Raw genomic sequence first — 51,978 nt, 5'->3', positions numbered from 1 at the left:
GCCTCTTGGCTGCTTTTTTATTATTAAGACAGAGTTTCTGCTTGTTTTTGTCGTTGTGTGATGGAGCTTCCTGCCGTCGCTATAACGACCATGCCAACCGCTAGCCACTGAGACAAGGTTAGTGTTTCATCAATAATAATAAATGCCGCCACTGCAGCGATGGCAGGTTCTACGCTCATCATTATACTGAAGGTTTGTTTGGGCATGTTGCGCATGGCATTCATTTCAAGGGTATAGGGAAGGGCAGATGACAACACGCCTACAGCTAGCCCCATCAGCAAAGCAAAAGGTGTTAGCAGCACCGCGCCTTGGCTCAATACGCCAACGGGAACTATGCCTATCGCAGCGACAAGCATGCCAAGCGTTACAGTAACCCCACCAGAACCCTCATTACCGGTTTTATTACCGAAAACAATGTATCCAGCCCAAAATGCGCCTGCAGTGAGTGCAAGCAAAACACCAATAGGGTCTAGACTATCCGATGATGTGCCTATGTCTGGCAATAATAAGCAAACGCCGACAACCGCCAGTAATGCCCACGCTACATCACGTTTCGATTTTGCACTGAAAAATGCCACGGCAAGCGGACCGGTGAATTCAAGGGCAACACCAATGCCCAAGGGAATACGCGCAATAGCAAAATAAAAAATGATATTCATCGCCCCTAAACAAATTCCGTAGAAAATAACGTTACGCCAACCCCGTGGCGATAAACGTGCCTTCCATGGTTTGAAAATCAGTGTGAGTATTGCCGCGGCAAAGAAAACACGAAGCGCACTTGTTCCTTCTGGCCCTGCAATAGGGAAGAGTTGTTTCGCAAACGAGGCGCCAGATTGGATAGTTATCATCGCCAATAAAACGGAAGCTATAGCCAGTAAGAAACGGTTGTTCACGGCGTACATTGACTCAAGTAAGGTTAAGAGGCGAGAATTATATTGAGTTTGAGAATAAAATGCTCATGTTAAAACAATCTATGTTAGTGCACCGTGATAACGTGTATTACTCACCTGTATTTATACTAAGAAGAAAAAATGAAATATTCGAGGCGTGCAATATTGTGGGGCGCGTTAGCGGTAGTGGGTTTTTTCGCTGCCGTTTATCATTACCACGATCACACGCTTATCTCATCAGAGCCGGCTAACAATGTCGTGAAAGCTGAAAACGCTATTTCAAGCAATAACGACGTCAGCAAAGCAACGGATGTGGTTACGCGTAACATTGTATTGCATCCTGATTCAAGTTGGAAATTATCATCGCCTCTTGCGTTGTCTATTGACGCACTTTTAGTTATGGCACGTTCAGATGACAACGAAGCGCGCTACATATTGGCGCGAAACCTTGAGTATTGCTACTTCAGCGCTAAGAGTGAGGTGGAGTATGAAGGAAAACGTCAACAGGCCTTAAGCTTTAGCGACGCAGACAGCGCAATAACACGTATCGATTTACGTTATCGCTACTGTGCCGACATTAAGCCATCTGCGTATGACGCCTTTTTCAGTCATTTAGAAGCGTCAGCCGCTGGCGGGTTTACTTTAGCGCAGGAACATTATGGGGCGTTATATGCCAACCTCTATATGAAAGTTCAAGGGTTTAGTGATCTTAAAAGAGATGACTATATTGCGAAACGAGACGCATTCGAGAAGAGAAAAGTTGAATTCTTAGACCATGCTATGCGTTCAGGCAGTATAAATGCGATGGCGCGTTTATCTCAGCATGCTTCACAACAACTGGGTTCATATGGTCTAGTAGAGTCTTATGCGATAAACAACACAATCATGCAGCTTACAGATGACAATACGGTGTTTAATCGCTATGCATGGTTAAATGAAAAGCTTGAACAGCGGCTCACGCAGACTGAAGTGCTTGACGCATTAGCGCAATCTCAAGCGCTGATAGCGACAATTAATAATAGCCCGACGTTATAAATAGACAGTGATATATTAACGCACAATTTAAAGCGAAAAGCGCTCTCGTAAGAAACGGGCAATGCCGTCTTCATCATGATGCCCGATAATAGAGCTTGCCGCTGCTTTTATTGCTGGCTTTGCGTTACTTGGCGCATAGCACTCGTCGGCCAGCTCAAACATGCTCATATCATTATCGCTATCACCAAAGCAAATCACGTTGCTAGCACCTAAATGTTGTTTGAGATTTTGAACCGCACTCCCTTTGCTGGCCATTCTGTGGTGCACATCCATCCAACTATATTCATTTCCTTCTATCGCAGGCCCTGAATACGCAATTAATGAGTCGAAGCCGTTTATGTACTCCCACATTTGGTGAATCGTCTCTGCATTTCCAATCATACTAATGTTGGTGATTTGCGGCTTCTCTGGGAGTGTATCTAAGGGCAGCAGCGTGACCTTCGTTCTAGCAAAGTACTTGTTGACTAAGTCTTCTTCAACCTGATGCTGCGTAGCGCTGTGATAAATTATATGGTGGTGGTCGCTGCCTACTGTGTTTACAAAAGGGGTAATGCCATTACTAACTGCACAATTAAGCACTGTACTTAGTTCACTGTCGTCAAGCAGATTGTCGAGCGTAAGTGCGTCGTTAGTAGGGTCCCAGACCGCTACGCCATTGCTGTATATATGAGGTAGCGCAAAATGATGATCTTTTATGATATCCCGAGCAGAAAGCATGGTTCTTCCTGTCGCTACCGTGAATGCGACATCATTTTCTTTTAGAAGGGCGAGTGTTTCTTTTGTATACGGAGAAATTTCAGATTGTTTGTTAAGTAACGTTCCGTCTAAGTCAAAAAAGATGAGATCCATAATTACCGCTATGCTGCTGTGTTGTATAACTCAATAATACGCGAGTTATATTGCAATCGTTTAACGATTATAAAATTAATTCCTGAATTCGTTAAAAAGGAGAAGTTTTCCGCCTAGGTGAGGGGATTACAGACATTTCGCGGGCTTGGGTAGACCGGCAAGCTTGGTTGCTTGTTTGGCAGGGCCTTTACGGAATAAGCGCTGTAAATAACGGCTGTTGCCTTTCTCAGGCCCATATTTAGACGCCATAGCCTTAACCAAGGCTCTAATTGCGGGGCTAGTTTCATACTCTTCATAAAAAGCGCGAACAAAACGTACAACCTCCCAGTGAGCGTCGGTAAGTTCTATTTGCTCTTGTTCTGCAAGTAGTGGAACCATCTCTTCGCTCCAGTCGGTGTAATCCAGTAGATAACCCGCTTTGTCGGTAGCAATATAAGCCTGGTTCCATTCAATAAAATACGAGGGTTGTGACATTATAAGGTTATCCAATGAGGGTGTTGTCGAGAAAGTCTTGCAAAAGCGTGTGCTGAAATCGCCGTGGCATGAGGCGAAATTGGTATACCTCTGCGCTGCGCGTCAATATCGAGTACAGCAATATTCAAATCATTTAACACTGGAACCTGCTGTGCATACACACCATCACCCTGAAGCACCAATGAAACGATGTGATTACCTTGCATAGCAGCTTTGATAAGCGCCTCAGATGCTTCACTAATAAACGGTTTTTCAACAATAATCAGCATTAGAATGTAACCACATGATCGCTAGATGAAATAAGTTCAATTTGCTGCGCCGCGGTAACGAAAGTAGCATCGATGGCGTCCATCACATCATTAACGTTTACCCCGCGTTGTGTCGCACTTATTTGGCAGACAAAACACGATTCAATATCAAAAAAAGGCATAGAGGCAAGACGCTTGCTATGATTTTTTACACCTTTAATTGACGCTGATTTTACGAGCTGAAAAACACCATCGTCTTTAAAGAGTACGCTTACGGTATGGCCAAAGTTAGTCGCTGCTAATGCAAAATCAAGCCCTTCTTGAGCGGTGCTACTGCCATAAGGTGTTTGGGTAAAGCAAATAAGTAAAGATGCCATTAGAACTGAACCAATCTATCGCAATTGTGAAGCGCAGAAAAAAACTCGCCAAGACCCGCCTGTCGGAAGGGGGCAACTAAGTTTGCGCCATCGATACCGTTTTCTTTTGCTTCATCACCGCTCACCACACCACGCTTTATCGCGGCGGTAATACATACCAACAACGAAGTATGTTGTGATGCAAAAAGTTGAATCCAATAATCGTAAGGATAAAATTCATCGCCAGACTGCACGGCAAAGTGATTGCAATGATGTACACCCTCACCGTAAAAAAACACGTTATCCACGGTATCGCCATTTTCAAGCACACCGTCGATAAAACTTTTCACACGAAGCGCAGCGTCACCGTGGTAGGGCCCAGAAGTAAGTAGAATTGAATAGTTCGCCATAGAAATAAAAACACCCCAATTAAGGGGTGTTTATCTTACCCATTAATATTTTACTTAATCATCGCCGCCAAATGCACCAAGTAGGTGTAGCATTGACGTGAACAAGTTATAGATGTTCAAGTATAACGAAACTGTAGCGCGAATGTAGTTTGTTTCACCACCGTTCACTATTCGGCTTGTATCAAACAGAATAAAGCCTGACATAATGAAAACGATAGCAGCACTAATGGCCAAACTAACCGCCGGAACAGCAAAAAACAGATTGGCAATAGCGGCGACTAAAACAACAACTAAACCGACAACCAAGAATCCACCCATAAAAGAGAAGTCTTTCTTCGTGGTAAGTGCGTAGCCCGATAATGCAAAGAAAACCAACGCTGTTGCGCCTAAGGCTTCCATGATTAAACCTGGACCCGCCACGCCGAGATAGAAATTAAGTGTGTAGCCTAACGAACCACCCATTAAACCAGTGAAAAGGAACACCCAGTAGATGCCCGACGCTGAGTCGGCCTTTTTTTGCACAACAAATAAAGTGATGAAGGCGCCGATGGTCATAACTAATGACATAATAGGTGAAATGCCTACTGCCATCGCTATACCAGCACAAACCGCACTAAACGCTAACGTCATTGCCAATAACATGTATGTGTTACGTAATACTTTGTTAGTTTGCAATACCGACGGTTGAGATGCACTAGAATACATCGAACGTTGATCCATTGTTTCCTCCAATAGGACTATGATATGACCAAAATGGTACAATTGTTATTAGTGTATGTTGTATGGGTTTTAGTTCACATTTTCAAGTAGTTTCAGATGAATTTAGTGCCATAAACAGATAAAAAGGTTTCGGTCGCGCAATAATTATCGTATTTGTTTGAATTCTCGACAGTTAAACAACTTTTTAAAATTTTTCCTTTACAGCGAAAAAAATATCATTAAGATACGCAGCACTTAAGGAGAGTTGGCAGAGCCCGGTTTAATGCACCTGACTTGAAATCAGACGTGGGGTCAAACCCACCGGGGGTTCGAATCCCTCACTCTCCGCCATATTAGAGAAGCCCGCACATTGTTGCGGGTTTTTTTATGCCCAACTACTTTTAGTGGGCCATAAACATGTGTTGATAAAAATGCATCTTCTAAAAGCGTCTCTAATGCGATTATGAAGACACGCAGTAAATAAACACCTCGTTTTATAATAGTCACTCGGTGAAAGGGCGAGTGTACGCAGTATAAATTGAATGATATTTAGCATAAGAAATCAAAAAGTAATCACATTGTTCATCTATTCGTCACTTGAATGACTTTAGTTAAATAAGTGCTTTACAGTGAAAAAAATATCATTAAGATACGCAGCACTTGAGGAGAGTTGGCAGAGCCCGGTTTAATGCACCTGACTTGAAATCAGACGTGGGGTCAAACCCACCGGGGGTTCGAATCCCTCACTCTCCGCCATATTAGAGAAACCCGCACATTGTTGCGGGTTTTTTTATGCCTACGATTACCCGCGTCTTCAGTTGCGAAACATGCTACTTCAATCTACGCAATTACTATCTACACATTAGCAATACGCGTTCAGTTCTTAATCAAACACTTAACAATCATCTAATTAAAGAAAGATAAATTGATCTCGCTGTGTCTTATTTCGGTAATGACTGGTTATCTACAGGTAATACAATGTATTGTATAAAGCACTGCCTATTTCAACATGAGCAAATGTTGAGTGTAAACGTGTGCAAAAAACACGCGTTATCCGGCAGTCAGGCTACCGATGTCACCTCAATAACATGCAAATAATAAGAGAAGAGGATCTTTATGTACGCAATGAGTACACTCAATCTACGCAGCGGAAGCGTTGAGGAAAAACGTCAACAGATTAAAGCGTATTTTATCGACTCGTTCGACACCTATGAGTCTTTATTTAGGTGCCTTGGCAGTGATAACGCGTACTATGAGCGACCCGAAAGACTTCGCCATCCTCTCATTTTCTATTTTGGCCATACCGCGACGTTTTTCATCAATAAACTCATTCTCGCTAAACTCATCAATAAACGAATCAATCCACGTTTTGAATCGCTATTCGCTATTGGTGTAGACGAAATGAGCTGGGACGATTTGAACGACGAGAATTACGATTGGCCTGAAGTGAGTGAGGTTGTTGAGTACCGCAATCGAGTAAGAGAAACCGTATTAGCGCTGATCGAATCTATCGATTTTTCGATTCCAATCGACTGGGACAGTAAAATGTGGCCAATCATCATGGGGATTGAACATGAGCGTATTCATTTAGAGACCTCGTCAGTGCTTATTCGACAGCTTGATATTGCTTTGGTTAAACAAAGCAAAGCGTGGCCGCGCTGCCCAGATTCGAATGTCGCGCCCAACAATGAGCTCGTGCCTGTAGATGGGGCGGAAGTATCAGCAGGTAAATCATTTGATGCTGACTATTATGGTTGGGATAACGAATACGGTAATGCGCAAGAAAATGTCGCTGACTTTAAGGCCAGCCGTTTTGTTGTGAGTAATGGTGAGTTTCTCGCATTCGTCGACGCGGGAGGATATCAAAACCCTGACTATTGGGAAGAAGAGGGTAATCGCTGGCGAGAATATACCCATGCCGAACACCCTGTATTCTGGATAAAAAGCGATAGCGGGTATCTATACCGTAGTCTGCTTGAAATATTTCCGTTGCCACTCGACTGGCCCGTAGACGTAAATTATCACGAAGCAAAGGCGTTCTGTAATTATCTGAGTGAGACGACTGGGGAACTTATTCGTTTGCCCACTGAGAACGAATGGCTTAGGTTACGGGAACAAGCTGGACTAACGCAAAATGTTTACTCTGATGGGTTTAACATTGCACTTACTAAATTTGCGTCCAGTGAGCCGGTAAATATCAACCAGTCTGATGAATGGTTTGATGTGGTTGGTAACGTATGGCAATGGACTGAAACCCCTATTTATCCGTTTGATGGCTTCAAGGTTCATCCTCTTTACGACGACTTTACTACACCGACCTTCGACAACAAGCATAACTTGATGAAAGGCGGGAGTTGGATCTCAACAGGTAACGAGGCGATGAAAGAAAGTCGCTATGCATTTAGACGCCACTTTTTTCAGCATGCAGGTTTTAGATACGTAAAAGCGGAGCACCCAATCCTTGTGAATGACTTAGATTATGAAAGTGATACCCAAATCTCGCAGTACAGCGAATTCCACTATGGCGATGAATATTTCGCTGTGCCTAATTTTGCAAAAGCAAGTGCCCAATTCTGTATCGAGCAGCATGGTGAAAGGCCGCGAACAAAGGCGCTCGATTTAGGCTGTGCGGTTGGCCGCTCAACATTTGAATTAGCCACGCATTTTAACCATGTCGACGGAGTAGATTTTTCAGCGCGTTTTATTAAGACCGCTTTTTCAATGCAAGAACGTGGTGAAATCCGTTATAACCTTATTGAAGAGGGTGAACTCACATCGTTTAAAGTACGAAAGCTTAGTTCACTGGGGATTGAGGAAGCAGCGAAAAAAGTGACCTTTGCACAGGGGGACGCATGTAATTTGAAGCCTCAGTTTACTGGTTACGACTTAATCTTTATGGGTAATTTACTCGACAGAGTTTATAGCCCACGTAAATTATTGCGAGAAGTAAGCCAACGACTCAATAAAGGAGGGCTTCTGGTTATCGCTAGCCCATTTACTTGGTTAGAGGAATACACACAGCGCGATGAGTGGCTCGGCGGCTATAAAGATGAGACCGGGGAAACATTAAGTTCTACCGAGGCATTAGCGGCGGCTCTGGAACCAGAATTTACAAAAATTGGGCCACCAAAAGAGATACCTTTTGTAATACGAGAAACAAAACGTAAACATCAACATACGTTGTCAGAGTTTAATGTTTTTGAAAAACGTTAACGCAATGTCTTGTTATAAAGAACAGGCGAACTAGAGGTGGATGGCGCCGTATTATTAGAAGCGATCGCCCTCGTTGAAAACGAGATGGCTGACGACCTAGCGAAAAGCAGTACGCTGTTTGAGCCTGATAATGCAGTGCTAGCCGAACTTGGCGAACGCCAAAACCGTTTGAAGTTTAGTGTTGCAAAAGCTCGGTTTGCAACTGCGCCTTTTTATTCTCATAGCTTGTGGCTCGCAGATATGGATTGTCCGCCACCTTCATCATTGACTGCGTCAGTTTCATCATACCTTACCCGTCACTTTGGCTATCAAGATATAGATGTTCGGCGCGATGTAGCCGACTATTTTGAACGTGATGAACTCCTGCTCAGGCCAGAATACGTTGTGGATATTGCCAGTGTTGTCGCTGGTATTGCCTTAGCATTACGAACATTTTGTGCTGCTGATGATAAAATAATGGTGGTTACGCCCACCTACGGGCCGCTGTATTCCGCTGTTACGCAAAATAACATGAGACCTGTATCAGTTACCTTCGATGCGGTATTAAATGATATCGAAAACTTCGATGCTGAGGCACGTGCAATCATTATTTGTCACCCTAATAATCCCACTGGCGAAGTGCTATCAAACAAGGCGCAAGCCGCGCTTTTGGCCCGGTGCAAGCAACATAATATTTTAGTCCTATCTGATGAGGTTCATCGCGATTTTCATTATGATGACCACGATTTTACATTACCTTCAGCAGCACCTTTTGGCTATGGGCTAAACAACTGTATTCATTACAATGTGGTCAGCTTTTGTAGTGCGTCTAAAGCTTTTAATTTAGCCACGGTTGGCGGCGCATCGTACGCGATAGTGGCAGACCCTTCGTTACGGGAAAAGTTTATTGCTGCGGTAGATAGTGAGCATCTGGAGGCCACACCTATTTCCAAGGTAGCGTTAAAAGAGGCTTATGGTTCTCATAGACGCTGGCAACGCGAGATAGTTGATTGTGTTGGCACCAATCGCACTTATGCCAAACGACTACTTAGACTCATGGAAAAGGACGACATGATAACCTCAAATAATGCTACCTATTTCTTGTGGCTAGATTTACGTAAGCAATTTAACGATGACATTTACGAGCAATGTAGTCGAAGAGGGGTCATTGTGGGGAACGGTACGCAATTTCATGCGCCTGGTTTTGCTCGTTTATCTATTGCGTGTCATCCACACATTATAAAAAGTACACTGTTAAGATTGTTCTATTAATTAGAATGTATTGCGTTATTTTTACCGATTTTATCCCACTTCACACTGGCTATAATACACTTCATTGAAGGTGCAAAGAATAGTGCGCCATAGCAGATGAGAGTAGGGGTACCAGCAATGTATTTACGTAAAGCAAATGAGCGAGGAAAAGTAAGCTTAGGATGGTTGGACAGTCACCACAGCTTTTCGTTCGGACACTTCTATGATGAAAATCATATGGGATTTTCGGTATTACGAGTGATAAACGACGACATTGTGCAGCCATCAAGAGGCTTTGACACCCACGGTCACCGAGATATGGAAATTATTTCGTATGTTATCAGTGGTGCGTTAGAGCACAAAGACAGTGCGGGGAACCACCATATTATCCCTGCAGGTGATGTTCAAGTCATGAGCGCCGGTACAGGTATTATGCATTCTGAATATAATGCATCAAAAACGTCGCCTGTGCGCTTTTTACAGATATGGATCTTGCCCAATCAAAAAGGGCTTGCACCCTCTTATGCTCAAAAAACGGTAGTCAATGAGCAGGGGCTTGAACTTTTAGTCAATGGTGATGGTTCGCACGGTGCGCTTGCGATTAATCAGGACGCAACAATAAGCCGTTTGAAATTAAGTGAAGGACAACGCTTTAGTTTCGATATGTCGAATGCTGCAGGTTATTTACATATTATAGAAGGTGCGGCGGCAGTGCACACTAGCGGTAGTAGCGAGCATGACGCAGAAATGAAAGAGGGCGATGCGCTAGGTATAGAAGAGGGGGGTGAAGTATCGGTGGTAGCGAAGCGAACACTAATTGCATTGTGGTTTACACTTCCTCATTCTAAGGTGTCAACGTAGCTGAACTATAAGCCATAATAATAGTGCTTCATAACATCATTGATGGTTATTTATGCATCGCTAAATTCAGGCCAAAAATACCATCAATTATATTATTTTCAAATGGTTACGAAGAAATTTGGTAACGATGGTTCACCTTCAAGCAACTCATGGTATGATACTCGTTCGCGTTTACTTTTATACAGGTATAACGTTTCAATTTTCAGGCATTTTGCCGCGAGTTTATGTAGTCAGTGAGATACTAGCGTGATAAAAATAATCCTAGCAGATGATCATGATTTGGTCAGAACAGGGATCCGTAGAATTCTTGAAGATGTCAAAGACTTTTCGATTGTCGCAGAGGCAAAGAACGGAGAGGATGCAGTACAACTGTGCAGGAAAGATGCACCTGATGTTGTGCTTATGGACGTTAATATGCCGGGTATTGGTGGTCTTGAAGCGACCAAGCGCATTGTGCGGATGTCTGAAAATACGCGGGTAATATGTGTTTCGATGCACAAAGAAAGTCCTATACCAATGCAAGTAATGAATGCAGGGGCGTTTGGCTTTTTAACAAAAGACGCTGAGCCCGATGAGGTCATTATTGCGATACGCAAAGTGGTCGCAGGTCAAAAATACCTAGGCAATGAAATTGCACATAGTATCGCTATTGAAAAGCTCTCTCCCTCTGTAGAGAACCCGTTTACCGAGTTATCTACTCGTGAACTCAGTATCGCGATGCGCCTTACTAAAGGCCAACGAGTTCCTGATATCGCCAGTGAGTTAAGTATTAATGCGAAAACGGTCAATACCTACCGCTACAGAATGTTTGAAAAACTCGGTGTGACCACCGATGTTGAACTGACTCATTTAGCGCTGCGGCATAAATTGATCGATCCGAATTTGTTGTAGCGGCTTATGCCTGAATTTGATTCAGCGGATTTTCTCAAAAACCTTACCAACAAGCCGGGTGTCTACCGCATGTATAACGTCGATGGCGAGGTTATATATGTTGGGAAAGCAAAAAATTTAAAAAAGCGAGTATCTAGCTATTTTCGCTTGCAGGTAGACAATGCGAAAACCCGTTCTTTGGTTAGCCAAATTGCTGATATGGACGTTACGGTTGTTAACAGTGAGACCGAAGCGTTTCTTCTTGAAAATAATTTCATAAAAAAATACAAGCCACGCTATAACGTAGTGATGCGAGACGATAAATCGTATCCATTCATCTTTTTATCCGATCACGAACATCCAAGACTTTCATTTCATCGCGGACCACAAAAAAAGAAAGGGGAGTACTTCGGGCCTTATCCTAGCGCTTGGTCTGTAAGAGAAAGCTTACGTTCTATGCAGCGTATATTTCCAGTTAGGCAATGTGAAGATAATTATTACCGCGCTAGAAGCCGTCCTTGTCTACAATATCAAATGAAACGTTGCAGTGCGCCTTGTGTTGAAGGGTTTGTAACTGATGATGAATACAAAGAACAAGTAAACTTAGCGCGACTGTTTTTAAAAGGTAAAAACCAGCAAGTCATTGGTACCCTCGTTAATAAAATGGAAGTGGCCAGCAATGAATTAAACTTTGAGGCGGCTGCGCGCTATCGCGACCAAATAAACGCATTACGGAAAGTACAGGAACGGCAGTGGGTGTCAGGTACGCAAGATGAAATGGATATTTTTGGCTTTGCGTTTAAAGGCAATATGGCATGTATTCAGGTTTTATTTATTCGTGATAGCCAATTACTTGGCAGTAAGTCTTTTTTCCCTAAAGTACCAAGCACTGCTGATGAGCAGGAGGTATTTGAATCGTTCTTTTTACAGTTTTATCTTGCGGGAAACAAAGTCATTCCCAAGCAAATTGTTTTGGGCGAAAGTTTGTCAGATGAAGCCGCAATTGGCGACTTGTTGTCGACTGAAGCGGGTTATAAGGTCACGTTTTTTAAAGGCGCGAGGGAAGAAAAACGTCGTTATTTGCAACTCGCCCAATCGAATGCCGAAAACGCTCTGGAAGCGCAATACAGTCAACAAAAATCCGTATTCGCTCGCTATCTAGACTTAGAGAACGCTATGGAACTTGATGCGCCTATTCAACGCATGGAGTGTTTCGATATAAGTCATACGTCTGGCGAGCAAACCGTGGCGTCTTGTGTCGTGTTTAATAGAGAAGGGCCGCTTAAAAGTGATTATCGACGTTATAATATCGAGGGCATAACGCCTGGTGACGATTATGCTGCAATGGCACAAGCGTTGAAACGACGATATAAAACCGTAAAAGAAGTACAAAAAATACCCGACCTGTTATTGATTGACGGTGGTAAAGGGCAGCTCTCACAAGCCGAAGCATTCTTCGAAGACTGGCCTCATGATAAAAAGCCGATGTTATTGGGGGTTGCTAAAGGGACGACTAGGAAACCCGGGCTAGAAACATTATTTTTAGCGGGCAGTCACGAGGTGTTACCCATGGATAGCCATTCTCCGGCTTTGCACCTAATTCAACATATTCGCGACGAGTCTCACCGTTTTGCTATTACGGGACACAGAGCCAGACGGCAAAAAGTAAAAACCACGTCGACACTTGAAAACATTCCTGGAATAGGCGCAAAGCGTCGCCAAAGTCTTTTAAGCTATATGGGAGGTTTACAGGGTCTTAAGAAAGCGAGCAAGGATGAAATTGCGAATGTGCCAGGTATTAGCAAAGAACTCGCTGACACGATTTACGATCATTTACATCACTAAAACGATGTCATCACGGGCATTTATTGTCGATTTGCGTTAGTCTGTACCAAAATGAAAGCTTAAAACGCTGCGCTAAACTAGCCCAAGAGGGCTGATAACGAGAAAACTCTATGTGGACTGTTCCAAATATAATTACGCTTTTTAGGGTAATTCTTATTCCTGTTTTTGTAGTCGTCTATTTTTTAGATTGGCGATGGGCCCATGAGGCCGGTGCATTTATCTTCTGGCTTGCAGCTATTACCGATTGGTTCGATGGTTACTTAGCAAGAAAACTTGAACAATCTACACCGTTTGGTGCGTTCCTTGACCCTGTGGCTGACAAACTCATTGTTGGGACAGCGTTACTCATGATTACGCACAGTTACGCAGATCTGTGGATTACGCTTCCTTCTATTGCATTACTCGTTCGCGAAATATACGTTTCTGCGTTACGAGAGTGGATGGGGTCGAGTGGCGTTAGGGAAACCGTTAAGGTGTCTTTTGTTGGAAAAGCGAAGACAACAGCACAAATGTTAGCACTTATTGGGTTACTTTCTGGTTTAGAAACCTTTATGGGCTTTCCGATATATTGGGTTTCGTTAGGTTATATTCTTCTTTATGTTGCTGCAGTGCTGTCAATTTGGTCAATGATTGTCTATACCAAAGCGGCATGGCCACACTTAAGCGGTGTATTAAGTAAACAGCAGTGATCGACAAATAATCAAAGTGAATAAAAATAACGCAAACAAACCGAAAAATACTAAATTTCCTTAAATTTCACTGTTTTTCGTATTGACACTTTCAGCGTTACAGGTAGAATTCACCGCACATTTCGAGACGGCAACGACGAAACGAAATGTAAGACTTTATATGCGGGAATAGCTCAGTTGGTAGAGCACGACCTTGCCAAGGTCGGGGTCGCGAGTTCGAATCTCGTTTCCCGCTCCAAAGTCTAGTATTACGGCGGAATGGCAGAATGGCTATGCAGCGGATTGCAAATCCGTGGATCTCGGTTCGACTCCGGGTTCCGCCTCCATAATGCTTAACGCAATTTCAGGTATCTACGCCTGACACCCCAACCGAAAGGTTACCCCGATGCCCGGGTGGTGAAATTGGTAGACACAAGGGATTTAAAATCCCTCGCTGGTAACAGCGTGCCGGTTCAAGTCCGGCCCCGGGCACCATTCTATTATTCCAAAACATTCTATTAGACAAATTAAGACAGTAAATACAATGACTTACTAGCTCATTTGCTCTGTATTGGTCTTTATTGGTCTTGAGTAATCTACGATTTTTAGTAACACTTAACGTAACAACAACGAAATGTTACTAAAACGGTGTTACTAAAACATGCCACGGAATGTAATCGGTCTCAATGCAACCCAAGTAAAACAAGCAAAACCGAAGGAAAGGGAATACAACCTATCTGACGGTAAAGGCTTAGCTTTACGAATCAAACCAAGCGGCTCAAAGCTTTGGATTTTCAACTATTATAAACCACACACCAAGAAGCGTAGCAACATCGGAATAGGTAATTATCCAGATGTTTCTTTAGCCGAGGCAAGAGAAGAACGTGAGAGCTTTAGAAAGTTATTAGCTAAAGATATTGACCCTAAAGAGCATAAAGACACCGAAAGGGAAAAGGCCGTTGCATCAGCGGAGCAAACTTTCGAGAGTGTTTCTAAGCAATGGTTTAAAATTCACGCGAGTAAAGTCTCACCTGGCACACTCAAAAATATTGAGCGCTCTTTTGCAAATGATGTTTTCCCATTAGTGGGAAAGGTTCCTATTAGCAACCTGACAGCCCCAAAAGCTATCGAAGTGATAAACCTTATAGTTGGCCGCAATAGTAACGAGATAGCGCGTAAGGTTGCTAGGCGAATGAATAGCGTAATGACTTATGCTGTAAATGCAGGAATTATTCATCACAATCCATTAATAGGCATTAAAGAGCTCATTCCCTCAACAAAGGTTAAACACCAACCAACCATTTCACCTGAAGAGCTGCCGGAGCTAATGAAGGCTCTTAAATACTCATCAGCTAAAATCACCACACGCTGCCTTATAGAATTTCAACTCCATACGATGGTTCGCCCAGGCGAAGCAGCCGAGGCCCGTTGGTCGGAGATTGATTTTTCTCAATCTATTTGGGCCATACCTGCCGAACGGATGAAGATGGATAGACCGCACCTGGTACCGCTTACTAATCAAGTGTTAGAGCTATTGGAATTGATAAAGCCTATAAGCTTTCATCGAGAGTTTATATTTCCCTCACACATTGACCCCAAAAAACCTGCAAACAAACAATCAGCAAATAAGGCTTTGCGTGATATGGGCTTTCGTGGCCGCTTAGTTGCTCATGGTATGAGAGCGCTTGCAAGCACGACACTAAACGAAGAAGGCTTTGATCATGATGTTATTGAAGCTGCGCTTGCACATAAAGACGAAAACGAAGTAAGGGCCGCCTATAACCGAGCGCAATACCTAGATCGCCGCCGCTCAATGATGGAGTGGTGGTCTAATAGAATTGAGGGGAATAAAAGTGTCTAGTTTAAAATTAAATAATTGGGATGAAGTAAAAAGAGCTAAAAAAGCAATTGAAGAGGGTGAGCCTAAGTTAAGTGAGGCAATGGAAAGCGTGTGGCCATTGATTGTAGAATCGCATAAAAAAGTCAATGAGTCAGAACAATTTCAATTTCATGCTGATGTTTACAAACGGGAGAAGCTTGGCTCTTCCGAAGCAACTCCGTTAGACACTTTTTTAATGATGACTCACTGGGGCCTTTATCCACCGCCTGAAATTATGCTTTGGATTGCAAATTGCTTTGATACGTACTTTCAAAGAAACGGAGCAGTATCGTTGGAGGAAGTATTTTTTGGACGCGGAAGCTACGCTTTAAAAAAGCGTAATGAGTCAAAGTATCATTTGTTCGATATTTTTGTTGAAGCAAAGAATGATTTTTTAATTGATGGAAAGGCCGTTTCTAGTAACGTACAGCTAGTAGAAGAGTACTATAAATGGCTAGATGAAAATTTAGAAAAGGTTGATAAGCCAGATGATATTGAATCTTTTCTCAGAGGTTATCGTCGATGGAAAAATAAAACGGACAATTAATCTGTTTTTGTGTCCGTTACACCACTAGCTGAAACAAAGAAAATCACCTTAGTCAATTAAGACAAAACAAGACAGGTGATATATGACAACTCCACAATACATGATCATTCGCTTTGACGAAGCAGCTAAAATGGTAGGTAAAGGCCGCTCAACTCTTTGGCATGAGATAAAAGAGGGCCGCTTTCCTACACCAATCAGTCTCGGTTCCCGCTCATCGGGCTTTCTGGATTCAGAAGTTCAAGCAATGATTGCGGCTCGAGCAGTGGGATTTGATGACGCTCAGATCAAAACCCTCATTTCAAACCTTCTAGAAAAGCGCAAAGAACGCGCAAGCCAGCTGCTCGAAGCAGTAGCGGCTTGAGGTAGACGGTATGAAATTAACTAAAGAACTGATCACTAGTAAAGAACTAGCCCGTTATCTCGGTATTCATGAAGACAATGTCAGAAAGTCGCGGGCAACCGGTACTCTGCTTGGAAACACAGCGCCTCCTTACTACAAGATAGGGCATATCGTTCGCTATAAAGTTCGAGATATTGAAACCTGGGTTGAAAAAAACAGAGTCGAGGTGGCCGCATGATTAATCAACTACCAAAGCAAGCCCTCAAAGCCGAAGCATTAAAAAAGATTCAAGCTCTTTCCATGCGATTTCTAGCGGGTAATGAGCTGGAACTAAATGAATTTTTTGGGACAATGCTGGTTTATGCAAGAAGTGCTAGCGAAGAAGACCTCGCGCGTTTGCTTAAGATAAACATGGCTGAGGTGTTGAAGCACCAAAAGCCAGCTCGAAAGCTTGACGCATAGGGGAACAGCTATGAATACACAAAAAAAAGCTGCCCCGAAAGACAGCAATGAAAACCTCAAACCAAATAACTCAAATGAGTCTACTAAAAAACAGCCACCTTTCAAGATTGAGCTGGCTTTAAATTCAATCCTTCACAATGGGCCACGAGGGATAACGCAACCGGAAGCACAGGCAACTTATCGAGAGTCGTGTTTGCATACAACGATAAGTGCGCTACGGCACTCTAAAGGCATTGAATTTATCTCACACCCCGATCAAGACACAGTTGTGTACTACAACCAAAAGCCTTTCAGTCGTTATTGGTTGGCTAGCGATGAAGACAGAAAGAAAGCACTTAAATTATTAAATGCTTACCGCGCTAATCGAGGGCTGCCGAAAGTCAATTACGGCCCCTGGCATAGCTCACCGAACGAAGCAGCGTAGCCCTTCGGGGTTACCTCTTTTCGGGTAATTATTTACCCAAGTTTGGGTAAAAATTGCCTAGGGGGTTTTATGGCTAAATCAAATAAGAAAAAGATGCTGCCTAATGGAAGGTCAGCAACTACAAACGATTTGTTTTTCAGATTGCCCAAGGAATTATATAAGTGCTCTGGTTATTTAGGTCTTAATAAAACTCAACGTGCTTTGCTTTTTGACTTATGTAGTCAATACAACTTGAGAAATAATGGTGATTTATCTTTAGCACCAAGGTTCATGAAGCCGCTTGGGTGGGATGACAAAGTCGTGGCTAGAAATAAGCAAGCTTTAATTGACAGCAAGTTAGTTAGAGTGGCCGGCCATAAGGTGTTAAATAATTATAAGTGGATGTACTTGTATGCCCTCTCATGGTTAGAGATCGACGATTGCAGTGAGTACATTTACCCAGAGTCCTTAAGTATGCCAAAGCAGTCACTTCGATTTTAAGTAGGGCTGAGAACCCGTTTAAATTCAGTTTAAAGGGGCTGTTAGCCCCCTTAAAAATGCAAAGTTAAATCATTTTTTATGTTTAAAGGGGCTGTTAGCCCGTTTCAGTAGATGAATTTGAAATATTTAAACAGGCTCTCAACCCTACCTTCTAAGATATCTGCCATATGTATTGGTTCTTTAAGTTCTTAAATGCTTTATAGGGGATATTTATATCGTGGGTCCAAAAATGCAAAACCAGTCGAATCCGACTTAAAAAAAGTCAAATACGACTAGCTGGTGGATTTGGGTTTTAACTTTTGCTCACAGGCATCCTTTACCCACTCAGAGAAAGCTTGATTAGTTTTGGCCCGATCGCTCTCTATCTTATCCAAGAGCGCATCTTCAAACCTAATTTGTTTTCGAGTAGAGCCGGAACGCTCAAAACTTTTTTTATTTTTATCTTGCATTGGTACGTACCACTTTGTTATGTTTAATTGGTACGTACCAATATACAACAACGTCAGTTAGCAAACAATGGAGAATAGTTGTGGAAAACGAAGAAACAATTTTTTCAGTAATTGAGAACAAGCTGCCTTATCGAATTATTAAGACAGGCCTCAAGTCATTAGGCGAAGCGAGAAAGGTGCTAGCACTGGCTGAGAAAGAACTAGGCGGAAATATCGACCTAGCTATTAGAAAAGAACGTTTATTTAATTAGAGGAACTACCATGAGCTACATTCAAAACAACATTCAGGCTATTTGTGGTAACGCTGTACGCATTAGAAAAAATCAGACTGTTAGCGAAGTTCAGCCAATGGCTAATTACTACAACGATGCGTTTCACGATGCTATTACGATGCTTACCCAATTAGCCTATGCTGATAGTTCGGGTAATCTTAAGAGTGATGCGTTTTCCCCTGGTGAAATAGCTAGAGAGGCAGCTGCAGCAATTCAGTTGATTAATGATTATCAACACCTTGCATTTTCCATCGATGCAAACTTAGCAGCAAAGGGTGAGGAAGAACGAAAAGAACAGTAGTTTACTTGTCTGCAAAGGGGTAACGTTCTGTTACCCCCTTGCTATTTAAAAACCGCCCATATACCGTCCACGGACGAAATCGAAAAACCCGAAAAATAAAATTAAATCAATAGCATAGGTTATTTTGTGGGTTTTCCATTGTGGAATACACATTTCTTGTCATATACATGTCACGGAAAAAACCACAAAGCGCACATTTCATAGCTGAATCATAGGGTTACAGGGTTTTGTGGGTTTTCTATAGAGGAAAACACACAGAAGTAAAACGCACTTTGTAAGGAGGTAGCGAAACACGACCCCCCTGTCCTGATTTCGGGACTGTTCTGTCCTGATATCGGGATTATTGACGATGCCCTGATTTAGGGTTTCCTTGCAGACCCCGCCAATACTGGGAACTAGCAAAACGCGACCGGCCTTTGACCAATCAACCAATCGGTTGAAAAAAGTTAACTGATTAGTTGATTATTTGCGACTTTCACAACCTACCCATAACACAGCCTATAACTGATTATTCATACAGCGGTTAACATGGTGAATATATTAATTACATTCACTTAGTTATGAAGTTAACGGAACCGGTACTAGATAAAAAACAGTTTTTAGAGATATGCGGCGTTAGCAATACCACGTTTAACAACTGGTGCTTACGGGGCCACATACCGCTTAAAGAACTTGGCTGCGTAAAAGTTAGCTTAACGCGTTACAAGTACACGTTTCTTGCGGCTGTTCACTGTGTATTGCTTTCGCATCATCGAGGCAATGACAGAAAAACATACCTTCGATTATTGAAGAATTTCACTTTAGGCATCGCCACGGACGGCTTTTTTTCACCAGACGCTACTGTTGCAATTCAGAACGGCGGCAAAGGGCCAGATTGCGGAATTTTTGACACATACGGAGACGCGCTTCATCACGGTGGTAATAGTTTTATTTATGTCGGGGCTGGTCAATTGCTAAACAAAGCCTCTGACCTTTTTGAAAAAATGCTCGAAGAGCAAAGCATTAAATTAGATGGTAGGTACTAGCAAATGAGTAAGATTAAACAGCTTGTAAAAAAGCAAGTAACGGAAAGCTTAGAAGTAAAATTCACGGCTGAGTCAAACAAGGCGACTTTTATTCAAGAGAACCCTTCAGACATTAGCAGCGTTTGCCTTTTTCTCAACTCTAACGGTTCAAGGGTTAGCCTGGCGGGTTTGTTTGATACATATAGCGTAGACCACGGAGCGCGCCAAGTTTCATCGATAGAGCTATTGAAGGGTGAGCAATACAGTCTTGAAATCACTGCAACAAAAGAAAAGGCGCTGGCGAAGATTGGCGTATTTTGGGGAGAGTAGAATGAGTAATCAATTAGCCGTTCGATCTAATGCCGTAGCACAAGTAAAGCGCATAATTCGTGGTGATTCTACCGAAGATATTTATGACATAGCTCGCGCTACATTGCGAGAGTTTAGCATAGACTATCTTCATAACATTGAGTCAAAAATTGACAGAACGGATCAGCGCCGCGAAAGAATGACAAGCGAGCAGGCCCGAAGCGAAATAATGACAACGTTTCTAAACTTTGTAGATTTCCCCGAACTTTTCCGAGATGTAGCCTCTAGTTTGTTACTCGAAAAATGGGGCGGTGTTCTTGGTACATGGGCGAACTGGGTTAGAGAGGATGAACTTGATAACTTTCATCCAACGGACATCATAAGCGCTGCTTTATTGCCAGAGCCACAAAAAGTCGCGGCAAGCCAAGTATACAGAAGATTCAAAAACATCTTTGGTGAAATAGCCAGCGCTAAATTATCGACGTATGGCGATATCACAACCATAACACGTAAAACACTAATAAATGATAATCGTGGCGCATTCGACGCGCTAGTCAAAACGATAGCACAAGCATACGAACGCTTAATCGGAACTAAAGTTTACGCACTTTTAGTGAACAACCCCACTGCCTTTGAAGGTAAGCCGATTTTTCACGAAGACCATAACAACATTGTCGCAAAAACGGGTGATTTTTCCGTTGATTTATCACAGGCCCTCAACTTAATGTACGGGCAAAAAAATTATTTCCCAACATTGCCTGGTGATTCAAAATCACAACTAGCAGTAATACAACCTCGTTTTGTGATTACATCACCGACACATTCTATTGAAGCGGCCAAAATTGTAGGTGAATACAACAAAGCACTGCTGGATGAACAGAAGCTTTCTGTAATTGTAGAGCCCAGACTTGTTGATTTTGATGGTTGGTTCCTCTCTGCGGGTAAAGAACAGAGCAGTATTTGTCTTTTCAAGTTACGAGGCTCTAAGGCCCCCACAGTGAGAACTAAAGAAATTAGCCGAACGGATGGACTGGAAGTAAAACACCAGTGGGATATTGATGTCGCCCCTGTAGATTATAGAGGCCTCGTTAGAGTTATGTAAGTTTAAGGGGGCTAGGTCTATAAAAGTGGGTTTTAACGTTGCCTGCGCTCGGTTTTTACCTTTGCCGCGCCAATTTTGGCCTAGTCCCCCCTTTTTTCCGGTAAACATATGTCAAAATACGAATTTGTAATTTCTGCGAAGGATAAAACCGCGCAGGCGTTCACCTCTATCAATGGGAAGCTGGGAACCGTAACGCGGCAAGCAGCAGCAACAGCCGCAGCGGTAGCGGGTGTGACCGCCTCATTCGCGATACTTGCCAAAGGCGCCGTTGATACCGCTAAAGAATTAGACGCTCAAGCGAAACTTGCAGGCGTTACGATTGAACGCTTTCAAGCGCTGGCTTATGCGTTCGGTCAGTTCAACATAGGGCAAGAAAAGTTTGCTGATATTTCGAAAGACGTTCAAGACAAACTTGGTGATTTTTTAGCAACAGGCGCAGGCCCGTTCGCTGACTTCTTTGAAAACGTTGCACCGAAAGTTGGTTTGACCGCCGAAGCATTAAAGGACTTATCCAGTACCGAAGTGCTTATTGCTGTAAAAAAGGCAATGGATGATGCAAATGTATCAGCCAAAGAGCAAGTGTTTTACATGGAATCGCTTGCCAACGATGCAACGTTACTTCTTCCAGCATTGGAGAACAACGGAAAAGCAATAAAAGATTTAGCTACTGAATACGAAGGTTTAAATCTAGCAATTTCTGGCACTGATGTGGCAAAAGTAAAAGAACTGTCTGATGAAATGGCGCGCCTTGATGCAGCGGGTGAAAAATTAAAATTCAATTTAGCCGCCGCATTTGTCGAACCGTTGGCCGAAATTTCTGAAGCAATAGATGGCTTTTGGCGCGGTTCAATAGTTCGTTTTGAGCGCGACTTTATAGCAATAGATCAGTTTGTTTCTGAAGCGCAGAAGTCATTTTTAGAGTTCAAAAAAACATTGGGTGCCGATGTAGACACCGCTGAAATAGACAGGTTAACCGCCAGAATTCAAACAATGGCGGGGCAATACGCCAAGTTAACCAAACAAATTAACGGCGAACCCATTGAATACTCACTTGGTGCCGGTGAAACAGATGATATTTTTGCCGGGCTTGATGATCCGTTTAATCTCGAAGGCGCCGCCACTAACATAGACACCGCCCCCATCGAGGAAGCGGCCGCCAAGGTTGAAAGTTCGTTCTTAAATAGCCTCTCCCTTATTGATGATATTAATGCAAATGCGTTCACTTTCGACAGCACGATGGAAGAAGGCGCGGGGCAGTTCTGGGAAAGTTTCGAACAACGCGGTTTTACTGCTTATGAAAACCTAACAGAGGGTAACCAATCATTCTGGTCACAGTGGTTGGACGCAGCAAAAACCAATTTAACGAACTTTGATGATTTATCATCCGTTACGATTGAAAGCTTTTCAAATCAGATGGGCAATGCTCTGGAGTCAATTATATTTGATTCGCAATCACTAGGTGATGCGTTCCAAGGTGTAATGCAAAATATGGCGCGCGGTGTGGTAAACGCATTAGGCCAAATGGCCGCCCAATGGTTAGCTTATAAGATTGTTCAAATGACCGTAGGAGCTTCAACCGCTGCAACTGGGGCCTCGGCCTTAGCTCTCAATGCTCAAGCAGCATCCTTGCAGGCAGGGATAAACGCATTTGCAAGTACCGCTGCCATTCCTATTGTAGGACCGCCAGCCGCTCCCGCAGCTATGAAAGCCGCTTTAGCAATAACACAACCAATGGCAATGGCTGTCGGCACCTTATCCGCTGGAGGCGCGGCAGCTTCATTTGACGGTGGAGGATTTACCCCCAACGGTGCTCGAATTGGTGGCATGGATGGAAAGGGCGGTAAGTTAGCAATGCTACACCCAAGGGAAAAAGTGGTCGACCTAACACGCTCAGATGACAGAGCGCAAAATATTTCGGTACCAATTACGATTAATGGTGCTGATCTAACCAGTGAAGATATTGCCCGGGCTATAGACAGGGCACCGAAAAAAATAATCAGGGCGATTAAAACAAGGCTTGATAGGCCTATATAAAAGGGTCCTTTCTGGACATTTAAGCTAAGGGTTCGCAGCAGCGCAGAGTTTGCGTTGTGCGAGCATTTTTAAAATCGATTTTTTGTTTTCTTTGAGACTATGGCAAACGTAAATAGAGCAGAACTGGCGGAGATATTAGGCGTATCGCTTCCAACGATCACAAGTAAAGTAAACAAGGGTATGCCGTACCTTCAACGAGGCCAGAGAGGAAAGGAATGGTTGTTCAGTACTTCGGCGGTTTATGAGTGGGAAAAAGAACAAGCCATACTAAATGTCACAGGTGATTTATCATCGGTAACAGACGACGAACTTAAGCGAAGAAAGTTGGCGGCTGAAACTACCCTCGTAGAACTAGAAGCAGGTAAAAAGAGAGGCGATCTAATACCAAAGGAATTAATTGAAAAGTACCTTTCTGATATGGCAATTGCAACAAGAACTAGGCTTTTGTTAGTGCCGAGAAGATGCGCGGCTCAATTGGTGGGTAAAACCGACGAAATAGAGATTAGGCTGGTAATCGAAGAAGAACAGCTAGAAGCTCTAACTGATGTTTCGAACATGGTTATCGATGAAAATTCCGATTAATGCCTTACAAACTTGAAGTAACACTAGTAGTAACATTGACATTTCTTGCTTTCATTGATTTATATAAAAAACAATGGCTTGTGGGCTTTATTCCATTCTGGCCCCGGGCACCATTTTAGTGTAAAATCCTATATAACTATTATTAGAACGCAATGTATATTGTTCTGTTTACTCGGCTATACACTTTACCCCGTCATCAGAAATAGAGCGTTCTTGCGCTAATGCTTCATTAAAGCGCGCTACAAAAGCCCTACTGGTAGTGAGTTTTGAGAAAATAAAATAAATATCACTTTCATGCAGTTTTTCATCTAATAATGTAAACGTATTAGAAGGGGTTAGGCGCTTTAACTTTATACATAGCGCAGTGTAGTCATCTATAACGGCATCTACTTTACCGTCGAGCAGCATTGTCATGCGAGACGCCATATCAAAGCTATAGCGAAAGTTATCGCTAAAAATTTTTCGCGCGACATCTACTTTAGGGCCGAAGTAGCCTGCTTCGTTTAACGCTATTTTGTAATTTCGCTCTAATACGGCCTTTAAATTTAGTCGCTCTGTCAACGCAGGCTGATTTCGTACCAGTAAACCAATAGATTCTCTTCGATAGGCGCTGGAATAGATGAAGTCACGCTGTCTTGATTTAGTCAGGCTCGCACCAATAGAGATATCGAAGCTGCCCTTTCTTTGCTCAATTAGACTGCGAGCCTCTGTCATAGGCAATACATTAAGCGTACACCCCATTCGCATTAGCGTGCGGCGCAATAGGTGAAAATCTGTGCCGGCATATGAATTACCGCTTTTGCTGAAATAGGGAAACCAATCGCCACTGTAACCAACGATTAAAGGTCTATCACATGTTGTCTCAGTGCCATATGCTTTTGGCGCTAAATAGAGAAAAATAGCGGTAGCAACGACAATATGCCTTAATGTGTAACGATTCATGATGCGTTTCTATTTTTTTGTTTATTTTATGGTCACCCGTGAGGTAAATGCAATGACATAATGCGCTGCTGCACGCAAAGCTTGTGTTAAAATAATAATAAATTCAAAGTAGAGCCTATTTTGACGAAATCCTCTTCGACACCGCACTCATCAATATTGCCCCCATTGAGTATGCCTAACTCAGTTATGGCGTTAAGACATGCTGAACTTAAAAAGGCGCAGCGCCCGTTTTTTGCACGAGGTAGCAAAGTGGTTCGTTGCGAAGCGTGTCGCCTTCCAACTAATACGTGTATTTGTGACAATAAGCCAATACCGGAAAAAGGTGTAGCGGTTGCGTTTATTATGTACAAGGGTGAATACTATAAACCTACCAATACGGGGCGCTTAATCGCTGATGTTGTTGAAGATAATCATGCTTTTCTATGGCATAGAACACAGCCTGATGGTGCGCTGCTTGCTTTGTTAACTAGTGATAAATATCAGCCCGTGTTGGTCTTTCCACATGAATATGCCGCGCCAGAGCGGTGTATTTCATCTGTGCCAGCGGTTGAAAATAAAACGCTATTATTCATATTCTTAGACGGTACGTGGCGAGAGGCGAGAAAGATGTTTGGTAAAAGCCCGTATTTAGATAACATCCCAGTACTAGGCGTTACTCCTGAGATAGCGTCTGATTATCTATTGCGAGAATCTACCCATGAGTTCCAACACTGCACCGCGGAAGTTGGAATTAGTGTACTTGCGCTAGGTGGGTACCATAGCGCGGCGAAGAAACTCGCAAATTATTTTAGTGTATTTCGTCATCAATACCTTAAAGGTAAACCTCATTTATCTGACAAGCTTGCATTTGCAAAAACGCAGTTAGAAGAATAACCTATCATTTAACACCGTGTATTAACGTTATATTTGTAAAGGAAAACGACATGACAACAGTAACATTTCAAGGTAACGATGTTTCTACCGTGGGCTCGCTTCCTACTGTGGGTGACAAAGCGCCTGATTTTACCTTAGTAAAAGCAGATTTAGGCGAGGTTTCGTTAGGAGATTTAGCGGGTAAGCGTGTTATTTTAAATGTATTTCCGTCTATCGATACGGGTACATGCGCAGCTTCTGTAAGAAAATTTAATGAAGAAGCTAGCAAACTAGACAACACTACCGTTATTTGTGTATCAGCCGATTTACCGTTCGCCGCAGGACGCTTTTGTGGCGCTGAGGGTATTGAGAATGTTCTCACTGGCTCGACATTTAGAAGCACATTTGGTGATGACTATGGTGTAACGTTTTCGAGTGCACCGCTAACGGGCCTATTGTCTCGTAGCGTTGTTGTGATCGACACCGATGGCACTGTTGTTTACACCCAGCAGGTTGCTGAAACTACCGATGAGCCAGATTACGCGGCAGCAATATCAGCCCTTTAATAGTGTCCCTATGCCCGTCTATGACGGGCTAACTGGTTGAGGCTCATGCAAATACTCATTTCACCATCGCTCCTCTCTAACGCACTAATGTCAACGCGAATCGTTCCTGTTAGGGCGTTAATGAACGATCCCGTTTCAAAACAGCAAGACGAAAGAGATGCGTTTGTTATACCAGGTTCTGTTGATTTTGATTTAGACGGTGAGGGAAGTGAACACAGCGCCACCTTCCCACACACGTTACCGCCTGTAAGCTCACTTTCCCGTTATTTAGCGCGCAATGGTATAACGGAAAAATCACCCTTAGTGGTTTACGATACACGCGGTGTGTATTGCAGTGCACGCGTATGGTGGATGTTAAAAGCACTGGGACATGAGCATGTATCGCTACTAGATGGCGGCCTGCCAGAGTGGCGCAAAAGCAATCTTCCACTGTCCGAGTCTCGTCCAAACCGGCTTGCTCACTACAATGCGAATGCGCAAGAAGGGTGGTTTGTTGATGCAGACTTTGTGCTATCGGTACTTCAATCACAAACTCAAATTATAGATGCTCGAAGTCGTCCTCGGTTTTCTGGTGAGGTGCCAGAGCCAAGAGAAGGGCTTCGCAGTGGACATATGCCCGGAGCAATCAATATTCCCTATCAAACGCTCTTGAATGAAGGTTCATTTTTGAGTGTCGATGCGTTATCTGCACTATTTTTAAAAGCGGGCGTCGATCTATCTCGACCGATCTTGTGTTCCTGTGGTTCAGGTATTACTGCTTGTATCATTGGCGTTGCCGCCCTAATGTGTGGCGCAAAAGACGTTGTCGTTTATGATGGTTCGTGGTCTGAGTGGGGCGCAGTAGCCCGTTTCCCAGTGATCCGCTAGCAAAACATTACCGACCCATTCCGTTTTACGACCCACAAATAAGAAAATAGATATGTTTACGAGACCAAATATTGTTGTGCTAACTGGGGCGGGGATCTCCGCAGAATCAGGGATCAAAACATTTAGAGATAATAACGGCTTGTGGGAAAACCACAGTGTTGAAGAAGTGGCGACACCGGAAGGCTTTTCTCAAAATCCAGCGCTGGTTTATCGATTCTATAACCAGCGTCGAGCGCAGTTAACAGAACCTTATGTTGTACCCAATGGCGCGCACATTGCATTAGCAGAGCTTCAACAGAAAATGCCCGAACATGTTACGTTGGTTACGCAGAACGTCGATGACCTACACGAGCAGGCTGGTAGCGAGGATGTTATTCATATGCACGGTACGTTGCGGTCAGCGCGATGCTTAACGTGTGAAACCGTCACATATTGGGAAGATGACTTTGATAGCACTACTGAATGTCCGAGTTGTCACAATACGTCGTTACGCCCAGATATCGTATGGTTCGGTGAAATGCCAATGCATATGGATAAAATTGAAGCTGCACTGCTTGATGCCGACATATTTATAGCCATTGGCACGTCTGGGAATGTGTATCCCGCTGCAGGGTTTGTTCAGTATGCCCGCGATGCCGGCGCGGTTACTATCGAGGTCAACTTGGTACCGAGTGCAACAAATAGCCTGTTCGATAGAACAATGACCGGGGCAGCTTCACAAACGGTGCCGACATTAGTGTCGCAAATATTAACAGACTGCGAAGGGTTAGCGTAAGCATGATATATATCGATGAGTTTATCACCATTGCGTTAGTTCACCTCGTGGCGGTGGCAAGCCCTGGCCCTGACTTTGCTATTGTTGTACGTAACAGTGTTGCGTACGGTCGGCGTATCGCTATGTTTACCAGTATCGGGATTGGCGCTGCCATTCTCTTACACGTGGCTTATTCTCTCGTAGGGTTGAGTGTCGTCATCGCTACTACACCCTGGTTGTTTACCGCCATTAGTTACATCGCCGCAGCTTACTTACTATACCTAGCAGCAGGGGCGTTAAAAAGTGGCCCAGGCCAAGCGAAACCTGAGAGCACCACTTCAAAGCAAGGCGATCAGGTGCCCTCGGGGCAATCAATGATTAGTGCAAGAAAAGCGTTATGGATGGGTTTCTTAACCAATGGTTTAAACCCCAAGGCGACGTTGTTCTTTCTTTCTCTTTTTACTGCCATTATTGATATCAATACGCCTTTTTCCATAAAGCTTGGATATGGTTTATATCTTGCGATAGCCACTGGTGTATGGTTTTGCTTTTTGTCTTATTTGTTAAGCACCAGCAAAGTGGCTGAGCTCATCGGGCGAAAGGGTTATTGGCTTGACCGTGTCATGGGCGTACTACTTATAGGCTTAGCAGTGAAGTTGGTTGTGGGTTAAATTTTTGTACACGTTGGGGTGAGGTCAAGAAATGCTGTATAATCTGGCCGAAATAGCCCGCAGTGATAGAGGAATGCGTGGAAAATAATAGTAAACGTGAAAAACCTGAAGATAGCGTCATCGCAAACACACTGTCAGGTGAGCGTGATATTGATGTGAAGTCAGTATTTATGCGCGCGAACCAATTCGTTAAAGGAAACTTTTCGACATTGTTTCAAGGTGTATTTGTCCTTTTCCTTGCGTTTGTTATGTTGGGAATAGTGACTCAGAGCTTTATCACACTTAATGACGATGGCTCATACGTGATAGAGAATCAATCTATTATTGAAATTGCGGCTGTATTTGTACTGTCACCACTTATTACAGGCTTATACATGTTGGGCGTTGCACATGCCCGTCGTGAGCCTACGAACGTATTTTCTATGTTCAGCTTCTTACCGATTATCTTCGTACTTGCACTGACCCAGCTAATCATTTCTATCGTTGTTCAACTCGGCTTGATTTTGCTTGTTGTACCTGGCGTATATGTATGGATGGCAAGTATTTTTTCATTGATGCTGGTGTCGGATAAACAGATGACGCCGATTCGCGCAATCATACTATCTTGCAAAGTATTCAACGTTTATTGGACAAAAATTTCAGCTATTTTTGCAGTTTTTGTACTGCTGTTTATTACCGCGCCTTTGACGTTCGGTTTATCGTTAGTATGGGTGCTTCCACTTTACTTTAGTGTGTTCGGCTTACTCTATAATGATCTCTTCGGGAGTGAAAATAGTTCGCCTGAGAGCAACGAGAAGTCCACGAACGAGTCTACTTTTGATGCATAAACGTGAAACGTTAAAAATAGTTTTAGTCACGCTGGGTGTATTAGCTGTCATTGTTATCAATGCACTAATATTGACCAAAGATGAGCCGGATGTACTTGATATACCTGAAACCATTCAAACGAAAAAGGGGGTACCCGATTTCACAGCATATACAGACACCAAAGCGAAGAAAAAAGCGTTCTTTGATTATTTACGCCCCGAGGTTGAGAAGCAGAATCAATACCTCCTGTCTTTGCGGCATTATGTTCAAACGCTCTATCGCCAATCTTTGACCAATCAAATGCTAAGCGAAGACGATAACGAAAGGGTGGCGTGGTTAGTAAAGGAATATCGTGTTAACGATGAACTTTCACTGAATCATACGTTGCTTGCGCTATTGGATAAAATAGATGTTGTGCCGGTTGAGTTGGTGCTAGTCCAAGCAGCAAATGAATCGGCCTGGGGAACCAGTCGGTTCGCCCGAAAAGGTTACAACTTCTTTGGATTGTGGTGTTTCTCTAAAGGCTGCGGATTTGTACCAAGCCGGCGTAATGACGGCGCATCACACGAAGTGGCTAAATTCGATAATGCCTCTCGCGCAACGTACACCTACATGCGAAACTTAAATCGTCACGATGCGTACAATGAGCTTCGAGAAATACGAAGTCGTTTACGCGCAAATCAATTACCCATTAGCGGTATCGCACTGGCTGAAGGGCTAATGAATTATTCTGAACGTGGCGCTGCTTATGTAGAAGAATTACAAGCAATGATCCAATATAACGAGGAGTTTTTGAGCGAATGATACGCAAGATTGTACTGCTATCAAGTATGTTATTTTTAAACAGCGTTGCAGCTGAAACCATTGACGTGGATTACAGTCGTTTTTATAGCCATGTAAAGAAACTTGATAATGAAGACACGCAAGCGCTTCAATTCGCTTTTGGTTTTTTACGTGTAGGTGAAGGGCGTTTGTGTGCTATAGAATCGGCCGATATCGTTACCGATAAAAAGACAATGGCATTGTCTATTACGGACGAGGGACGCTTTACTGTTCCCTTAGAACGCGCACTTAAACTTGCCGATGCCTATGTCAAAATTTCGTTAGAAGAACGTGCAAACGTTTGCGATATGTCTGTTCAGCTAGAAACGCAGCCCTCCTATTTGAAAGCCTCTTATACAAACGAGGACCTTCAATTTTTATATGAGCAATACGAAGCATTCTTTAACGAAATGGGAAGCTTTTTATCGTTTATGATGCCTTCAGTCACAGGCTTGATGATTCAGTTTGAAGATAAAGACCTCGACTATCGTACCAAAGAAGGTTTATCCATAGTTAAGGGCGTTCTGCGCATTGAAGAGAGCTGGCTAAAGAAAGGGGAAACCTTAACATTACCCCACGCTCCACTTCGAATTACTGCAATTGCTTCAAGTTAATAACTGATAACGAATTTGCTCTGCTAATCGGTTAATGGTTTCTTCACCTTTTATGCAGAGCTCTTCCGCTCGATGAAATTCCATAATACCGACATCGGTTAACTGAGGCTCAATCAAGATATCCGGAGGATCGCCGGCAAGCCTCGACCGTGTGACGCGAGCCTGCAGAATCTCTAATGAGCTACTCATCACGCTCATTATTCCGGGCGGATTACTTTTTATTGGTTTAGTAACTACTTCGGTGGCGGTATCTACCAGTTCAGTACTTTCTGATTCTTCACCTTCTGCTTTATTATCTGGTGAAAACCATTGACGCAATACGTTCTGGCTTTTGGTAAAGAAGTCTTCTGTTTTACGCTGGTTTTCTTCATGATCTTGGCGCAACTTTTCTAAACGCAGCGGTCGAAAATCGGCATTGAGATTAACCGCAATAACAAAATCGGCACCTAACTGACGGCATAAATTTACGGGTACGGGATTAACCACTGCGCCGTCTACAAGCCAGCGATTTTCGTATGCGACAGGAGTGAAAAGGGCAGGGATAGCGCAAGAGGCTTGTATAGTATTGCCTACTTCACCAGCATTAAAGATGACTTCACGACCAGTATAGAGATCGGTAGCCACCGACGCGAAAGGCTTTTCCATTTCTTCATAGGTCGGAGCACAGAACTCGTTTGCCAGTTTATCAAATACTTTTTGACCACTCGCAAGACCACCTCTTCGAAGACCTACGCCCATCAGCGCTAACACTTGCCACTCTGACAGCGAACAAGACCATTCTTTCAACCCTTCAAGCTTGCCGCTTGCATAAGCCGCGCCTACATAAGCACCAATAGAACAGCCAGCAACAACGTCTATCTTAATCCCAAGCTTTTCTAATGCTTGAATAATACCAATGTGTGTCCATCCCCGTGCTGCTCCAGCACCAAGTGCGAGGCCTATTTTCATTTATTTAGGTTCCATTATATTTACTACTTGAATACTGTCGCTATCAACATCGCTGTCGTCGACTGGCGTGTGGTTAAAAGAGGGAGCGTCAAAGCCAATATCGCCATCTTCTACCGGGCCGTTTTGTGTTGTTATTGCGGAAAAATCATGTAAGTTTTTATCCACCAAGTGAGATGGTGCAACATTTTGGAGGGCGGTAAACATCGACTCTATTCGACCAGGAAAACGTTTATTCCAATCTTGTAACATGTTTTTGATATTTTGACGCTGCAAATTTTCTTGTGAGCCGCACAGGTTGCACGGAATAATAGGGAATTCCGCTATTTGGGAATATTTTGCAATGTCATTTTCAGTACAGTAAGCGAGGGGGCGAATAACAATATGCTCACCGTTGTCACTAACCAATTTAGGTGGCATTGATTTCAATTTACCACCATGAAACATATTCAAAAAGAACGTTTCCAACATGTCGTCTCGGTGATGACCGAGCGCGATTTTAGTTGCACCAAGTTCTTTTGCAGTGCGGTATAAGATACCGCGACGCAGTCTCGAACACAGTGAGCAGGTTGTTTTTCCCTCAGGAATTTTGTCTTTAACGATAGAATAAGTATCTTCTTCGACTATCTTGTATTCAACACCAATGGTGTCTAAATACTCAGGAAGAATATGTTCGGGAAAGCCTGGCTGTTTCTGATCGAGGTTAACCGCAATAATATCAAAATGAATAGGCGCAATTTTCTTTAAATACATAAGGATATCGAGCATGGTGTAGCTGTCTTTTCCCCCTGACAGGCACACCATTACTTTATCGTTATTCTCAATCATTCCAAAATCGCTAACGGCCTTGCCTACATTGCGGCGAAGACGCTTTTGGAGTTTATTGAAACTGTATTTTTGTTTGCTCTTTGCCGAAGGCGTTGTGGCAAGCCCCGCACGTTCTGCGCTTAGATTCATAGTGGTTAAAACTGCTTAATTCAAAACGCCACATTATACAGCAATTATAGCTACAACAAAGCGTGAAGAAATTAACGAGGGGCATAATATGATGTTGTTACAACGGCGCTGTTATTCAACCCATATTACCCCTTCGCGAGAGGGCTAACAAACCCTTCCGGTTTAACGGCGAGTACGTCGCACTGCAGTTTGTCGATAACATGCTCTGCCGTATTGCCAATCAAAGCGGCTGAGAAACCCGTTCTTCCAACCGTACCGATGATCACAAGTTCAGCGTCTTTCTCTTTTGCCAGCTGCGGTATGACTTTTTCTGGCACCCCTTCTTTCACAAAACAACGGGATTCATGAATGCCGTATTTAGTGGCATGTTTTATCATTTCCTCCTGATGATGGTTTTTAACTGCATCGTAGTACTGTTCGGGGTCAAACTCGGGGACTTCTATTGCAATGTTAAGCGGCGTGGACGGAAAGCTATTCACTAAGTTAACGTTACCGCTCAATAATCTCGCGTAATCACCAGCGATGACGGTGATCTTTTCATTTAATTGCGCGTGTTCTTCATCTTCGGTCCCAACATTAATGGCCGCGATTATTTCACCATCCTCCGGCCAATCGTGATCTTTGACAAGTAATACCGGGCACGGGCTTTTTCTTAAGAGGTGCCAATCAGTAGGAGTGAATATAACAGAGACGAGATCGTCATGTTTCTTAGTAGCTTTCACCACTAAATCGATGTTGTTGTCGATAGTGTAATGAATAATGGATTCGTACGAACGGTTACACCATTCAACCACGATATCAACATTAGCGATATTGAGATTCTTAAGGCTATCGGAAAACCATTTGGCGTGATCTGCAGTGACAGCATCGCGCATGGCCTCGCGTTCTTCGGGGCTAAGCATCGTTGTCATGTCATACGACAGGTCGTAAACCACGAGCAAGGCAGTTACTGTTGCCCCGGTTTTTTCTGAAAGTTCTAAAGCACGCTGGAGGGCGGGGTGATCTTCACGTTCTAAGTCGATAACGGCTAGTATGTGCTTGTACTCAATCATAAATTCTCCCACTAGAGCAGTTGGAACATTACTATGATTTAAGTGTAATAGGTATTTCTTAAAATGTTACTTGTTTCAGATCAAGGGACGTTTAATTCTCATTATCCGTTGCACACGATACTTGGGCCGCTCAACACACTTAAGCGGCTATTGATTGAATCGAAGTCGAGAATGCTGATAAGTCTACCATCGACTTTAATTAACCCTTCTTTTTGAAAACGGCTGAGTAAACGGCTAATGGTTTCTATGGTGAGGCCTAGATAGTTACCTATCTCGTTTCTTGTCATAGTGAGGTGAAACTCTCTATGAGAGAAACCGCGTTCTTCAAAACGCTGCGACAAATGATTAATGAAGTAAAGTAAGCGCTCTTCGGCAGTGCGTTTGTTCAACAACATTATCATGTCATGGTCTTGCTTAATTTCAGCACTCATAAAACTCATGATCTGTTGACGTAATTTAGGAAATTGCATCGACATTTCATCAAGTGTCTCATAAGGAAGCTCGCACACCATTGCGGTTTCTAACGCTTGGGTGTAGCTGGGGTGGCGGTTTTCTCTAAGTGCATCAAAACCAATGATGTCACCAGGGAAATGAAAACCAATGACCTGTTCTTCGCCATCTTGATTTGTGACAAAAGATTTAAAGGAGCCCGTTCTAACAGCAAATAATGAAACAAACTTGTCACCAGAATTTATCAGCGCATCGCCTTTATGTAGCGGCTTTTTACGTTCGATAATATCATCGAGAGACTCAATCTCTGTTTTGTTTAACGCAACCGGTAAACATAAATGACTAAAGCTACAATTTTGACAATGTATTGAAAATTGGCTTCCTTGGCTCATAGTTTGCTCCGAATATTACATTCATCTTTTTTTGTGATGTTACTACTTTCGTTAAAAGATTGCTCGATAAATTAATAAAATCGCATACATCAATAACACACACGCAATAAGTTGGCGTGTTACGGCGTGTTTAAACCCACGTACCAGATAATCAACACTATAACTCGCAGCAATCAGTGTTGGTAAGGTTCCAAGCCCAAAAAACAACATAATCAGCGCGCCATCGAGAGGGCCGGATGATGCGAGAGACCATGTAAGTGTTGAATAAACCAACCCACATGGCAGCCAACCCCAGATGAATCCGTAGGGAAGGGCGTGTAGTGGTGTAGCAAAAGGAATAAAGCGTTTAGAATAAGGTTGAATGCGTTTGAATATACCTTGTCCTATCGACTCTAGCGCAGTAAGACCTTTGTACCAATTGCCTAAATACAACGCTAACATAATGAGCATGACGCCACTGAGTACCGAAAGTATGGTTGGTGCGTGGGGAAATGAGCGGGTTAACATACTACCAATTGCGCCGGTTAACGCGCCAGCGATGGTATAACTTATAATTCGGCCCGTATTGTACATAAGCGTAAACGGCAGTGGCGAAGCGTGTGAAGGACTTCCCATACGAAGTGCAACAACAATGCCGCCGCACATCCCGACGCAATGAACACCTCCAGCGAGACCGATAAGGAACGCAGAAAGGAGATTAAAATCTGTCATTGTTGCTCGCTATCTTGTTGAATTTTTTTCCGTTGTTCAGCCAACTTCTTTTCTTCAGGTGGAAGGTCATCGTCAAACAGAATACTGTAGCCTTGTCGGTCTAAGTCTTCAAATTGATTTGATTTTACCGCCCAAAAAAAGATAACAATGGCCAGTGCAACGATGATGATGGCAACCGGAATTAGTACATAAATAATGCTCATGCTGTTATCTCAATAAACGGGTTGAATTAGTCACAACAATTATACTGCTTAGCGACATGCCGACCACCGCCATCCACGGCGACAATAAGCCAGAAACCGCGAACGGAAGAATAATTAGGTTATAGCCAATGGACCACGCAATATTTTGACGTATTTTAACTTTAACACGCTGGGCAACATCCATTAGCAAAGGAACTGACAATAAGCTATCACCCAGCAAAATAACGTCCGCAGCGGTTCTGGCAACATCGGTCGCGTTTCCAACCGCTACGGCAACATCTGCACTGGCCAGTACGGGCGCGTCGTTAATTCCATCGCCCATCATCAGCACGCGTCGTCCATCAGCTTGAAGCTGTTTAACACGTTCGTATTTTCCCGCTGGTGAAAGTCCGCCTTGGGCGATAGACACCGGCAGGTTTGCAGTTAATGCGTCTACGTTACTTTGGGTATCACCACTTAATACGATGAGGTCATTCTTTTTAAGTAAATTGAGCGTGTCAGCTGCGTCTTTTCGCAGTGAGTCGCTAACGAGGAAGGCGGCAATTAATGTATCGCCCGCGCACAAAAATACATTGGCATTAAAAGGGATATGATCGAGGGCGGGGAAGCCGCAGAACGACGCCGTTCCCATAGTAAACTCGGTATTGTTGATGCGCCCAGTAATACCATTACCCGGTGAGACGGCGAATGCCTCTACTGAAAACGCAACTTCACCGTCAAACGCCTTAGCGATAGGGTGCTCAGAGCGAGACTCTAGCGCAGTAGCAAGCTTAATTACTTCGGTTTCATCAACCCCTGTCGCTATCCAGCGTTTGCTTATAGTAAATTTACCTTCGGTTAATGTACCGGTCTTATCTAAGCAAATTGTATTAATGTAGGTAAGCTGCTCTAGCGCATCTGCACGTTTTAACAATACCCCTTGCTTGTTGAGTTTTGCCATTGCACAAGTTAGGGCAGATGGCGTTGCTAAGCCAAGGGCGCAAGGGCAGGTTGCAACAAGCACAGAAATAGTAATCCAAAATGCTTGGTCGCTGCCAACGGCATACCAATAGCCATAGGTGGTAAGTGAAATTAATAATACTGCTGCAACGAAATAACGAGAGAAATTGTCAGCCAGTTGTGCGGCCTTTGGCTTTGATGCCATAGCACTTGCTTGCAGGCGAACAATTTGATTGACCAGCGCATGTTTAAGGGTTTGAGTTACCCGTACGGTCAATACACCGTCTTGGTTGATCGTACCGCCATAGACGTGGCTATCTGTAAATTTATGAATGGGCTCAAATTCGCCAGTCAACATAGACTCGTCAACCGATGCGTTTCCTTCAATCACCGTACCATCAATGGGTATGGTTTCCCCCGCCTTTATTAGCACGATATCGCCAACTGAGAGCTGTTTCGCTAAGCATTGATGGACCTTTCCATCAGCACTAAGCTGTGTTGCCGACACTGGAATGTATTGTGTCATATTTGCAGAAATTTGAGAGGCACGGTGCCGGCTCCTGTGCTCTAGGAAACGACTAAGCAGCAAGAGAAAGATAAACATGCATATCGATTCAAAATACACTTCACCTTGCTCAAGGATCGTAGAACGCAGCCCAGCGAAATATGTACCGAAAATAGCAATGGTAACGGGTACGTCCATATTGACGGTTCGAGCGCTTATCGCTTTTACCGCACCTAAATAAAAGGTGCTGCCGGAATACAACACAACAGGCGTGGTTAGTGTGAGCGCAATCCAATAAAAATATTGCTTGGTTTCATGCTCAATGGCACCGAACCAGTCAAAGTACAAACCGGCCATAAGCATCATGACCTGCATCGTCATCAATCCGGCGAGGCCTAGTTTCTTCAGAAAGGTTTTTTGTTCGCGTTTATAGCTGGCTTCGTGTTCGTCATATTGAAACGGAGACCCGTTATATCCAATACGCTTCAAAGACGCTAAAATCTGACTTAGCTTTATATCGTCGGGGGACCACGTGACAAGTGCTCTACGCTCCTGCACATTAACCGCTACCTGTTTTATACCCACCACTTTACTGAGTTGTTTTTCTATCAACCACCCGCACGCGGCGCACGTAATACCCTCTAACGTTAACTGAATTTGCTTATGTTTCCCCTCATCAAAAACAAACTCTTCCTGTAACGCAGGTTCATCAAAAACGGCTAAGGTATCGAGCTGCGACAGAATAGCATCATCGGATTTTTTTGCAGGCTCGGTACGAAACTGGTAATAATCCTCAAGGCCGTTATCCACGATCGCTTGCGAAACAGCTTGGCAACCGGGACAGCATAGGCTTCTTACTTGACCGAGAATGACCGTTTCGTAATGGTGGGTGCGGTCGTTCGGAAGACCGCAGTGATAACATGTGGTTTCAGTCATTACGGATTAAATGTGAACACACCAGAGTAGGGAAGCTGGACAATATTTTGGATTTTCCAGCTTTCGTCGATAGGCGTTAGCGATATACGCCATTTACCGCTCAAATCTTCTTCAATAAAACCACGGTATTTGCCACTCGCATCACGTGTCAGCAATACATCCACATCTCGATCTTCAAGTGTGACATGGTAAAAGGCCAGCTTTACGGCATTACCGTCTTGCGGGATACCAGAGTGAAAGGTTAGCGTAATGCTGCCTTTATCTATCATAAGGTCGGTCGTGATATTTTTCTTTTTGGCAGCAGCAACCTTATCAAGGTTAGCATTTATCGCTTTTCCTTCTTTGTAATAATCGTCGACAACAAGGCTGTCTTCTGTAGACACGGCTAAATGAAGAAGTACGCCGCCCATAATAAGTGTGATAACCGGTACCGCAATAAGAAACCACGGCCAAAACTGTTTATACCAAGGTGTATTCATGAACTACTCATATTCGCTAAAAAGAAGAGGAGACAGGTAAAGTGTCTACGTGTTTATTTTCTCATAAAAAAAGCCCCGTGGTAACGAGGCTTTTTGTGATATTTAATGAATTAAATCATTAATCATTTGAAAGGCTGTAAACATAGGCTGCAACTACGTGTATTTTATCATCACCCAACGTTTTCTTGAATGACGGCATTACACCATTACGACCGTATGTAAGCGTTTCTGTTACTGCGCGGTGGCTTCCGCCGTATAACCAGATGTTGTCGGTAAGGTTCGGTGCACCAAGCATTTGGTTTCCTTTCCCGTCCATGCCGTGACATGCTGCGCATGCCGCGAAGCGTGCTTTACCGGCCTCAGCTTTCTGAGGATCGACATCTCTTCCGCTTAGGCTCAACGCATAGTTAACGACTTCATCGATTCCGTCTTCGCCCATCGCATCTAACCAAGCTGGCATTGCTGCTTTACGACCTAACGTTAAGGTTTCAACAATCTTGGCACCTGAACCACCGTACAACCAATCGTTGTCAGTAAGGTTAGGGAAGCCGCCATTTTGACCACGTGCATCAGAACCGTGACACTGAGAGCAATTTTGTAGGAACAAACGTTGTCCCACTTTATTCGCTTCCGGGTCTTTGGCTAACTCTTCAACGGGTACCATCGCATACGCTTCAAAGATCGGGTCAAACTGTGTAGCTGCAAAGTCGAGCTCACGATCATACTCGACCAATTTACCTTGCTCTTTTGCGTCAATACGAGCTTGAAGCGACTCTTCAAGCGATTGCACATTTTGGTTAGAGCTTCTCCAGCCCAATAGGCCTTCGTACGCACCCAAGCCTGGGTAAAGCGCAAGATAAATAAAACCCCAAACGATGGTCATGTAGAACATGATTGTCCACCAACGAGGAAGCTGATTATTTAGCTCCTCGATGCCATCGAACTCGTGGCCCATCGACTCACCTTCTGGAACACCCGTCTGGTTGGATAAACACCAGCGCAGAAGGAAGTAGCAACCAATGATCAACCCAAGGGTTATCACTGAAATCCAAATTGTCCAAAACATACTCATGAGTTCAAGACTCCTGCTAATCTTCTTTTGATTTTTCTTTTTCTTCGTCTGCAAACGGTAAGTTTGCGGCTTCATCGAACTTTTGTTTGTTGCGGCTGCTAAATGCCCACCAAACAACGCCGATGAAGCTAACAAAGACGATGACAGTAAAAATGCTGCCTACAATTCCTTGATCCATATTATTTCAAATGTGTGCCAAGAGATTGTAAGTAAGCAATAAGGGCTTGCATCTCTGATTTACCCTGTACTGCCGCTTTTGCACCCGCAATATCTTCGTCAGTATACGGAACGCCGAACCCACGAAATACTTCCATCTTCTCAGCAGTTAATGCGCCATCAAGCGTATTTTCTGCCAACCATGGGAAACCAGGCATGTTAGATTCAGGAACAACGTTACGCGGATTAAGAAGGTGAACACGATGCCACTCATCACTGTAACGACCACCAACACGTGCTAGATCTGGACCGGTACGCTTAGAGCCCCAAAGGAAAGGGTGCTCCCATACCGACTCACCAGCAACACTGTAGTGACCATAACGTTCAGTCTCAGCACGGAAAGGGCGAATCATTTGACTGTGACAGCCAACACACCCTTCACGGATATAAATATCGCGACCTTCTAGCTCAAGCGCAGTATAAGGACGAAGGCCAGTTACGGGCTCCATCGTCTGCTGCTGGAACATTAGCGGTGTAATTTGGACCATCGCACCAAAGCTGATGGCCACAAGGATAAGAACAGTAAGTAAACCAACGTTCTTTTCAATTAACTCATGTGGATTTTTCATTTTCGGTCTCCTCAATTACGCCGGCTGTGTCGCTGGGTCTGCAGCGATACTGCCTTTAGGGGCACGAACGGTTTTCCATGTGTTGTAAGCCATGATAAGCATACCGGCAACAACGAAACAACCACCAATGAAACGAACCACATAGAAAGGTTTAGACGCCTCAAGCGACTCAACGAAACTATACGTTAATGTACCGTCAGCATTCACTGCACGCCACATTAGCCCTTGAAGAACACCTGACATCCACATTGCTACGATGTAAAGTACAACGCCGATAGTGGCAAACCAGAAATGAACGTTTACAAGCTTAGTGCTGTACATTGCGCGCTGACCAAACAGAATAGGGATCAAGTGATAAATCGAACCAATCGATACCATAGCAACCCAACCTAGTGCGCCAGAGTGAACGTGTCCAATTGTCCAATCAGTGTAATGCGAAAGTGCATTAACTGTTTTAATCGCCATCATCGGGCCTTCAAAGGTAGACATACCGTAGAAAGACAATGAAACGATAAGGAAACGTAATACAGGGTCGGTACGAAGTTTATGCCATGCACCAGAAAGTGTCATGATACCGTTTATCATTCCGCCCCATGATGGAACGAATAAGATAATAGACATCACCATACCTAGTGACTGCGTCCAATCTGGCAGAGCAGTGTAGTGTAGATGGTGAGGACCAGCCCAGATGTATAGAGAGATAAGTGCCCAGAAGTGGACAATCGACAGTCTATAAGAGTAAACAGGGCGTCCCGCTTGCTTCGGTACGAAGTAATACATCATACCTAAGAAACCAGCAGTCAGGAAGAAACCAACTGCATTGTGCCCGTACCACCATTGCATCATGGCGTCTACTGCACCGGCATACAACGAGTAAGACTTAGTGAAAGACACTGGAATAGCCATGCTGTTACCGATGTGAAGAACCGCTACGGTAAGCATAAACGCACCCAAGAACCAGTTCGCAACATAGATATGCGATACCTTACGGATTACGAGTGTTCCAAAGAAGTTAATAATGTACGCAATCCAGACTAACGCAATCAAAATGTCGATTGGCCATTCTAATTCAGCATATTCTTTAGAGCTTGAAAGTCCAAGTGGCAGGGTAATTACTGCTAAAACGATCACTGCCTGCCAACCCCAAAAGGTAAAAGCAGCTAGCTTGTCACTGAACAGTCTAACCTGGCAGGTACGCTGGACGATATAGTACGACGTTGCAAACAACGCACAACCACCAAACGCAAATATAACAGCGTTAGTGTGAAGGGGTCGCAAACGCGAAAAGGTTAGCCATGGTGTGTCAAAGTTGAGCATAGGTGCAAATAATTGCGCGGCAATAAATACCCCTAGACCCATACCAATGATACCCCAGACTATGGTCATGATGGTAAATTGCCTAACTACTTTATAATTGTAATCAGGTTGTGCTTGGCTTATTTCACTCATTTTAATGAATCTTCCACTTCAAATGAACTATGGACTCCAACTGCAGATATAGTTAGCCGAAAACGTTTATAAATTAAGTAATAACGCTTCACACCAAGCCTGGAAAAAGTAATAATTGTTGTCTCCAAGCCAGTTGGTACGCGGATGATAAGGTTTTTAATTACAAAAAGATACCATAAACTACCAGACCTTGATCTCTATCAATGAAGAATTTCATAAAATTTAAGAAATGCTAAAAAACGCTTACAAAAAAAGATCACTACATTTACATTCATGGCTCGGCCCTGTGTGTATCTTGCTTGTTGCTATTGCTGTATACACTGCACATCGCTATCAAAGCGCAGTGAACACAACGCAAGGTGATGCTAATGAAATAGGCAACAGATGCACGTTTGTCAATGGGCGGTGCGAACTCTTAATAGTAGGAGAGCGTGCTGTCGCCATTTTTTCTGACCCCGTAGAAACAGAAACCTCCATTACTTTGACCCTTTCTTTATCCTCAAACATCACCCTGGAAAGCGCGTGGATTGAAGGGGTTAATATGTACATGGGGAAGGTACCTGTTTTACTTGAGAAAGATTCAACAGGTGTATGGACAGGGTGGTTTATGTTGGGAAGTTGCAGCGAACCTACTATGAGGTGGCAATTGCGATTGAACATAAAGGAACAGGCAGCACCAAGCTACCTGTACTTTTCAACGCAGCGCTAATATTTTTCTTAACGATGAAAACTTAATTTTAACTAAGGCTACATTTGAGATTGTAGGTAATTCGGTAGACCTAGCATTTTAATCAAACGTAACTGCTGTTCTAGCCAGTGCGCGTGGTCCATTTCAGTGTCATCAAGCAGAACAATCAACATATCACGTGTAACGTAATCGTTTTCTTGCTCGCACAGCGCTATAACTTCTTTAAGCTTTGCATCTACTTCATATTCTACGCGAAGGTCGCTTTCCAGCATTTCTGGTACATCTTTTCCGACCATAAAGCCTGTGCGCTTTGTCATGTCGGGCGTGCCTTCTAAAAATAGCATGCGCTCTATCAATTTTGTCGCATGGCCGCGCTCGTCATCAAACTCATGATCTATACGTTCAAATAACTTTTGTAAGCCCCAGTCAGCGTACATTTGAGAATGAATGAAATATTGGTCCATCGCGGCCAACTCATATGAAAGCAAGTCGTTCAGCCCACCAATAATTAGTTTATTGCCTTTCATTATTCCTCTCCCGATATTTGCACTTGAAGGTAATTTTCTAACCCCATAGCGTCGATTTGGTATTCTTGCGTTTCAATCCAGTCAAGGTGCTCTTCTTCATATTCAAGAATATCTTCTAATAGATCGCGCGACACATAGTCCTGTTTTTCTTCGCATAACTTGATAGCGTCTTTTAGAAGCGGTAGCTGCTCTTTCTGAAAGCGTGCGTCGCAACCCAACATCTCGGCTGTATCTTCGCCTATATACAACTTACCAAGCGCCTGTAGATTAGGCAGACCTTCAAGAAATAAAATACGTTCAATCAAGTCATCTGCTTGTTTCATGTCTTTGATTGATTTCTTATAATTTTTTTCATTGAGGACACTTAGTCCCCAATTTTTAAACATGCGAGCATGCAGAAAGTACTGATTTATCGACGTTAATTCCGCTGTTAGTACTTCATTGAGCTTAGCAACAACGTGTTTATCACCCTGCATTTTGGCGACTCCTTTACTTTAATTGCTTCGGAGTATAGTTCACAAAACAATATATGTCAAAATATCTATTAAAAACAATGATTTAGTAATGACAATGGTTCTCATTACATCCTTTATTTGTATTTGTTCCTAGCGTTCATTCTGTGTTTGCGCGTACGCTAAGCTTTCCTCAGCAAACCCCAGGCCGGCTTCGGTGAAAAAGTTGAAGACTTTATCAATACCATGGTCACGTAAATACTGGACTTCATCTTCGTAGCGGGCAATGGCTGCAACGTTACCGGTATACCCCGCGTTTTTGAGCTGGCGAGTAATATTTATCGCGTCTTGTATTGAAGGGAGAGCTAACAGCACTAACTGAACATTCTTGATATCGAGGTTATCCCACAAATCTACATCTTCACCATCACCACAAATAACATTATGTCCGTTTTCGGTCATTCTTTTTATTTTTACTCTGTCTGCATCCATTCCCCACACATTAACGTCGGAAAGTTTTGAGAGCGCCTTGAATGCACCTTTACCCACACGACCCATACCGATAACAAGAAACTCCGCTTTATGTAGCGTAGGGTAAATATCTTCTTTAAGTCGCGTATCCCGCTCGTATCGCTTAATCGTTTCTTTAAAGCGATGGTATTGCGAATGGGATGTTCGATAAAGAATGCTGGTAACAACAAACGAAATTGAAACGGCGAGGGCAATGACGACCAACCAATTGTTATCAAGCATGCCTAACGATACGGCAAGGGCAGCAACAATAAGGCCAAACTCACTGTAATTCGACAGCACTAAACTACTTAAATACGACGTACGTCCGCGCAATCTTAACGAAGTAAAGAGCCTGAAAAATAACAGCGCCTTGATGGGTAATAAACCGCAGATAAGCAGCGCCATCAGTATCATATTCATATCAGGTAACGCCGTTAACCCTATTGATAAGAAAAAGCCTATGAGGAACAGATCTTTAAAACTCAACAGTGATTTTGCAAGCTCTGTCGATTTCTCATGCTGTGCTAACATTATCCCAAAAATAAGCGCGCCTAAATCGCCTTTGATATTTACCAGTTCGAAAAGGTGATAGCCGCCTAGCGCAAGAATAAAACCGGTTAGCGGCAACAATTCACCATGCCCTGAGTTATTGATAATTTTTCGTATCAACGGCAACGCAGGGAATAAAGCGAGAAGGGCGAGTGCCCATACGGATGGAAGCTTACCAGTTGCGACGACCAAGAACACCACCGCAAATACATCTTGCATTACAAGAATACCAATCGCTAGCCGACCATGTCGGGTTTTGCTTTCACCACTTTCCTCTAAGACCTTAACCACACACACAGTACTACTAAAACTAAGTGCAAACGCAATAAGTGCGGCGCTTTGCATCGACAAGCCACCCACGAGAAAGCTGGCAACTGAGGCTATCGTGAACATCACAACACCGGTAACACCTACCCACAATAAGGTATGGGTTACACTGCCTGCCCACACCTCGCGTTTTTTCAAATCGCTCACATTCAGCTTTAGGCCAATAGTGAACAACATAATAGTGATACCAAGGTTAGCAATGCTGGTTAAATCATCTGTAAGACTGTAGCCAGCAAAATTCAATAGAAAACCCGCTATCAAGTAACCTACAAGCGGCGGTATGCCTACTTGCTTTACCGCAAGCCCACATGTGAAGGCGAAGAGAAGGAATACGTACTCCATGAAATACCTTTCGTAAAAACGGTCAAAAGCTTTTCTGCGTTGCTAAGCCACGCTAAAAAATATAAGTTAAACCAATAGTACATTCTCTTTCATCTGCATGCTAATCAAACTACAAGAGCGCCCTGATTTTGCACATATTACTACACTTAAGGTTACGCGTAACTCATAGGTGTTAGTAATTGCATATAAAACAGATTGTTATAACAAAAACTAATTACAGTAAATGAGATCATAAATTCATATTCTCATTAAAAGGAGTTGTCATGCGTGCTGGAATACTCGGTGTACTGTGCATCCTCGTTCTAATAAATGTTATTGCAGGCTATTTTTGGCAACCTGTATGGTGGTTTCTTTTACTCTCGGGTTTACTATTAATCGTCGCAGTTTATGACGCGTCACAAAAGCAACACGCCATATTAAGAAACTTTCCATTAATTGGTCGTGTTAGATGGACTGTAGAAGCAATGAGACCTTACCTTCAACAGTATGTGTTGGAGTCGGATACTGGTGGCGCACCGATTTCTCGAATGTTCCGTTCAATCGTGTATCAACGGGCTAAAGATAGTAGAGAGACGGTTCCTTTTGGTACGCAATTAAATACCTATGAAGATGGTTACGAGTGGATTGGTCATTCACTGTCGGCTCGTGAAGTTCAGGACATGGAACAAAACCCCAAAATAATGGTAGGCGGGCCACACTGTACAAAACCTTATGAAGCAAGTGTGCTTAACATCAGTGCGATGAGTTTTGGTAGCTTATCAAAAAACGCAATATTGGCATTAAACAAAGGCGCACAAAAAGGCGGGTTCTACCATAATACGGGCGAGGGCGGACTGACACCGTATCATCTTGAACATGGTGGTGACGTGGTGTGGCAGATAGGCACAGGCTATTTTGGCTGCCGAACTAAAGACGGCAAGTTCGACGAGGCAACGTTTGCAGAAAAAGCCAGATTACCTCAAGTAAAAATGATAGAGATTAAACTAAGCCAGGGCGCCAAGCCTGGTCATGGCGGTATACTACCGGCTTATAAAAATACGCCTGAAATTGCAAAAATCAGAGGAGTGGAGCCCGGTACGCAGGTTGATTCTCCCCCAAGGCACAGCACATTTTCTACCCCAAAGGGGTTGATTTCATTTATTGAAACGTTACGAACCTTGAGTGAGGGAAAACCAATAGGCATCAAGCTTGCGCTCGGCAGAAAAAGTGAATTTGTCGCGATGTGTTTGGCCATGCACGAAACCAACGTTACACCCGACTTTATTACCATTGACGGTGGTGAAGGGGGAACCGGTGCTGCACCTTTAGAATACACGAACTCAATCGGGTTTCCTTTAAGAGAAGGTTTGGCGTTTGTCGATGATTGTCTGACTGGGTTTGACCTTAGAGACAAAGTGAAAATTATCGCGTCAGGTAAGATAATATCCGCATTTCAACTTGCTAAAAACTTAAGTTTAGGTGCTGATATCTGCAATAGCGCTAGAGGAATGATGCTAGCTTTAGGGTGTGTACAGTCACTGTCTTGCAATACAAACCGATGCCCGACAGGGGTCGCAACACAAGATCCTAAATTGGCTAAGGGTGTCGACGTTGCCGATAAATCAGAACGCGTGTATCGCTTTCATAAAAAAACGGTACATGCGCTAATGGATATCCTTTCCTCAACTGGGCACGCGTCGACCTTTGAATTAAATCGAACACACATTTTTAGACGTGTAAATCAGGCGCACATCATGCGTTATGACGAGGTGTTTCCACTGGTAAAAACAGGGAGCTTTTTGACTAACAACATTCCTGAAGCTTTTAAACTTCATATAGAAGAAGCAAATTCAGATAGCTTTATGCCATGCAGCCAATTGGCGAATATTGAAAAAGAAACCAAATCGGTCTCTTAGTTTTCGTTATCGCCGGGCACTCTTAACTGATACAAACGATATTCTGACGTTCTATAAGGAACCAGTTTGTAGTTACTTTGAAGGTAAGCGACGAGGTCAATAAGTTCAGTAACGCTTAGCTCGTCGTTTACATTCCTCATCAGAGACTGGCCATTTTTGCTAGTTACGCTTGCAGGTTGTCGACCAGAAATTTTATGAGATGGGTTGATAACACTCGTCACTAGCTCACCGTAGGTTTTAATTCGAGGACTACTGCCGCCAATAGGAATAGGTCTGGCGGTTATATATCGGTGCTCGTCTCCAACGTCAATATCAGCGATGCTGTGGCAATCAACACACCGATAGTTCACGAAAACTTGTTTACCATTTTCTATATTTCCCTCAGGTAAACTGAACCCGCGAGGCGAGTTGGCGCCCAAATCACATCCCACTAGCGCAGTAAGTGAAGCCATTAATAAGATGCTTCTTATCATAAATACTCCTCAGTTTATAAAACACACCTTAAGATTATGGATGTTTTTGTACTCGTTGGGTTGATTTAGGTCAATTAGGATAAATAACGTTCGCACTATACTTACTATGAAAGCATTAAGGAGTGCAGCCATGCAAAATTATAATACCGTGTTAGTCCCTGTTGACGTGTACTCAGATTATACACAAGTAGTAGAGCGCGCTATCGCCGTCTCGGGTAGTAGCCATAAAGTACATTTACTCTATGTTGCTTATCCACAAACTACGATGGAGCCATACGGTTTCTTTTTGGAGCGCGACTTTTCAGACGATGTGCGAGAGTCTGCAATGCGCACGCTGAAAGACATAGCATCCACACACGATATCCCGTACTCACACGTGAATGTTGAAATCGGCTCACCAGCAGATGAAATTCACCACATGGCTGAAAAGTTAAATGCGGATTTGATTGTTATTGGAACACATGGGCAAAGTGGATTGAGGTTACTGTTAGGTTCAACCGCAAATGCGGTGTTACACGGAGTAAAAACCGATGTGCTTGCCGTAAAGGTATAATGCTACCGTAACACGATAGGGCGGCCGCATGGCTGCCACTTTCAAGGCTGTTTAAAGACTGTGCTGATATCTGTAATGATATGCCGTTTTTTTCATGAGAAACATTAAATTCTGATAGTATCGAACTGTATGGCGGGTTATGCGTAACCACTGAATCCACCTGTAATTAAATATAAATCAGACGCTTACGTAAATCGTCATGAACATTGTAAGCTGGCCTTTTTACACGCTGTTATCGTTTGAATTTTTCGGAAAGCTTTGCCATACCACCACGTTTAACGTTCGCTTGTTGCGTATAATGCCCCGGCATTTCAGGAGATAGCCAACCGCCAGCTAACTGTAACTCTGGAAGTGTTGCACCATCCTCAGCCAAAGATACTGCACCACCAACGCGTCCGCTGTGCGGAGTTATATTCTCAGTAATTCCCGCAAGCGATGCCATACGCTGCCACACACGGTAAATACTTGAATAATTTAGAATGGGGGCTCGATTAAACGGAAGATTTTCGTCAAAAGGAAGCAGCGCGTGCCCTTTATTCGATACTCTACGAAACAAAATCCCACGCGTTAAGCGACGTGGGTCTTGTGCATTTCGCTGAATATGTGAATTTGGACAAAGGTTAGCTTCTTGCACGTATTCATCGAGCATTGAGAGGGTGCTGGCTGAAATATACCGGTATTGACCCTTTCCAGATTGGTCGTTCTTAGATGACAAAACAAGTAATGACAGGTTCTTTCGATTAATATGTTCGACACACACCCTTATTACTTCATCAGCACGAAGTAACGCATCAAACATGATGTTAATGATTGCTAAATCGCGAAGCTCTAACAAAGAGTCAGGAATAACGCGGTTATTAATCGTTTCAAGCAATTCAATGGTAAGCGGTACCGCCTGATTGTAAGAGAAGCTATATTTTTTATTTTCGATTAAGGAGAGCCGAATGAAGTCGCGAAGATATGCAGAACGAACGATTGGGTTTGGATACTTTGCAATATAAAGAAGTTTGCTTAACGCCGACAGCCTGCGTTTTATCGTTCTATAGGCGAGGGGACTCTTACACAATTCTGTTACATATGCCTTAATACAGCTTTCGTTTTGCTCAAAATCATCAACAACACCATTCAACCCGTGAGATGAGCAAAACATCATAAACTCGTTTAAATCACTTAAATAAGCACGCTGGGTGTTGTGTGGTAACTTACTAAAAATATCTCGGAAGTATCGTGCAATGTGATCATGATTACGTTCTTCGCGATGCGCTAATACTTCTTCATGAGGAAGTGCACCCTGTGCATGTTCCTCTTTAGATAAGTAGTGGTTAGCACGATTAGACATTGGTGAAGGTCGCTAGTAATAGTCGAAATAGTAGTAGTTAAAATGAACCGGTGTATGTTGTTGCATTCGTGGCTAGCTTATCAAGATCTATATGCCTGGTAGGCAAGCCATCACGCATGATAACTGTAATTATCATGCGTGATGTTCATCATAAATAATTAGTTACCACGACGGGATATAACCATCTCTCGGTCACAAAGCACCGCGCTTCGTTCGAAAAAGTATAAATGCATGCTATCACACCTAATACTGTTTATATATACACTACACTAAGATGTCTTGAATAAGTCACTTTCTAAACAATCTACGAACAGCAGGTGAGTTAGTGACTGGATAGCGATATATGGTATCACCGAAGCCAAAGCCTACCTCGAGGAACGCCATACATCGATTACCTAAAGCCGTAACTGAAGCAATATTTCACGTAGCGCTACATGAATTCTGCGAATAGAGATACCCATAACGGGTTCAGATTTTACGTACACGCACGAGCGCTTTTCTTTCTATTTGTCGACTCAGCAACAACTAATGAATATGAAAAAAGCTGAAGAGGAAAGTAGCACCTAATATATAACATAGGGTAAAAAGGCTTATACTAATTACAAGACAATGCGATATATGTCTAATTAATCGCCTTGTCGTTATTCGCCACTTATCTTACGTAGTTTAAATGTGATTATTAATTATCTTGATAACTCAATTTAAACATATATAACACTTCAAGCTTTCATTAAGAGGTTATCAGAGCAACCCCGCGTTACCATTTGCATTGCTTGTATGCTCTGTACTTCAAATTTAATTAAACTAGTTTCTATTTCATTTAAAAACCAAGTTAATAACATCAAAATATAATTACTCTATATTAAATATAATCTTGGATTTTTAAATTACGTGAGATAAGAAATAAAGGCTAAATATTAAATGTATTACCTTTAAAGATTATTATAAATAAAATGCTCTATTTAACATAATATACATTATGCGCAATCTGGTATATGAGTAATTGGGGCGGTTGATTGTAGTTTTTTCGTTTGGTTTGATGTGCGTGATGGCTTACCAACGTATTTCGCTCTCGGTCCTTCGGACCTGTTCGCGTCATAACGTAATGCACCACAAAACGACGTATTGTTGATTTGGATTAGTGAGGATAATTTGAATATGTGGTATTAAATGGTATCGCTCTCTACGTGAAATCTGGCGAGTTATACCCCTGATACTTTAATTTCATTAACGTACAGGACGATTTCGTATTTCGCTATTGTGTGGTCGATTATAGCTACCTGAATCGGTTTTATATTTTATAAGACGCGGACTTCGATTATTTTTAGAGCCTTAACATTGAAACAATGTATCTTTAATCATTCGCTTCAGGCAGGATTTAATTAAGTACTGGTCTAGTACGAAATTTTATGTACGACTTATAGAGATCAGCCTCAGATGGTTTTTTGAAGAACAAAACTTGATGATTCAACGTCGAATTGACGTACTTAAATTAATGACTAGAACAGTCATCATAGTACTTGTATAACGATGATGTCATGTTTGAATTACGTTTGTGTTGCGCTTGTTATCGTTGTTCAAAAAGCGCTTCATAAAGCTCAGTTATTCGGGCTTTATCATCGTCAAATTTAAGTGATGCTATTGCACGTGTCAGTACTTTTTCCGCAAACTTATTCGCTATTTGCTGCTGTGTTTCGTTCTCAGTATTACGAAGGACCGCGAGACTTTTCAGTAGCTTTATGTTTACCTCAAGCACAGCGGCACCATCTCGCATTACCGACGTAAATGCGTCGTCATACATACTCTCAGTATCTAACGCAGGCACTGAAACCCGGTCATACTTGGGTTTTGCAACACCACTTTTATTGTTGGCGACTCGTGTTTCTTCACGTTTTTCCCATTGACGCAACAATCGCGTAAAGCTCGTAATTACAGCAATGGCGGTGCCTGGGTCGTTAATTGAGGTAGATAACGCTTTAGACGCTATTTCAGCCATAACGATTAAGCCGAAACGTGGATCAGCCTCAAAGGAACGTGCTTCGTGTATCTTAAACGTACAAAGAAGGCTTTCAACTTCATCACCAACATCTTTACTGACAAACGCTATCGGCTCGTTGGGTGTGACAAACTGACCGGGCAGCTTCACCACATTAACAAACGCTTTGTTCCGTTTAGCCCAGTTTTGTAGCAAGGACATATCAACCAATTGAATATAACCTACCTTGTCGGTAGAAATAGGATAAGCCCCCTGCTCTTTTATCATGTGGCTTCCCACCCCCCCAAGGTATGGTGTGTCTATTCTATGGTCAATTGCTCGCTTCGTCGCGGTTTCTACTTTCAATATTGTCGACCCCACTCTGCCCAAACGCGCAACGCTGTCTACCCACCTTACGAAGGTAACGATGACAACACTGAACACAAAGCCGGTCATAACAAATAGTACGAAGACCCCTGCCTCGCTGAAAAAATGATTCTCTGAAACGGTGAGTGCTACCACACTGTAAATGAAGGCGCCAACAAATGTAGACAATGCATTTTGTGACACATCGTCAGAAATAATAAGGCTTAAGCTTCTCGGCGTTGAGGATTGACTCGCTGAAGCATAGGCATTCACCATGGTTCCCGCTGAGAACGTGGCAATGACCAACATACTCGAGGCCATTATAGAAAGAAGTGAATCGACCGAGCCTTGTTCTACACTTGGCAGATGCTGAGAT

The 51,978-nt window shown here is 43.2% G+C and carries 59 protein-coding genes and 5 tRNA genes (1 of these 64 only partly in view); 37 read left to right on the top strand and 27 right to left on the bottom strand.

All coding sequences use genetic code 11. The annotated features are described in order from the left end of the window. Positions 1–23 precede the first annotated feature (23 nt). Complete coding sequence (locus tag AC27EZ_RS12020) at positions 24–902, bottom strand: EamA family transporter (protein ID WP_487135539.1); 879 nt, start codon at positions 900–902, stop codon at positions 24–26. A gap of 129 nt (positions 903–1,031) precedes the next feature. On the opposite strand from AC27EZ_RS12020, the gene AC27EZ_RS12015 reads away from it, so the two are divergent. Next, positions 1,032–1,925 carry a hypothetical protein gene (locus AC27EZ_RS12015; protein WP_487135538.1) on the top strand — a complete coding sequence of 298 codons (894 nt, stop codon included), beginning with the start codon at positions 1,032–1,034 and terminating at the stop codon, positions 1,923–1,925. A 27-nt stretch (positions 1,926–1,952) separates the two neighbouring features. On the opposite strand, the gene AC27EZ_RS12010 is transcribed toward AC27EZ_RS12015, so the two are convergent. The 6 genes from AC27EZ_RS12010 to AC27EZ_RS11985 form a co-directional block, all read right to left on the bottom strand. Beyond that, positions 1,953–2,774 carry an HAD family hydrolase gene (locus AC27EZ_RS12010; RefSeq protein WP_487135537.1) on the bottom strand — a complete coding sequence of 274 codons (822 nt, stop codon included), beginning with the start codon at positions 2,772–2,774 and terminating at the stop codon, positions 1,953–1,955. Between the two features lie 126 nt (positions 2,775–2,900). Next, positions 2,901–3,248: a TusE/DsrC/DsvC family sulfur relay protein gene (locus AC27EZ_RS12005; RefSeq protein WP_487135536.1), complete on the bottom strand. Its 348-nt coding sequence runs from the start codon at positions 3,246–3,248 to the stop codon at positions 2,901–2,903. Next, positions 3,248–3,517: a hypothetical protein gene (locus tag AC27EZ_RS12000; RefSeq protein WP_487135535.1), complete on the bottom strand. Its 270-nt coding sequence runs from the start codon at positions 3,515–3,517 to the stop codon at positions 3,248–3,250. Before AC27EZ_RS12000 ends, AC27EZ_RS12005 begins: the two co-directional genes overlap by 1 nt. Next, positions 3,517–3,873, bottom strand: a complete 357-nt coding sequence (gene tusC / locus AC27EZ_RS11995) for a sulfurtransferase complex subunit TusC (RefSeq protein ID WP_487135534.1) — start codon at positions 3,871–3,873, stop codon at positions 3,517–3,519. Before tusC ends, AC27EZ_RS12000 begins: the two co-directional genes overlap by 1 nt. After that, positions 3,873–4,262: a sulfurtransferase complex subunit TusD gene (gene tusD / locus AC27EZ_RS11990; RefSeq protein ID WP_487135533.1), complete on the bottom strand. Its 390-nt coding sequence runs from the start codon at positions 4,260–4,262 to the stop codon at positions 3,873–3,875. The genes tusC and tusD overlap by 1 nt, the downstream gene beginning before the upstream one ends. 54 nt (positions 4,263–4,316) lie before the next feature. Continuing rightward, the gene (locus AC27EZ_RS11985; protein ID WP_487135532.1) at positions 4,317–4,982 is read right to left on the bottom strand and encodes a Bax inhibitor-1/YccA family protein; all 666 of its coding nucleotides are present in this window, start codon (positions 4,980–4,982) and stop codon (positions 4,317–4,319) included. Positions 4,983–5,220: 238 nt separating this feature from the next. Between AC27EZ_RS11985 and AC27EZ_RS11980 the strand changes: the two genes are divergently transcribed. From AC27EZ_RS11980 to AC27EZ_RS11895, 18 genes are all read left to right on the top strand, one after another. Further along, positions 5,221–5,312: transfer RNA gene (locus tag AC27EZ_RS11980), tRNA-Ser, on the top strand. A 313-nt stretch (positions 5,313–5,625) separates the two neighbouring features. Further along, a tRNA-Ser gene (locus AC27EZ_RS11975) sits at positions 5,626–5,717 on the top strand. 360 nt (positions 5,718–6,077) lie between these two features. After that, positions 6,078–8,174, top strand: coding sequence for a 5-histidylcysteine sulfoxide synthase (gene ovoA, locus AC27EZ_RS11970; RefSeq protein WP_487135531.1), 2,097 nt, complete (start codon positions 6,078–6,080; stop codon positions 8,172–8,174). Between the two features lie 36 nt (positions 8,175–8,210). Beyond that, the gene (locus AC27EZ_RS11965) at positions 8,211–9,425 is read left to right on the top strand and encodes an aminotransferase class I/II-fold pyridoxal phosphate-dependent enzyme (protein ID WP_487135530.1); all 1,215 of its coding nucleotides are present in this window, start codon (positions 8,211–8,213) and stop codon (positions 9,423–9,425) included. Between the two features lie 117 nt (positions 9,426–9,542). After that, a complete protein-coding gene (locus AC27EZ_RS11960; protein ID WP_487135529.1) occupies positions 9,543–10,265 on the top strand; it encodes a pirin family protein in 723 nt (240 codons plus the stop codon). A gap of 246 nt (positions 10,266–10,511) precedes the next feature. Next, the gene (gene uvrY, locus AC27EZ_RS11955; RefSeq protein ID WP_487135528.1) at positions 10,512–11,156 is read left to right on the top strand and encodes a UvrY/SirA/GacA family response regulator transcription factor; all 645 of its coding nucleotides are present in this window, start codon (positions 10,512–10,514) and stop codon (positions 11,154–11,156) included. A gap of 6 nt (positions 11,157–11,162) precedes the next feature. Further along, positions 11,163–12,980, top strand: coding sequence for an excinuclease ABC subunit UvrC (gene uvrC / locus AC27EZ_RS11950; RefSeq protein WP_487135527.1), 1,818 nt, complete (start codon positions 11,163–11,165; stop codon positions 12,978–12,980). Positions 12,981–13,090: 110 nt separating this feature from the next. After that, positions 13,091–13,669, top strand: a complete 579-nt coding sequence (pgsA, locus tag AC27EZ_RS11945; protein WP_487135526.1) for a CDP-diacylglycerol--glycerol-3-phosphate 3-phosphatidyltransferase — start codon at positions 13,091–13,093, stop codon at positions 13,667–13,669. A gap of 162 nt (positions 13,670–13,831) precedes the next feature. After that, a tRNA-Gly gene (locus AC27EZ_RS11940) sits at positions 13,832–13,907 on the top strand. A gap of 14 nt (positions 13,908–13,921) precedes the next feature. After that, positions 13,922–13,995, top strand: a tRNA-Cys gene (locus AC27EZ_RS11935). 61 nt (positions 13,996–14,056) lie between these two features. Then, positions 14,057–14,143, top strand: a tRNA-Leu gene (locus AC27EZ_RS11930). A gap of 166 nt (positions 14,144–14,309) precedes the next feature. Then, positions 14,310–15,509 carry an integrase domain-containing protein gene (locus tag AC27EZ_RS11925; RefSeq protein ID WP_487135525.1) on the top strand — a complete coding sequence of 400 codons (1,200 nt, stop codon included), beginning with the start codon at positions 14,310–14,312 and terminating at the stop codon, positions 15,507–15,509. After that, positions 15,502–16,074, top strand: coding sequence for a hypothetical protein (locus AC27EZ_RS11920; RefSeq protein ID WP_487135524.1), 573 nt, complete (start codon positions 15,502–15,504; stop codon positions 16,072–16,074). Before AC27EZ_RS11925 ends, AC27EZ_RS11920 begins: the two co-directional genes overlap by 8 nt. Before the next feature lie 82 nt (positions 16,075–16,156). Further along, positions 16,157–16,435, top strand: a complete 279-nt coding sequence (locus AC27EZ_RS11915; RefSeq protein ID WP_487135523.1) for a helix-turn-helix transcriptional regulator — start codon at positions 16,157–16,159, stop codon at positions 16,433–16,435. A 10-nt stretch (positions 16,436–16,445) separates the two neighbouring features. Further along, positions 16,446–16,652 (top strand): helix-turn-helix domain-containing protein, encoded by a 207-nt coding sequence (locus AC27EZ_RS11910; protein ID WP_487135522.1) that lies wholly within the window; start codon positions 16,446–16,448, stop codon positions 16,650–16,652. Continuing rightward, the gene (locus AC27EZ_RS11905; RefSeq protein WP_487135521.1) at positions 16,649–16,876 is read left to right on the top strand and encodes a hypothetical protein; all 228 of its coding nucleotides are present in this window, start codon (positions 16,649–16,651) and stop codon (positions 16,874–16,876) included. Before AC27EZ_RS11910 ends, AC27EZ_RS11905 begins: the two co-directional genes overlap by 4 nt. Before the next feature lie 10 nt (positions 16,877–16,886). Next, entirely contained in the window at positions 16,887–17,300 is a 414-nt protein-coding gene (locus tag AC27EZ_RS11900) for a hypothetical protein (protein WP_487135520.1), read from the top strand. A 69-nt stretch (positions 17,301–17,369) separates the two neighbouring features. Then, the gene (locus AC27EZ_RS11895) at positions 17,370–17,780 is read left to right on the top strand and encodes a hypothetical protein (RefSeq protein WP_487135519.1); all 411 of its coding nucleotides are present in this window, start codon (positions 17,370–17,372) and stop codon (positions 17,778–17,780) included. 272 nt (positions 17,781–18,052) lie between these two features. On the opposite strand, the gene AC27EZ_RS11890 is transcribed toward AC27EZ_RS11895, so the two are convergent. Beyond that, positions 18,053–18,229 carry a DUF3950 domain-containing protein gene (locus AC27EZ_RS11890; RefSeq protein WP_487135518.1) on the bottom strand — a complete coding sequence of 59 codons (177 nt, stop codon included), beginning with the start codon at positions 18,227–18,229 and terminating at the stop codon, positions 18,053–18,055. An 80-nt stretch (positions 18,230–18,309) separates the two neighbouring features. Between AC27EZ_RS11890 and AC27EZ_RS11885 the strand changes: the two genes are divergently transcribed. The 7 genes from AC27EZ_RS11885 (at position 18,310) to AC27EZ_RS11855 (ending at position 23,833) form a co-directional block, all read left to right on the top strand. Next, positions 18,310–18,480, top strand: coding sequence for a hypothetical protein (locus AC27EZ_RS11885; protein ID WP_487135517.1), 171 nt, complete (start codon positions 18,310–18,312; stop codon positions 18,478–18,480). A 10-nt stretch (positions 18,481–18,490) separates the two neighbouring features. Beyond that, complete coding sequence (locus AC27EZ_RS11880) at positions 18,491–18,802, top strand: hypothetical protein (protein ID WP_487135516.1); 312 nt, start codon at positions 18,491–18,493, stop codon at positions 18,800–18,802. 560 nt (positions 18,803–19,362) lie between these two features. After that, positions 19,363–19,827: a hypothetical protein gene (locus AC27EZ_RS11875; RefSeq protein WP_487135515.1), complete on the top strand. Its 465-nt coding sequence runs from the start codon at positions 19,363–19,365 to the stop codon at positions 19,825–19,827. A 3-nt stretch (positions 19,828–19,830) separates the two neighbouring features. Next, on the top strand, positions 19,831–20,136 hold the full coding sequence (locus AC27EZ_RS11870; protein ID WP_487135514.1) for a hypothetical protein: 306 nt from the start codon (positions 19,831–19,833) through the stop codon (positions 20,134–20,136). A gap of 1 nt (position 20,137) precedes the next feature. Continuing rightward, the gene (locus AC27EZ_RS11865; protein ID WP_487135513.1) at positions 20,138–21,217 is read left to right on the top strand and encodes a phage major capsid protein; all 1,080 of its coding nucleotides are present in this window, start codon (positions 20,138–20,140) and stop codon (positions 21,215–21,217) included. Between the two features lie 108 nt (positions 21,218–21,325). Further along, the gene (locus AC27EZ_RS11860; RefSeq protein WP_487135512.1) at positions 21,326–23,251 is read left to right on the top strand and encodes a hypothetical protein; all 1,926 of its coding nucleotides are present in this window, start codon (positions 21,326–21,328) and stop codon (positions 23,249–23,251) included. 99 nt (positions 23,252–23,350) lie between these two features. Further along, positions 23,351–23,833 carry a terminase small subunit gene (locus tag AC27EZ_RS11855; protein WP_487135511.1) on the top strand — a complete coding sequence of 161 codons (483 nt, stop codon included), beginning with the start codon at positions 23,351–23,353 and terminating at the stop codon, positions 23,831–23,833. 168 nt (positions 23,834–24,001) lie between these two features. Here the strand turns inward: AC27EZ_RS11855 and AC27EZ_RS11850 are convergent, their stop codons facing one another. Beyond that, the gene (locus AC27EZ_RS11850; RefSeq protein ID WP_487135510.1) at positions 24,002–24,775 is read right to left on the bottom strand and encodes a substrate-binding periplasmic protein; all 774 of its coding nucleotides are present in this window, start codon (positions 24,773–24,775) and stop codon (positions 24,002–24,004) included. Positions 24,776–24,961: 186 nt separating this feature from the next. On the opposite strand from AC27EZ_RS11850, the gene AC27EZ_RS11845 reads away from it, so the two are divergent. From AC27EZ_RS11845 to AC27EZ_RS11810, 8 genes are all read left to right on the top strand, one after another. Then, positions 24,962–25,648 carry a tRNA-uridine aminocarboxypropyltransferase gene (locus AC27EZ_RS11845; RefSeq protein ID WP_487135544.1) on the top strand — a complete coding sequence of 229 codons (687 nt, stop codon included), beginning with the start codon at positions 24,962–24,964 and terminating at the stop codon, positions 25,646–25,648. Positions 25,649–25,698: 50 nt separating this feature from the next. Next, entirely contained in the window at positions 25,699–26,193 is a 495-nt protein-coding gene (gene tpx, locus AC27EZ_RS11840; protein ID WP_487135509.1) for a thiol peroxidase, read from the top strand. Between the two features lie 45 nt (positions 26,194–26,238). After that, positions 26,239–27,060: a sulfurtransferase gene (locus AC27EZ_RS11835; RefSeq protein WP_487135508.1), complete on the top strand. Its 822-nt coding sequence runs from the start codon at positions 26,239–26,241 to the stop codon at positions 27,058–27,060. Between the two features lie 52 nt (positions 27,061–27,112). Further along, positions 27,113–27,835, top strand: a complete 723-nt coding sequence (cobB, locus tag AC27EZ_RS11830; RefSeq protein WP_487135507.1) for a Sir2 family NAD+-dependent deacetylase — start codon at positions 27,113–27,115, stop codon at positions 27,833–27,835. A 2-nt stretch (positions 27,836–27,837) separates the two neighbouring features. Next, on the top strand, positions 27,838–28,485 hold the full coding sequence (locus tag AC27EZ_RS11825; protein ID WP_487135506.1) for a LysE family translocator: 648 nt from the start codon (positions 27,838–27,840) through the stop codon (positions 28,483–28,485). Positions 28,486–28,562: 77 nt separating this feature from the next. Then, a complete protein-coding gene (locus AC27EZ_RS11820; protein WP_487135505.1) occupies positions 28,563–29,312 on the top strand; it encodes a stress protein in 750 nt (249 codons plus the stop codon). Then, on the top strand, positions 29,305–30,096 hold the full coding sequence (locus AC27EZ_RS11815) for a glucosaminidase domain-containing protein (RefSeq protein WP_487135504.1): 792 nt from the start codon (positions 29,305–29,307) through the stop codon (positions 30,094–30,096). Before AC27EZ_RS11820 ends, AC27EZ_RS11815 begins: the two co-directional genes overlap by 8 nt. Beyond that, positions 30,093–30,728, top strand: coding sequence for a DUF2987 domain-containing protein (locus AC27EZ_RS11810; RefSeq protein ID WP_487135503.1), 636 nt, complete (start codon positions 30,093–30,095; stop codon positions 30,726–30,728). The genes AC27EZ_RS11815 and AC27EZ_RS11810 overlap by 4 nt, the downstream gene beginning before the upstream one ends. On the opposite strand, the gene AC27EZ_RS11805 is transcribed toward AC27EZ_RS11810, so the two are convergent. From AC27EZ_RS11805 to ccoN, 12 genes are all read right to left on the bottom strand, one after another. Beyond that, the gene (locus AC27EZ_RS11805; RefSeq protein WP_487135502.1) at positions 30,720–31,676 is read right to left on the bottom strand and encodes a patatin-like phospholipase family protein; all 957 of its coding nucleotides are present in this window, start codon (positions 31,674–31,676) and stop codon (positions 30,720–30,722) included. The genes AC27EZ_RS11810 and AC27EZ_RS11805 overlap by 9 nt on opposite strands. Continuing rightward, on the bottom strand, positions 31,677–32,630 hold the full coding sequence (gene ttcA / locus AC27EZ_RS11800) for a tRNA 2-thiocytidine(32) synthetase TtcA (protein ID WP_487135501.1): 954 nt from the start codon (positions 32,628–32,630) through the stop codon (positions 31,677–31,679). 125 nt (positions 32,631–32,755) lie between these two features. After that, positions 32,756–33,682: a universal stress protein UspE gene (gene uspE, locus AC27EZ_RS11795; RefSeq protein WP_487135500.1), complete on the bottom strand. Its 927-nt coding sequence runs from the start codon at positions 33,680–33,682 to the stop codon at positions 32,756–32,758. 101 nt (positions 33,683–33,783) lie between these two features. Beyond that, positions 33,784–34,524 (bottom strand): fumarate/nitrate reduction transcriptional regulator Fnr, encoded by a 741-nt coding sequence (fnr, locus tag AC27EZ_RS11790; protein ID WP_487135499.1) that lies wholly within the window; start codon positions 34,522–34,524, stop codon positions 33,784–33,786. Between the two features lie 51 nt (positions 34,525–34,575). Further along, complete coding sequence (locus AC27EZ_RS11785) at positions 34,576–35,235, bottom strand: sulfite exporter TauE/SafE family protein (RefSeq protein WP_487135498.1); 660 nt, start codon at positions 35,233–35,235, stop codon at positions 34,576–34,578. Continuing rightward, the gene (ccoS, locus tag AC27EZ_RS11780; RefSeq protein WP_421134618.1) at positions 35,232–35,438 is read right to left on the bottom strand and encodes a cbb3-type cytochrome oxidase assembly protein CcoS; all 207 of its coding nucleotides are present in this window, start codon (positions 35,436–35,438) and stop codon (positions 35,232–35,234) included. The genes AC27EZ_RS11785 and ccoS overlap by 4 nt, the downstream gene beginning before the upstream one ends. Before the next feature lie 4 nt (positions 35,439–35,442). Beyond that, positions 35,443–37,818, bottom strand: coding sequence for a heavy metal translocating P-type ATPase (locus AC27EZ_RS11775; protein ID WP_487135497.1), 2,376 nt, complete (start codon positions 37,816–37,818; stop codon positions 35,443–35,445). Next, complete coding sequence (locus AC27EZ_RS11770; protein ID WP_487135496.1) at positions 37,818–38,297, bottom strand: FixH family protein; 480 nt, start codon at positions 38,295–38,297, stop codon at positions 37,818–37,820. The genes AC27EZ_RS11775 and AC27EZ_RS11770 overlap by 1 nt, the downstream gene beginning before the upstream one ends. A gap of 118 nt (positions 38,298–38,415) precedes the next feature. Then, the gene (gene ccoP / locus AC27EZ_RS11765) at positions 38,416–39,369 is read right to left on the bottom strand and encodes a cytochrome-c oxidase, cbb3-type subunit III (protein WP_487135495.1); all 954 of its coding nucleotides are present in this window, start codon (positions 39,367–39,369) and stop codon (positions 38,416–38,418) included. A 16-nt stretch (positions 39,370–39,385) separates the two neighbouring features. Beyond that, positions 39,386–39,547 carry a cbb3-type cytochrome oxidase subunit 3 gene (locus tag AC27EZ_RS11760; RefSeq protein WP_421134622.1) on the bottom strand — a complete coding sequence of 54 codons (162 nt, stop codon included), beginning with the start codon at positions 39,545–39,547 and terminating at the stop codon, positions 39,386–39,388. 1 nt (position 39,548) lies between these two features. Further along, positions 39,549–40,154 carry a cytochrome-c oxidase, cbb3-type subunit II gene (gene ccoO, locus AC27EZ_RS11755; protein ID WP_487135494.1) on the bottom strand — a complete coding sequence of 202 codons (606 nt, stop codon included), beginning with the start codon at positions 40,152–40,154 and terminating at the stop codon, positions 39,549–39,551. Positions 40,155–40,169: 15 nt separating this feature from the next. Next, positions 40,170–41,603: a cytochrome-c oxidase, cbb3-type subunit I gene (gene ccoN / locus AC27EZ_RS11750; RefSeq protein ID WP_487135493.1), complete on the bottom strand. Its 1,434-nt coding sequence runs from the start codon at positions 41,601–41,603 to the stop codon at positions 40,170–40,172. Between the two features lie 286 nt (positions 41,604–41,889). On the opposite strand from ccoN, the gene AC27EZ_RS11745 reads away from it, so the two are divergent. Then, complete coding sequence (locus AC27EZ_RS11745) at positions 41,890–42,312, top strand: hypothetical protein (RefSeq protein WP_487135492.1); 423 nt, start codon at positions 41,890–41,892, stop codon at positions 42,310–42,312. Between the two features lie 38 nt (positions 42,313–42,350). Here AC27EZ_RS11745 and bfr (AC27EZ_RS11740) read toward each other — a convergent pair whose 3' ends face one another. The 3 genes from bfr (AC27EZ_RS11740) to AC27EZ_RS11730 form a co-directional block, all read right to left on the bottom strand. Next, positions 42,351–42,818, bottom strand: coding sequence for a bacterioferritin (gene bfr, locus AC27EZ_RS11740; protein WP_487135491.1), 468 nt, complete (start codon positions 42,816–42,818; stop codon positions 42,351–42,353). Then, positions 42,818–43,294 carry a bacterioferritin gene (gene bfr, locus AC27EZ_RS11735; protein WP_487135490.1) on the bottom strand — a complete coding sequence of 159 codons (477 nt, stop codon included), beginning with the start codon at positions 43,292–43,294 and terminating at the stop codon, positions 42,818–42,820. Before bfr (AC27EZ_RS11735) ends, bfr (AC27EZ_RS11740) begins: the two co-directional genes overlap by 1 nt. A gap of 129 nt (positions 43,295–43,423) precedes the next feature. Further along, positions 43,424–45,001, bottom strand: coding sequence for a cation:proton antiporter domain-containing protein (locus AC27EZ_RS11730; RefSeq protein ID WP_487135489.1), 1,578 nt, complete (start codon positions 44,999–45,001; stop codon positions 43,424–43,426). 263 nt (positions 45,002–45,264) lie between these two features. Here AC27EZ_RS11730 and AC27EZ_RS11725 point away from each other — a divergent pair, with 263 nt between their 5' ends. Beyond that, on the top strand, positions 45,265–46,896 hold the full coding sequence (locus AC27EZ_RS11725; RefSeq protein WP_487135488.1) for an FMN-binding glutamate synthase family protein: 1,632 nt from the start codon (positions 45,265–45,267) through the stop codon (positions 46,894–46,896). Here the strand turns inward: AC27EZ_RS11725 and AC27EZ_RS11720 are convergent. Next, the gene (locus AC27EZ_RS11720) at positions 46,893–47,369 is read right to left on the bottom strand and encodes a c-type cytochrome (RefSeq protein ID WP_487135487.1); all 477 of its coding nucleotides are present in this window, start codon (positions 47,367–47,369) and stop codon (positions 46,893–46,895) included. The genes AC27EZ_RS11725 and AC27EZ_RS11720 overlap by 4 nt on opposite strands. A gap of 130 nt (positions 47,370–47,499) precedes the next feature. Between AC27EZ_RS11720 and AC27EZ_RS11715 the strand changes: the two genes are divergently transcribed. Continuing rightward, positions 47,500–47,922, top strand: a complete 423-nt coding sequence (locus tag AC27EZ_RS11715) for a universal stress protein (protein ID WP_487135486.1) — start codon at positions 47,500–47,502, stop codon at positions 47,920–47,922. A gap of 232 nt (positions 47,923–48,154) precedes the next feature. Here AC27EZ_RS11715 and AC27EZ_RS11710 read toward each other — a convergent pair whose 3' ends face one another. Then, positions 48,155–49,261 carry a tyrosine-type recombinase/integrase gene (locus AC27EZ_RS11710; protein WP_487135485.1) on the bottom strand — a complete coding sequence of 369 codons (1,107 nt, stop codon included), beginning with the start codon at positions 49,259–49,261 and terminating at the stop codon, positions 48,155–48,157. Positions 49,262–50,828: 1,567 nt separating this feature from the next. Beyond that, positions 50,829–51,978, bottom strand: partial view of a DUF2254 domain-containing protein gene (locus AC27EZ_RS11705; protein ID WP_487135484.1) — the 3' portion only. Its footprint extends 140 nt past the window's final position; only the last 1,150 of its 1,290 coding nucleotides appear in the window; its start codon lies off the right edge, out of view; its stop codon occupies positions 50,829–50,831.

It is taken from the genome of Alteromonas sp. 4NH20-0056 (genome assembly GCF_057539655.1).
This window is presented reverse-complemented; position numbering and strand designations above follow the sequence as displayed.

What these genes read in the sequence shown, in the direction of transcription:
- AC27EZ_RS11805 (WP_487135502.1), bottom strand. Translation starts at nt 31,676, where the DNA reads ATGAAAATAGGCCTCGCACTTGGTGCTGGAGCAGCACGGGGATGGACA.
- bfr (WP_487135491.1), bottom strand. Translation starts at nt 42,818, where the DNA reads ATGAAAGGCAATAAACTAATTATTGGTGGGCTGAACGACTTGCTTTCA.
- AC27EZ_RS11845 (WP_487135544.1), top strand. Translation starts at nt 24,962, where the DNA reads ATGGCGTTAAGACATGCTGAACTTAAAAAGGCGCAGCGCCCGTTTTTT.
- AC27EZ_RS11925 (WP_487135525.1), top strand. Translation starts at nt 14,310, where the DNA reads ATGCCACGGAATGTAATCGGTCTCAATGCAACCCAAGTAAAACAAGCA.
- AC27EZ_RS11860 (WP_487135512.1), top strand. Translation starts at nt 21,326, where the DNA reads ATGTCAAAATACGAATTTGTAATTTCTGCGAAGGATAAAACCGCGCAG.
- AC27EZ_RS11895 (WP_487135519.1), top strand. Translation starts at nt 17,370, where the DNA reads ATGGCTAAATCAAATAAGAAAAAGATGCTGCCTAATGGAAGGTCAGCA.
- ccoS (WP_421134618.1), bottom strand. Translation starts at nt 35,438, where the DNA reads ATGAGCATTATTTATGTACTAATTCCGGTTGCCATCATCATCGTTGCA.
- AC27EZ_RS11890 (WP_487135518.1), bottom strand. Translation starts at nt 18,229, where the DNA reads ATGCAAGATAAAAATAAAAAAAGTTTTGAGCGTTCCGGCTCTACTCGA.
- AC27EZ_RS11725 (WP_487135488.1), top strand. Translation starts at nt 45,265, where the DNA reads ATGCGTGCTGGAATACTCGGTGTACTGTGCATCCTCGTTCTAATAAAT.
- AC27EZ_RS11850 (WP_487135510.1), bottom strand. Translation starts at nt 24,775, where the DNA reads ATGAATCGTTACACATTAAGGCATATTGTCGTTGCTACCGCTATTTTT.
- AC27EZ_RS11775 (WP_487135497.1), bottom strand. Translation starts at nt 37,818, where the DNA reads ATGACTGAAACCACATGTTATCACTGCGGTCTTCCGAACGACCGCACC.
- AC27EZ_RS11760 (WP_421134622.1), bottom strand. Translation starts at nt 39,547, where the DNA reads ATGGATCAAGGAATTGTAGGCAGCATTTTTACTGTCATCGTCTTTGTT.
- AC27EZ_RS12005 (WP_487135536.1), bottom strand. Translation starts at nt 3,248, where the DNA reads ATGTCACAACCCTCGTATTTTATTGAATGGAACCAGGCTTATATTGCT.
- AC27EZ_RS12010 (WP_487135537.1), bottom strand. Translation starts at nt 2,774, where the DNA reads ATGGATCTCATCTTTTTTGACTTAGACGGAACGTTACTTAACAAACAA.
- AC27EZ_RS11815 (WP_487135504.1), top strand. Translation starts at nt 29,305, where the DNA reads ATGCATAAACGTGAAACGTTAAAAATAGTTTTAGTCACGCTGGGTGTA.
- AC27EZ_RS12000 (WP_487135535.1), bottom strand. Translation starts at nt 3,517, where the DNA reads ATGCTGATTATTGTTGAAAAACCGTTTATTAGTGAAGCATCTGAGGCG.
- AC27EZ_RS11720 (WP_487135487.1), bottom strand. Translation starts at nt 47,369, where the DNA reads ATGATAAGAAGCATCTTATTAATGGCTTCACTTACTGCGCTAGTGGGA.
- tusC (WP_487135534.1), bottom strand. Translation starts at nt 3,873, where the DNA reads ATGGCATCTTTACTTATTTGCTTTACCCAAACACCTTATGGCAGTAGC.
- AC27EZ_RS12015 (WP_487135538.1), top strand. Translation starts at nt 1,032, where the DNA reads ATGAAATATTCGAGGCGTGCAATATTGTGGGGCGCGTTAGCGGTAGTG.
- AC27EZ_RS11715 (WP_487135486.1), top strand. Translation starts at nt 47,500, where the DNA reads ATGCAAAATTATAATACCGTGTTAGTCCCTGTTGACGTGTACTCAGAT.
- AC27EZ_RS11910 (WP_487135522.1), top strand. Translation starts at nt 16,446, where the DNA reads ATGAAATTAACTAAAGAACTGATCACTAGTAAAGAACTAGCCCGTTAT.
- AC27EZ_RS11810 (WP_487135503.1), top strand. Translation starts at nt 30,093, where the DNA reads ATGATACGCAAGATTGTACTGCTATCAAGTATGTTATTTTTAAACAGC.
- AC27EZ_RS11770 (WP_487135496.1), bottom strand. Translation starts at nt 38,297, where the DNA reads ATGAATACACCTTGGTATAAACAGTTTTGGCCGTGGTTTCTTATTGCG.
- tpx (WP_487135509.1), top strand. Translation starts at nt 25,699, where the DNA reads ATGACAACAGTAACATTTCAAGGTAACGATGTTTCTACCGTGGGCTCG.
- uspE (WP_487135500.1), bottom strand. Translation starts at nt 33,682, where the DNA reads ATGATTGAGTACAAGCACATACTAGCCGTTATCGACTTAGAACGTGAA.
- ccoP (WP_487135495.1), bottom strand. Translation starts at nt 39,369, where the DNA reads ATGAGTATGTTTTGGACAATTTGGATTTCAGTGATAACCCTTGGGTTG.
- AC27EZ_RS11730 (WP_487135489.1), bottom strand. Translation starts at nt 45,001, where the DNA reads ATGGAGTACGTATTCCTTCTCTTCGCCTTCACATGTGGGCTTGCGGTA.
- fnr (WP_487135499.1), bottom strand. Translation starts at nt 34,524, where the DNA reads ATGAGCCAAGGAAGCCAATTTTCAATACATTGTCAAAATTGTAGCTTT.
- AC27EZ_RS11870 (WP_487135514.1), top strand. Translation starts at nt 19,831, where the DNA reads ATGAGTAAGATTAAACAGCTTGTAAAAAAGCAAGTAACGGAAAGCTTA.
- AC27EZ_RS11710 (WP_487135485.1), bottom strand. Translation starts at nt 49,261, where the DNA reads ATGTCTAATCGTGCTAACCACTACTTATCTAAAGAGGAACATGCACAG.
- tusD (WP_487135533.1), bottom strand. Translation starts at nt 4,262, where the DNA reads ATGGCGAACTATTCAATTCTACTTACTTCTGGGCCCTACCACGGTGAC.
- cobB (WP_487135507.1), top strand. Translation starts at nt 27,113, where the DNA reads ATGTTTACGAGACCAAATATTGTTGTGCTAACTGGGGCGGGGATCTCC.
- ttcA (WP_487135501.1), bottom strand. Translation starts at nt 32,630, where the DNA reads ATGAATCTAAGCGCAGAACGTGCGGGGCTTGCCACAACGCCTTCGGCA.
- bfr (WP_487135490.1), bottom strand. Translation starts at nt 43,294, where the DNA reads ATGCAGGGTGATAAACACGTTGTTGCTAAGCTCAATGAAGTACTAACA.
- AC27EZ_RS11960 (WP_487135529.1), top strand. Translation starts at nt 9,543, where the DNA reads ATGTATTTACGTAAAGCAAATGAGCGAGGAAAAGTAAGCTTAGGATGG.
- ccoO (WP_487135494.1), bottom strand. Translation starts at nt 40,154, where the DNA reads ATGAAAAATCCACATGAGTTAATTGAAAAGAACGTTGGTTTACTTACT.
- AC27EZ_RS11880 (WP_487135516.1), top strand. Translation starts at nt 18,491, where the DNA reads ATGAGCTACATTCAAAACAACATTCAGGCTATTTGTGGTAACGCTGTA.
- AC27EZ_RS11855 (WP_487135511.1), top strand. Translation starts at nt 23,351, where the DNA reads ATGGCAAACGTAAATAGAGCAGAACTGGCGGAGATATTAGGCGTATCG.
- AC27EZ_RS11915 (WP_487135523.1), top strand. Translation starts at nt 16,157, where the DNA reads ATGACAACTCCACAATACATGATCATTCGCTTTGACGAAGCAGCTAAA.
- AC27EZ_RS11985 (WP_487135532.1), bottom strand. Translation starts at nt 4,982, where the DNA reads ATGGATCAACGTTCGATGTATTCTAGTGCATCTCAACCGTCGGTATTG.
- AC27EZ_RS11900 (WP_487135520.1), top strand. Translation starts at nt 16,887, where the DNA reads ATGAATACACAAAAAAAAGCTGCCCCGAAAGACAGCAATGAAAACCTC.
- ovoA (WP_487135531.1), top strand. Translation starts at nt 6,078, where the DNA reads ATGTACGCAATGAGTACACTCAATCTACGCAGCGGAAGCGTTGAGGAA.
- AC27EZ_RS12020 (WP_487135539.1), bottom strand. Translation starts at nt 902, where the DNA reads ATGTACGCCGTGAACAACCGTTTCTTACTGGCTATAGCTTCCGTTTTA.
- AC27EZ_RS11875 (WP_487135515.1), top strand. Translation starts at nt 19,363, where the DNA reads ATGAAGTTAACGGAACCGGTACTAGATAAAAAACAGTTTTTAGAGATA.
- uvrC (WP_487135527.1), top strand. Translation starts at nt 11,163, where the DNA reads ATGCCTGAATTTGATTCAGCGGATTTTCTCAAAAACCTTACCAACAAG.
- AC27EZ_RS11905 (WP_487135521.1), top strand. Translation starts at nt 16,649, where the DNA reads ATGATTAATCAACTACCAAAGCAAGCCCTCAAAGCCGAAGCATTAAAA.
- AC27EZ_RS11785 (WP_487135498.1), bottom strand. Translation starts at nt 35,235, where the DNA reads ATGACAGATTTTAATCTCCTTTCTGCGTTCCTTATCGGTCTCGCTGGA.
- AC27EZ_RS11865 (WP_487135513.1), top strand. Translation starts at nt 20,138, where the DNA reads ATGAGTAATCAATTAGCCGTTCGATCTAATGCCGTAGCACAAGTAAAG.
- ccoN (WP_487135493.1), bottom strand. Translation starts at nt 41,603, where the DNA reads ATGAGTGAAATAAGCCAAGCACAACCTGATTACAATTATAAAGTAGTT.
- pgsA (WP_487135526.1), top strand. Translation starts at nt 13,091, where the DNA reads ATGTGGACTGTTCCAAATATAATTACGCTTTTTAGGGTAATTCTTATT.
- AC27EZ_RS11825 (WP_487135506.1), top strand. Translation starts at nt 27,838, where the DNA reads ATGATATATATCGATGAGTTTATCACCATTGCGTTAGTTCACCTCGTG.
- AC27EZ_RS11835 (WP_487135508.1), top strand. Translation starts at nt 26,239, where the DNA reads ATGCAAATACTCATTTCACCATCGCTCCTCTCTAACGCACTAATGTCA.